Annotated in this window: 51 protein-coding genes (2 of these 51 cut by a window edge); 9 read left to right on the plus strand and 42 right to left on the minus strand. The window is 73.3% G+C overall.

Going from position 1 to position 57098, the window contains the following annotated elements; translation table 11 throughout:
* The 3 genes from OG767_RS26490 to OG767_RS26500 form a co-directional block, all read right to left on the minus strand.
* A protein-coding gene (locus OG767_RS26490) for a 3-hydroxyacyl-CoA dehydrogenase family protein (RefSeq protein WP_405090971.1) crosses the window boundary here: on the minus strand, window positions 1–1146 show its 5' portion. 645 nt of this gene lie to the left of the window's left edge; the window shows 1146 of its 1791 coding nt (coding positions 1–1146); the start codon lies at window positions 1144–1146; its stop codon lies beyond the left edge, outside the window.
* Window positions 1147–1268: 122 nt separating this feature from the next.
* Window positions 1269–2333, minus strand: a complete 1065-nt coding sequence (locus tag OG767_RS26495) for an alpha/beta fold hydrolase (RefSeq protein ID WP_405090972.1) — start codon at window positions 2331–2333, stop codon at window positions 1269–1271.
* A gap of 185 nt (window positions 2334–2518) precedes the next feature.
* Window positions 2519–2965 carry an FHA domain-containing protein gene (locus OG767_RS26500; RefSeq protein WP_281937561.1) on the minus strand — a complete coding sequence of 149 codons (447 nt, stop codon included), beginning with the start codon at window positions 2963–2965 and terminating at the stop codon, window positions 2519–2521.
* A 240-nt stretch (window positions 2966–3205) separates the two neighbouring features.
* Here OG767_RS26500 and OG767_RS26505 point away from each other — a divergent pair, with 240 nt between their 5' ends.
* Window positions 3206–4708 (plus strand): aldehyde dehydrogenase family protein, encoded by a 1503-nt coding sequence (locus OG767_RS26505; protein ID WP_405090973.1) that lies wholly within the window; start codon window positions 3206–3208, stop codon window positions 4706–4708.
* A 24-nt stretch (window positions 4709–4732) separates the two neighbouring features.
* Here OG767_RS26505 and nucS read toward each other — a convergent pair whose 3' ends face one another.
* Window positions 4733–5392 carry an endonuclease NucS gene (gene nucS, locus OG767_RS26510; protein ID WP_405090974.1) on the minus strand — a complete coding sequence of 220 codons (660 nt, stop codon included), beginning with the start codon at window positions 5390–5392 and terminating at the stop codon, window positions 4733–4735.
* 71 nt (window positions 5393–5463) lie between these two features.
* Here nucS and OG767_RS26515 point away from each other — a divergent pair, with 71 nt between their 5' ends.
* Window positions 5464–6081, plus strand: a complete 618-nt coding sequence (locus OG767_RS26515) for a DUF4126 domain-containing protein (RefSeq protein WP_405090975.1) — start codon at window positions 5464–5466, stop codon at window positions 6079–6081.
* A gap of 83 nt (window positions 6082–6164) precedes the next feature.
* Here OG767_RS26515 and OG767_RS26520 read toward each other — a convergent pair whose 3' ends face one another.
* From OG767_RS26520 to OG767_RS26540, 5 genes are all read right to left on the minus strand, one after another.
* A complete protein-coding gene (locus tag OG767_RS26520) occupies window positions 6165–6461 on the minus strand; it encodes a DUF1540 domain-containing protein (protein WP_281937569.1) in 297 nt (98 codons plus the stop codon).
* 119 nt (window positions 6462–6580) lie between these two features.
* Window positions 6581–8575, minus strand: a complete 1995-nt coding sequence (locus OG767_RS26525) for a protein meaA (protein WP_405090976.1) — start codon at window positions 8573–8575, stop codon at window positions 6581–6583.
* Window positions 8576–8687: 112 nt separating this feature from the next.
* Entirely contained in the window at window positions 8688–10841 is a 2154-nt protein-coding gene (locus OG767_RS26530; protein ID WP_405090977.1) for an FtsX-like permease family protein, read from the minus strand.
* On the minus strand, window positions 10838–11518 hold the full coding sequence (locus OG767_RS26535; RefSeq protein ID WP_405090978.1) for an ABC transporter ATP-binding protein: 681 nt from the start codon (window positions 11516–11518) through the stop codon (window positions 10838–10840). Before OG767_RS26535 ends, OG767_RS26530 begins: the two co-directional genes overlap by 4 nt.
* Window positions 11515–12039 carry a PadR family transcriptional regulator gene (locus tag OG767_RS26540; protein WP_281937576.1) on the minus strand — a complete coding sequence of 175 codons (525 nt, stop codon included), beginning with the start codon at window positions 12037–12039 and terminating at the stop codon, window positions 11515–11517. Before OG767_RS26540 ends, OG767_RS26535 begins: the two co-directional genes overlap by 4 nt.
* Before the next feature lie 85 nt (window positions 12040–12124).
* On the opposite strand from OG767_RS26540, the gene OG767_RS26545 reads away from it, so the two are divergent.
* From OG767_RS26545 to OG767_RS26555, 3 genes are all read left to right on the plus strand, one after another.
* Window positions 12125–12970 carry an ABC transporter ATP-binding protein gene (locus OG767_RS26545; protein ID WP_405090979.1) on the plus strand — a complete coding sequence of 282 codons (846 nt, stop codon included), beginning with the start codon at window positions 12125–12127 and terminating at the stop codon, window positions 12968–12970.
* Window positions 12970–13815, plus strand: coding sequence for an ABC transporter permease (locus tag OG767_RS26550; RefSeq protein ID WP_405090980.1), 846 nt, complete (start codon window positions 12970–12972; stop codon window positions 13813–13815). Before OG767_RS26545 ends, OG767_RS26550 begins: the two co-directional genes overlap by 1 nt.
* An 80-nt stretch (window positions 13816–13895) precedes the next feature.
* On the plus strand, window positions 13896–14705 hold the full coding sequence (locus OG767_RS26555) for an alpha/beta hydrolase (protein WP_405090981.1): 810 nt from the start codon (window positions 13896–13898) through the stop codon (window positions 14703–14705).
* Window positions 14706–14746: 41 nt separating this feature from the next.
* Here the strand turns inward: OG767_RS26555 and OG767_RS26560 are convergent, their stop codons facing one another.
* Entirely contained in the window at window positions 14747–15595 is an 849-nt protein-coding gene (locus OG767_RS26560; protein WP_107157007.1) for a 3-hydroxyacyl-CoA dehydrogenase family protein, read from the minus strand.
* 66 nt (window positions 15596–15661) lie between these two features.
* Window positions 15662–17092: a UDP-N-acetylglucosamine 1-carboxyvinyltransferase gene (gene murA / locus OG767_RS26565; RefSeq protein ID WP_405090982.1), complete on the minus strand. Its 1431-nt coding sequence runs from the start codon at window positions 17090–17092 to the stop codon at window positions 15662–15664.
* On the opposite strand from murA, the gene OG767_RS26570 reads away from it, so the two are divergent.
* Window positions 17091–17663 carry a cob(I)yrinic acid a,c-diamide adenosyltransferase gene (locus OG767_RS26570; protein WP_107157005.1) on the plus strand — a complete coding sequence of 191 codons (573 nt, stop codon included), beginning with the start codon at window positions 17091–17093 and terminating at the stop codon, window positions 17661–17663. The genes murA and OG767_RS26570 overlap by 2 nt on opposite strands.
* Window positions 17664–17759: 96 nt before the next feature.
* On the opposite strand, the gene OG767_RS26575 is transcribed toward OG767_RS26570, so the two are convergent.
* The 3 genes from OG767_RS26575 to OG767_RS26585 form a co-directional block, all read right to left on the minus strand.
* On the minus strand, window positions 17760–18488 hold the full coding sequence (locus OG767_RS26575) for a DedA family protein (protein ID WP_405090983.1): 729 nt from the start codon (window positions 18486–18488) through the stop codon (window positions 17760–17762).
* 81 nt (window positions 18489–18569) lie between these two features.
* On the minus strand, window positions 18570–19262 hold the full coding sequence (locus OG767_RS26580) for a response regulator transcription factor (RefSeq protein WP_281937587.1): 693 nt from the start codon (window positions 19260–19262) through the stop codon (window positions 18570–18572).
* Entirely contained in the window at window positions 19259–20431 is a 1173-nt protein-coding gene (locus OG767_RS26585; protein WP_405090984.1) for a sensor histidine kinase, read from the minus strand. Before OG767_RS26585 ends, OG767_RS26580 begins: the two co-directional genes overlap by 4 nt.
* A gap of 129 nt (window positions 20432–20560) precedes the next feature.
* Here OG767_RS26585 and OG767_RS26590 point away from each other — a divergent pair, with 129 nt between their 5' ends.
* Window positions 20561–21154 carry a class I SAM-dependent methyltransferase gene (locus tag OG767_RS26590; RefSeq protein ID WP_281937592.1) on the plus strand — a complete coding sequence of 198 codons (594 nt, stop codon included), beginning with the start codon at window positions 20561–20563 and terminating at the stop codon, window positions 21152–21154.
* 41 nt (window positions 21155–21195) lie between these two features.
* Here OG767_RS26590 and OG767_RS26595 read toward each other — a convergent pair whose 3' ends face one another.
* The 13 genes from OG767_RS26595 to OG767_RS26655 form a co-directional block, all read right to left on the minus strand.
* Window positions 21196–21750, minus strand: a complete 555-nt coding sequence (locus OG767_RS26595) for a hypothetical protein (protein WP_405090985.1) — start codon at window positions 21748–21750, stop codon at window positions 21196–21198.
* 407 nt (window positions 21751–22157) lie between these two features.
* Window positions 22158–22613, minus strand: coding sequence for a DUF2550 domain-containing protein (locus OG767_RS26600; RefSeq protein ID WP_281937595.1), 456 nt, complete (start codon window positions 22611–22613; stop codon window positions 22158–22160).
* 12 nt (window positions 22614–22625) lie between these two features.
* Complete coding sequence (locus OG767_RS26605; RefSeq protein ID WP_047893558.1) at window positions 22626–22904, minus strand: F0F1 ATP synthase subunit epsilon; 279 nt, start codon at window positions 22902–22904, stop codon at window positions 22626–22628.
* 108 nt (window positions 22905–23012) lie between these two features.
* A complete protein-coding gene (locus tag OG767_RS26610) occupies window positions 23013–24155 on the minus strand; it encodes an LCP family protein (RefSeq protein WP_405090986.1) in 1143 nt (380 codons plus the stop codon).
* Window positions 24156–24370: 215 nt separating this feature from the next.
* Complete coding sequence (gene atpD / locus OG767_RS26615) at window positions 24371–25816, minus strand: F0F1 ATP synthase subunit beta (protein WP_405090987.1); 1446 nt, start codon at window positions 25814–25816, stop codon at window positions 24371–24373.
* Window positions 25816–26745 (minus strand): F0F1 ATP synthase subunit gamma, encoded by a 930-nt coding sequence (locus tag OG767_RS26620; protein ID WP_405090988.1) that lies wholly within the window; start codon window positions 26743–26745, stop codon window positions 25816–25818. The genes atpD and OG767_RS26620 overlap by 1 nt, the downstream gene beginning before the upstream one ends.
* Before the next feature lie 4 nt (window positions 26746–26749).
* Window positions 26750–28402 (minus strand): F0F1 ATP synthase subunit alpha, encoded by a 1653-nt coding sequence (gene atpA, locus OG767_RS26625; protein ID WP_405090989.1) that lies wholly within the window; start codon window positions 28400–28402, stop codon window positions 26750–26752.
* Between the two features lie 85 nt (window positions 28403–28487).
* The gene (locus OG767_RS26630; protein WP_405090990.1) at window positions 28488–29309 is read right to left on the minus strand and encodes a F0F1 ATP synthase subunit delta; all 822 of its coding nucleotides are present in this window, start codon (window positions 29307–29309) and stop codon (window positions 28488–28490) included.
* Entirely contained in the window at window positions 29309–29848 is a 540-nt protein-coding gene (locus OG767_RS26635; RefSeq protein ID WP_107156993.1) for a F0F1 ATP synthase subunit B, read from the minus strand. Before OG767_RS26635 ends, OG767_RS26630 begins: the two co-directional genes overlap by 1 nt.
* A gap of 28 nt (window positions 29849–29876) precedes the next feature.
* On the minus strand, window positions 29877–30104 hold the full coding sequence (locus OG767_RS26640) for an ATP synthase F0 subunit C (protein ID WP_091422600.1): 228 nt from the start codon (window positions 30102–30104) through the stop codon (window positions 29877–29879).
* A gap of 70 nt (window positions 30105–30174) precedes the next feature.
* The gene (gene atpB / locus OG767_RS26645; RefSeq protein ID WP_281937609.1) at window positions 30175–30972 is read right to left on the minus strand and encodes a F0F1 ATP synthase subunit A; all 798 of its coding nucleotides are present in this window, start codon (window positions 30970–30972) and stop codon (window positions 30175–30177) included.
* 11 nt (window positions 30973–30983) lie between these two features.
* Entirely contained in the window at window positions 30984–31220 is a 237-nt protein-coding gene (locus OG767_RS26650) for an AtpZ/AtpI family protein (protein WP_107157102.1), read from the minus strand.
* A 174-nt stretch (window positions 31221–31394) separates the two neighbouring features.
* Window positions 31395–31826, minus strand: coding sequence for a hypothetical protein (locus OG767_RS26655; protein WP_405090991.1), 432 nt, complete (start codon window positions 31824–31826; stop codon window positions 31395–31397).
* An 87-nt stretch (window positions 31827–31913) separates the two neighbouring features.
* On the opposite strand from OG767_RS26655, the gene OG767_RS26660 reads away from it, so the two are divergent.
* Window positions 31914–33380 carry an SDR family oxidoreductase gene (locus tag OG767_RS26660; RefSeq protein WP_405090992.1) on the plus strand — a complete coding sequence of 489 codons (1467 nt, stop codon included), beginning with the start codon at window positions 31914–31916 and terminating at the stop codon, window positions 33378–33380.
* Window positions 33381–33520: 140 nt separating this feature from the next.
* Here the strand turns inward: OG767_RS26660 and OG767_RS26665 are convergent, their stop codons facing one another.
* The 4 genes from OG767_RS26665 to prmC form a co-directional block, all read right to left on the minus strand.
* Window positions 33521–35632, minus strand: coding sequence for a transglycosylase domain-containing protein (locus tag OG767_RS26665; protein ID WP_405090993.1), 2112 nt, complete (start codon window positions 35630–35632; stop codon window positions 33521–33523).
* Window positions 35633–35744: 112 nt separating this feature from the next.
* Window positions 35745–36356 (minus strand): phosphotyrosine protein phosphatase, encoded by a 612-nt coding sequence (locus tag OG767_RS26670; protein WP_405090994.1) that lies wholly within the window; start codon window positions 36354–36356, stop codon window positions 35745–35747.
* Window positions 36357–37001 (minus strand): L-threonylcarbamoyladenylate synthase, encoded by a 645-nt coding sequence (locus OG767_RS26675; RefSeq protein WP_405090995.1) that lies wholly within the window; start codon window positions 36999–37001, stop codon window positions 36357–36359.
* Window positions 37001–37948 (minus strand): peptide chain release factor N(5)-glutamine methyltransferase, encoded by a 948-nt coding sequence (prmC, locus tag OG767_RS26680; RefSeq protein ID WP_405090996.1) that lies wholly within the window; start codon window positions 37946–37948, stop codon window positions 37001–37003. Before prmC ends, OG767_RS26675 begins: the two co-directional genes overlap by 1 nt.
* Before the next feature lie 73 nt (window positions 37949–38021).
* Here prmC and OG767_RS26685 point away from each other — a divergent pair, with 73 nt between their 5' ends.
* Window positions 38022–39575 (plus strand): GGDEF domain-containing protein, encoded by a 1554-nt coding sequence (locus tag OG767_RS26685; RefSeq protein WP_405090997.1) that lies wholly within the window; start codon window positions 38022–38024, stop codon window positions 39573–39575.
* A gap of 78 nt (window positions 39576–39653) precedes the next feature.
* Here OG767_RS26685 and prfA read toward each other — a convergent pair whose 3' ends face one another.
* The 11 genes from prfA to lysA form a co-directional block, all read right to left on the minus strand.
* Complete coding sequence (gene prfA, locus OG767_RS26690) at window positions 39654–40742, minus strand: peptide chain release factor 1 (protein ID WP_405090998.1); 1089 nt, start codon at window positions 40740–40742, stop codon at window positions 39654–39656.
* Window positions 40743–40831: 89 nt separating this feature from the next.
* The gene (rpmE, locus tag OG767_RS26695; protein WP_073828674.1) at window positions 40832–41056 is read right to left on the minus strand and encodes a 50S ribosomal protein L31; all 225 of its coding nucleotides are present in this window, start codon (window positions 41054–41056) and stop codon (window positions 40832–40834) included.
* Between the two features lie 351 nt (window positions 41057–41407).
* Complete coding sequence (locus tag OG767_RS26700; protein WP_405090999.1) at window positions 41408–44947, minus strand: phosphodiester glycosidase family protein; 3540 nt, start codon at window positions 44945–44947, stop codon at window positions 41408–41410.
* A gap of 141 nt (window positions 44948–45088) precedes the next feature.
* Entirely contained in the window at window positions 45089–47251 is a 2163-nt protein-coding gene (gene rho / locus OG767_RS26705) for a transcription termination factor Rho (protein WP_405091000.1), read from the minus strand.
* A 338-nt stretch (window positions 47252–47589) separates the two neighbouring features.
* Window positions 47590–48492: a homoserine kinase gene (gene thrB, locus OG767_RS26710; protein ID WP_405091001.1), complete on the minus strand. Its 903-nt coding sequence runs from the start codon at window positions 48490–48492 to the stop codon at window positions 47590–47592.
* Window positions 48493–48627: 135 nt separating this feature from the next.
* Entirely contained in the window at window positions 48628–49860 is a 1233-nt protein-coding gene (locus OG767_RS26715; RefSeq protein WP_405091002.1) for an MFS transporter, read from the minus strand.
* A 9-nt stretch (window positions 49861–49869) separates the two neighbouring features.
* Window positions 49870–50691: a polysaccharide deacetylase family protein gene (locus tag OG767_RS26720; RefSeq protein ID WP_405091003.1), complete on the minus strand. Its 822-nt coding sequence runs from the start codon at window positions 50689–50691 to the stop codon at window positions 49870–49872.
* Window positions 50692–50825: 134 nt separating this feature from the next.
* The gene (locus tag OG767_RS26725; protein ID WP_405091004.1) at window positions 50826–54068 is read right to left on the minus strand and encodes an efflux RND transporter permease subunit; all 3243 of its coding nucleotides are present in this window, start codon (window positions 54066–54068) and stop codon (window positions 50826–50828) included.
* An 88-nt stretch (window positions 54069–54156) separates the two neighbouring features.
* A complete protein-coding gene (gene thrC, locus OG767_RS26730; RefSeq protein ID WP_405091005.1) occupies window positions 54157–55206 on the minus strand; it encodes a threonine synthase in 1050 nt (349 codons plus the stop codon).
* Between the two features lie 112 nt (window positions 55207–55318).
* On the minus strand, window positions 55319–56623 hold the full coding sequence (locus OG767_RS26735) for a homoserine dehydrogenase (protein WP_405091006.1): 1305 nt from the start codon (window positions 56621–56623) through the stop codon (window positions 55319–55321).
* Window positions 56620–57098, minus strand: the end of a protein-coding gene (gene lysA, locus OG767_RS26740) for a diaminopimelate decarboxylase (RefSeq protein ID WP_405091007.1). Its footprint extends 907 nt past the window's final position; only the last 479 of its 1386 coding nucleotides appear in the window; its start codon lies beyond the right edge, outside the window; its stop codon occupies window positions 56620–56622. Before lysA ends, OG767_RS26735 begins: the two co-directional genes overlap by 4 nt.

A 57098-nucleotide genomic window follows, 5' to 3' on the forward strand; every position in this document is an offset into this window, starting at 1 on the left:
GATCCGGCCCAGCGCGGCGTCCCGGTCGGTCTCGGCGAGCTTGCCCCGGACGACACCCTTGTTGAGCGAGGTCTTGACCGCCTCGCAGACCTTGGCGGACTTCTCCGCGCCCCGGGTCACCGAGATGACCTCGTAGCCGGCCTTGGCGAAGACCTCGATGATGCCGGTGGCCATGGTCCCGGAGCCGACCACGCCGACCTTCGCGACCACGCGCGCGCCGTCGGCGAGCGCGGCCTCCGCGGGCACCGGCGTGTGCTCGTCGGGTACGACCTTGGGCGAGCCCGGCCGCTCGTAGGTGTAGAAGCCGCGGCCGGACTTCCGGCCGAGCAGCCCGGCGGTGACCATCTGCTTGAGCAGCGGGGCCGGGGCGTGCCGGCGGTCCCGGCCGCCGCGCCGGTACATCGTGTCCAGGATCTCGTACGCGGTGTCCAGGCCGATCAGGTCCATCAGCGCCAGCGGGCCCATCGGCAGGCCGCAGCCGAGCTTCATGGCCGCGTCGATGTCCTCGCGGGTGGCGTAGCGCGCCTCGAACATGCCGACAGCGTGGTTCAGGTAGCCGAAGAGCAGCGCGTTCGCGATGAAGCCGGCCCGGTCGCTGATCGTCACGTCGACCTTGCCGAGGCGGGCGCAGAGCGCCTCCACGTCGGCCACCACCTCGGCGGAGGTGACCACCGTGCGAACCACCTCGACCAGCTTCATCACCGGGGCGGGGTTGAAGAAGTGGATGCCGATGACCTGGTTCGGCCGGGTGGTGGCGACCGAGATCTCGGTGACGCTCAGCGACGAGGTGTTGGTGGCCAGGATGGCGTCGGGCTTGCAGACCCGGTCCAGCTCGGCGAAGATCCGCTGCTTGAGGTCCAGGTGCTCGGGCACCGCCTCGATCACCAGGTCCACGTCGTGCAACGCGCCCAGCCCGACCCGGAAGTCCACCCGCGCCAGCAGCGCGTCCCGGTCGGCCTCGGCGAGCTTGCCCTTGGCCACCGCGCGGTCGGTGGAACCGGTGAGCGTGACCCGGCCGCGTTCCAGCGCGGCGTCGGAGATCTCCACCGCGGTCACGTCGACGCCGTTGCGGGCGAACACCTCGACGATGCCGGCACCCATGGTGCCCAGACCCACCACGCCCACCCGGGTGAACTCGCGCGCCACGACCGGCCTCCCTCGGTTGCCTCCGCCGTTGCCGACATGAACGGCCGCTAAGGTTATGCGCCGGAGTCTGCCACGTGACGCTGTGTTGTCGAGACGCGGTGGGATATTTCACGCACCGCGTCTCACGCGGGCGCGGTCACCCCGGCGAGCGCCAGCAGCTCGGCGACGAACTCGGCGGGCCGTTCCAGGTGCGGGCTGTGCCCGCAGCCCGGCAGCGCCACCTCCCGGTACGACCCGCCGGCCGCCGCGTACCGGTCCAGCACCGCGCGGGTCTGGCCGACCATCGGCTGCGGCGGGCACCCCTCGGCGCCGGGCCAGCCGGGCACGATCCCGAGCTGACCGAGGTACGCCAGGTCGAACAGCGAGGTGTCCGAGACGATCACGTCGGCGTCGCCGCGTACCCAGGTCACCGGCGGCTTGACCGGCACGGCGACCAACTCGTCGGCGAGCCGGAAGTGGGTCGGGGCCAACGCGTTGAGCACCCCGCGCCGCCCGGCGGCGGTCCCCGGCCAGTGGTCCGAGGCGGCCGCGGTGCCGGGATAGTTGTCGTCCCCGGTGGCGGTGGTCAGCATGCTCTCCAGCAGCAGGTCCTCGTGGTCGCCGAGCGACGCCGGGTCGGCCACGTACGCGGCGCGCAGCACGTTGCGCGGGCTGGTGGGGCCGTCGGCGCCCCGGTCACCGGCGGCGAGCCGGGCCACGAAGTCCGGGTTCGCGCCGCCCGCGCCGGTGCCGGCGAAGTCGGGCGTGGTGGGGGCGCCGGCGAGGTCCCGGGTGCCGCCGAAGCCGTACGGGGACACCGGCGCCGCCAGCAGCAGCCCGGCCACCCGTTCCGGCCGGTCGACGAGCAGCCGCATCGCCACGCCGCCGCCGAGCGAGTGCCCGACCACCACCGGCCGGGCGCCCGGGGCGAACAGCCCGGGGGTGTCGAGCAGGGCGGCCACGTCGTCGGCGAAGTCACCGACGCCGCGGGTGGCGTCGACGGGCGCGGTGTCGGTCTCGCCGTAGCCGCGCAGGTCGGGCGCGACCACCCGGAGCGTCGCCGGCAGTTCCGGCAGCAGCGGCTCCCAGAACGCCGACGACGAGACGTTGCCGTGCACCAGCAGCACCGGCACGCCGTCCGGGGGCCCGGCCACCCGGACCGCCTGGGTGATGCCGTTGGCCTGGACCGTGTGCCGCGCGCTCCGCATCAGCGCATGCTGGCACACCGCCCGCCCGGAAGCCATGTGCCCGCCCCACACACCGCCGCCCCACCCGCGCGCCCTGTTTCACGGAAAGTGCGGCTGTTCCGGCCGCGACAGCCGCACTTTCCGTGAATTCGCGCCCACGGTGAACGCGCGAGTGCGCGCGTGAGTGAGTGAGTGCGCGCGGGCGGTCAGCGGGCGTCGGCGGGTTGCGCCTCGCGGGACTCGATCGACTGCCGGGGCGCCGGGACCGGCAGCGGCAGCGTGGGCCGCTGGTCGCGGCGGGGCGCGCCGAAGGTCATCCCGACCGGGTCGGTCCGGGCCACGCCGGGATCGTAGAGGCGCAGATCGGTGCGGCCGAGCCGGACCACGTCCCCGTCGGAGATCGGCACGCTGCCGGTGATCCGGGTGTCGTTGAGCCAGGTGCCGTTGGTCGAGCCGAGGTCGGTGAGCAGCACCCCCTCCACGGTGGCCTGGATGGTGGCGTGCCGTCGGCTCAGGTGCGGGTCGGCGAGCACGACGTCGGCGGTCGGCGCGCGGCCGATCACCTGCACGCCCCGGCCGACCCGGAAACTGAGCCCGCGCATCGCTCCGCCCGACACCGTCAGCAACGGCATCAACTCCGGATGCTCCTCCATGGACAGTCGACCTCCACCCCACATCGCCCCGCGGCGTCAGCCTGCCACCTCACCGTAGTGGCTCCCACCCCCGCGCGGTCACCCGCGCGACCCCGGCCGGTCACCTCCCGTTCGCCGTTCGGGTGGCCGCACCGGGCGCGTTCGGACATCACGTGTGTCGATGTGACGGGCGTCGGTCCGGGCAGCGTAGCGGGCCTCCGCCACCTACCCATGAGTAATATTCGGGTCTAGACTTCGGCCATGACCGCAGTGCATCTCCCCGGAACCCCGCTCATCGAGGCCGGTCAACTGGTGTCGACCAGCCCGGCGACCGGCGCGGAGGCCGGGCGGCTCCCGGTGGCCACCGAGGCGGACGTGCGCGCCGCCGTCGACCGGGCCCGCCCGGCCGCCGAGTGGTGGGCCGGGCTCGGCTTCACCGGCCGGCGGGACCGGCTCCAGCGCTGGCGCGGCGTGCTCGCCCGGCGCATCGAGGAGCTGGCCGACCTGATGCACACCGAGGGCGGCAAGCCGGTCGGCGACGCCGTGGTGGAGATCCTCACCGCGCTGGAGCACGTCGACTGGGCGGCCCGTAACGCCCCGCGCGTGCTCGGGCCCCGCCGGGTCCGCTCCCGGCTGATCCTCGCCGAGTTCACCGGCCACCTGGAATACCAGCCGTACGGCGTGGTCGGCGTGATCGGTCCGTGGAACTACCCGGTCTTCACCCCGATCGGCTCGGCGGCGTACGCGCTGGCCGCCGGCAACGCGGTGGTGTTCAAGCCGAGCGAGTACACCCCGGCGGTGGGCCAGTGGCTGGTCGACCGGTTCGCCGAGGTGGTGCCGGAGCAGCCGGTGTTCCAGGCGGTGCACGGGCTCGGCGACGTCGGCGCGGCGCTGTGCCGTTCCGGCGTGGCGAAGCTGGCCTTCACCGGCTCGACCGCCACCGCGAAGAAGGTCATGGCGGCCTGCGCCGAGACGCTCACCCCGGTGCTGCTGGAGGCCGGCGGCAAGGACGCCATGATCGTCGACTCGGACGCCGACCTGGACGCCGCCGCCGAGGCGGCCGTCTGGGGCGGGCTGACCAACGCCGGCCAGACCTGCATCGGCATCGAGCGGGTCTACGCGGTCGACCAGGTCTTCGACGCGTTCGTCGACAAGGTGGTGGCGAAGGCCGGCCGGCTGACCGTGGGCGCCGACGGCACCGACCTCGGCCCGATCACCATGCCGGCCCAGATCGACGTGATCCGGCGGCACATCGACGACGCGGTCGCCCGGGGCGGCCGGGCGGTGCTCGGCGGCCCGGAGGCGGTCCAGCCGCCGTACGTGCACCCGACCGTGCTGGTCGACGTGCCGGAGGACTCCGCCGCCGTCCGCGAGGAGACGTTCGGGCCGACGCTGACCGTCAACCGGGTCCGCGACGTCGACGAGGCCGTCGAGCGCGCCAACGCGCTGCCGTACGGGCTCGGGGGTTCGGTCTTCGGCCGGGCGCGGGCGGTGGCCGTGGCGCGGCGGCTGCGCTCCGGGATGGCCTCGGTGAACTCGGCGCTGACCTTCGCCGGCATGTCCACGCTGCCGTTCGGCGGCACCGGCGAGTCCGGCTTCGGCCGGATCCACGGCGAGGACGGGCTGCGCGAGTTCGGCCGTCCCAAGGCGGTCACCCGCCGTCGGGCCCGCTCGCTGCTGCCGGCCATGACGTTCGAGCGCACCCCGGCCGACGTCGCCCGCCTGGTCAAGGTCGCCAAGCTGATGTACGGCCGGAAGCGCTGACCGCCCGGGCCGGGCGGTCAGGGCTCAGAACAGCGTCAGCTCGTCGCGCTCGATGCCGCGCAGCTTGTCGTAGTCGACCACGACGCAGCGGATGCCGCGGTCGGCGGCGAGCACCCGGGCCTGCGGCTTGATCTCCTGCGCGGCGAACACGCCGGTGACCGGCGCGAGCAGCGGGTCCCGGTTCATCAGTTCCAGGTAGCGGGTGAGCTGCTCCACCCCGTCGATCTCGCCGCGCCGCTTCACCTCGACCGCGACCGCGCCGGCGTTGGCATCCCGGCAGAGCAGGTCGACCGGGCCGATCGCGGTCATGTACTCCCGCCGGACCAGCGTGTAGCCCTCGCCCAGGGTGCCCGGGTTGGCGGCGAGCAGCTCCTGGAGGTGCGCCTCCACGCCGTCCTTGCGCAGGCCGGGGTCGATGCCCAGCTCGTACGAGGTGTCCTGGAAGATCTCCTCCAGCGTGATGCGCAGCTCCTCGCCGGCCTTGTTGACCACCCGCCAGACGCCGGGCGCCTCCTCCAGCCGACACGGCGGGCTCATCCAGTTCAACGGCTTGTAGGCCCGGTCGTCCGCGTGGATCGACACCGAGCCGTCCGCCTTGACCATGAGCAGCCGAGTGGCCGGCGGCAGGTGCGCCGAGAGCCGTCCGACATAGTCCACCGAGCACTTCGCAATGACCAACCGCACCCGACGAGGGTAGCCGAGCCCTCGACCGACGCCGACGAGCGCCACTGGCGCACCGGTGCCATTCTGAAATCGTGCTCGAAGTCCTCACCGGTTCCGGTCTCGCCGCCTCGGCTGGCCTGAACGCCTACATCCCGCTGATGCTGATGGGCCTGCTGGCCCGCTACACCGACCTGATCGAGCTGCCGAGCGGCTGGCAGTGGCTCGGCAACGGCTGGGTGCTGGCGATCCTCGCCGTGCTGCTGGCGGTCGAGGTGGTGGCCGACAAGGTGCCCGTGGTCGACCACGTCAACGACATGGTGCAGACCGTGGTCCGGCCGACCGCCGGCGGTCTGGCCTTCGGCGCCGGGTCCGGCTCGGAGACGGTCACGGTCAGCGACCCGGACACGTTCTTCTCCACCCACCAGTGGGTGCCGGTGGTGGTGGGCGTGCTGATCGCGCTCGGCGTGCACCTGCTCAAGGCCGCCGCCCGGCCGGTCATCAACGCCACCACGGCCGGTTTCGGCGCACCGGTGGCCAGCACCGCCGAGGACGCGACGAGCGTGGTCATGTCGGTGGTGGCGATCCTGCTGCCGGTGCTGGTGCTGGTGTTCGCGGTCGGCCTGGTGGTCTTCGCGGTCTGGTTGTTCCGCCGCCGGAAGGACCGCCGCCGGGAACGCGCGGCGGCGCGGGCCGCCGGCTTCCGCGTGTGACCGCGCCGCCGGCTTCCGCGTCCGAGCGCTGACTTCCGCGTCCGAGCGCGCCGACGGCTTCCGCGTCCGAGCGCGCCGGTCGCTCAGCGGCTGCGGTAGGTCATGCAGTCGGCCATGTCGTTGTCCGGGCCGACGGTGATGGCGGGGGCGTGGCACTCCAGGTCGGAGTTGTGCTGGCAGTCGGCGCGGGAGCAGGCGCCGACCTGCGCGACGAGCTGGTCGATGCCGCCGCGCACCGGCAGTTCCACGAACGTGTGGCAGTGCGCGTGGTCGCTGCTGCCGATCGTGATGGCGAACGCGTGGCAGTCGTTCGTGTGGTTGTAGGCGCAGGATCGGACGGCGCACTCCTGGACCCGGGGCATCTCCATCGACGCGGTCATCTTTCCGCCCTTCCGTGGGTGTCTTGCCCCACTTTAGGACTTTCACCGCTTTAGCGGGCCGGATCCGGCGTCAAGCGGGTGCCAGGCCTATACCGGAGGCGTTAAGCAGGGGCCCCGCCTTACATCCGCTCGCGGATGACGGTGACCAGCTCGTCGATGATGCCGGTGAGCGCGAAGTCCTTCGGCGTGAACACCCGGGCCACGCCGGCGGCCCGCAGCGTCTCCGCGTCGGCGGGCGGGATGATGCCGCCCACCACCACCGGCAGGTCGCCCCGGCCGGCCGCGCGCAGCCCGTCCAGCACCGCCGGCACGGCGGCCAGGTGCGAACCGGAGAGCACGGAGAGCCCGACCAGGTCGACGTCCTCCTCCACCGCGGCGGCCACGATCTGCCCGGCGGTCAGCCGGATGCCCTGGTAGATCACCTCGAAGCCGGCGTCGCGGGCGCGTACCGCGATCTGCTCCGCGCCGTTGGAGTGCCCGTCCAGCCCCGGCTTGCCGACCAGCAGCCGCAGCCGGCCGGTGCCCAGCTCCCGCGCGGTGGCGGCGACCCGCTCCCGGACCGCCGCGAGGTTCGCGTCGCCGCCGGCCCCGGCCGCGCCGGTCAGCCCGGTCGGCGCGCGGTACTCGCCGAACACCTGGCGCAGCGCGCCGGCCCACTCCCCGGTGGTCACCCCGGCGGCCACGCAGGCCAGCGTCGCCGGCATCAGGTTCACGGTGGTCGCGGCGTCCGCGCGCAGGCGCGCCAGCGCGGCGTCGACCGCCGCCGCGTCCCGGCCGGCCCGCCATTCGCGTACGCCGGCCGCGGCAGCCGCCTCGACCGCCGGGTCCACCTGTTCGATCGCCTCGGCGCCGGCCGCGGTCAGCGGGGACGGCTCGGTCTCGGTGAACCGGTTGACGCCGATCACCACGTCGGTGCCGGTCTCCATCCGCCGGCGCCGGTCGGCCAGCGAGGCGACCAGCGCGCTCTTGAGGTAGCCGGACTCCACGGCGGTCACCACGCCGCCCATCTCCAGCACCTTGTCCAGCTCGACCCGGGCACCGGTGACGATGTCGTCGACGAGCGCGGTCATCACGTGCGAGCCGTCGAACAGGTCGGGATATTCGAGCAGGTCCGACTCGTACGCCAGCACCTGCTGCATGCGCAGCGACCACTGCTGGTCCCACGGGCGGGGCAGGCCGAGCGCCTCGTTCCAGGCGGGAAGCTGCACGGCGCGGGCGCGGGCGTCCCGGGACAGCGTGACGCCGAGCATCTCCAGCACGATGCGCTGGATGTTGTTCTCCGGCTGCGCCTCGGTCAGGCCCAGCGAGTTGACCTGCACGCCGTAGCGGAACCGGCGCTGCTTCGCCTCGGTCACGCCGTAGCGGTCGCGGGTGATCTCGTCCCAGAGCGCGCCGAACGCGCGCATCTTGGCGATCTCCTCGACGAAGCGCACGCCGGCGTTGACGAAGAAGGAGATCCGCTGCACCACGTCGCCCATCCGCTCGGCCGGCACCTGGCCGGAGTCGCGCACGGTGTCCAGCACGGCGACCGCGGTGGCGAGCGCGAAGCCGACCTCCTGCACCGGCGTCGCGCCGGCCTCCTGGAGGTGGTACGAGCAGATGTTGACCGGGTTCCACCGCGGCATCTCGCGCAGCGTGTAGGCGATGACGTCGGCGGTCAGGCGCAGCGAGGCGGCCGGCGGGAAGATGTACGTCCCCCGGGAGAGGTACTCCTTGATGATGTCGTTCTGCGTGGTGCCGGCGCAGCGGCGCAGCTCGGCGCCCTGCTCGACGGCGGCCGTGCCGTAGAGCGCGAGCATCCACATCGCCGGCGCGTTGATGGTCATCGAGGTGTTCATCTCGGCGAGCGGGATGCCCTCGACCAGCGTGCGCATGTCGCCGAGGTGGGCCACCGGCACGCCGACCCGACCCACCTCGCCGGCGGCCAGCTCGTGGTCGGGGTCGTAGCCGGTCTGGGTGGGCAGGTCGAACGCGACCGACAGCCCGGTCTGCCCCTTCGCCAGGTTGCGGCGGTAGAGCGCGTTGGAGGCCGCGGCGGAGGAGTGCCCGGCGTACGTGCGCATCACCCACGGGCGGTCCCGCTCCGGCAGGCGTCCCGGCATCGCGTCGTCCATGGCCGGAGTCTAAGTTACCGTTCAGTAAAAGCGGCTGTGCAAAACCACACAGTTGGATGTCCGCGCCGGTGGGTCGGCCGGGCCCGCACATGTGGCCGACCCACCGGGCGGGTCACTCGCTGCGGGCGGTCTGCGGGCCGGTGACGCGTTCCAGCAGTGGCAGCGTGGCGGCGATGACGGCCAGGCAGCCGAGCAACCCGACGGCCACCACGGCGACGAAGCCGACCCCGGGCAGGCGCAGGTCGTAGTGCATCTGCGCGCGTAGGAACAGGTGCGCGGCGACCAGGCCCATCCCGACCGCGACCGCGGCGACGGTCAGCATCGGCACCACGCTCTCCAGCGCCACCACCCGGCGCAGCAGCCGCACCGGCGCGCCGGTGAGCCGCAGCAGGCTGAACGGCCGCTTCCGTTCGCTGAGGCCGGCCGCCACACCGACCGCCAGGCTGCATCCGGCGAGCACGAGGCTGGCCACCACGACCACGTCGGCCAACCGCTGCCAGCCCCGCATCGTGTTGGTGAAGTCGGACTCGAAGTCACCTGGCACGTTCGGGGCCACCGCGAAGGCGGGGATCGCGCGTTCGATGACCGTCCGGGCCCGCTCGACCGCGACCGGGCCGTCCGCGTCGACCGCCACGGAGTCCGCCGGCAGCCCGGGGAGGACGGCCGGGTCGACGGTGGACGCCGGCCAGATCCGGTCCGCCGAGGCGGACGCCCGCCAGGGGATCAGGCCCGACGCCACCTCGGCGACGGTCACCCCGTCGGCGCACCGCCCGTAGGCGGGTGGGATGTCCGCGCAGGCGATGACGCCGAACTCGTGGCCGAGGGCGCGCACCGGGTTCTGCCGGACGACCACCGGGTCCCGCACGCCGGGGACCGCGGCCAACTCGGTCAGCAGCGTGGCGGGCACCGGCGCGTCGTCCCCCGGATAGAAGGAGAGCCGACCGGCCTCCAGCGAACCCCGGGGGGCCGGGCCGCGCTCGGCCGCGATCGTCCCCATGATGCCGACCGCCACGGTCGTCACGAAGAGCGCGAGCATCACGCCGCTGACCGCCCGGAACCCGGCCGCCGGATTGTCGGCGAGCCGACGGGCGGCGATCAGCGCCGCCGGCCGGCTGGCCCGGGCCGCCATCGCCCGCGCCCCCACCATGGTCAACCAGGGGCCACCGGCGACCAGCCCGATCATGATCAGGAGCAGCGCGGGCAGGAAGAGCGCGGTCTGGCCGTCCGCGGTGCCGGGCCGGTAGAGCAACGCGAAGCCCAGCCCGGCGAAACCGAGCACGAGCGGGATCAACCGGTACGCCCGCGGCGGCCTCGGTGTCACCCGCCGGGTGACGCCGAGCGGGGAGATCCGTACCCGACGCAGGGCGACCCGGGCGGCGACCGCCGCGCCCGCCGGCACCCCGAGCGCCACCAGCAGGACGTCCGGCACGCCGAGGGCGAGGTCGTCGGGGAAGTACGGCATACCGGTGAACGGGATCCCGGCGAGCTGCGGGCGGAACGCGAGGAACAGCGCGAAGCCGACCGCGACGCCGACGGCCGCGGCGAGCGTGGCTTCCCCGGCCGCGACCACCGAGATCTGTCGCGGGGTGGCCCCGACCAGGCGCATCGCAGCGAAGCGTTGCTCCCGGCGGGCGGCGCCGAGCCGGGTCGCGGTGCCGATGAAGATGAGCACGGGGAAGAGCAGCCCGCCGGCCACCACGCCGAGGATGAGGTCGATCGCGGTCTCCGGCAGCGGCGCCTCGTTGCCGTCCACCCGGGTGACCTCCCGGACCCCGGCCAACGCGCCCACCTGGTCCGGGGTGCCACCGACGAGGATGAGCAGGGCGTCCGGCGAGGTGAGTGCCGCCGGGCCGATGATGCCGAGGTCGCGGCCCGGGTAGCGGTCGGCGAGCTGGTCGGCCGGGGTGGTGGCAAGCAGTTTCCGCATCGCCGGGGAGGCGTACCACTCGCCGGGGGCGGGGGGCCGGGGCACCCCGACCGGGGTGGGCGCGGTCGGCCCGGTGGCGGCGACGTCGACGCGGAGGATCTGCGCGCCGTGGAAGTAGTCGTACCGGGTCGACCAGAGCAGCGGATCGGTGGCTCCCCCCGCCGTCTCCTGCGGGTACATCGCGGCGTACCGGCCGAGCTGGGCGTTGGTGGCGTGCACGCCGGCCACGGTGGTGAGCAGCAGCCCGGTGCCGATCGCGACGGCGGCGGCGATGACCACCAGCCGGACGAGCGCCTCCCGACCACCCGCGACGGCGAGCCGGAGCGCGAGGGAGATCACGAGCCGACCCGGGCCGGGGCGTTGATCCGCCCGTCCCGCACCACGACCTCGCGGTCGGCGTACGCGGCGACGCGCGGCTCGTGGGTGACCAGGATGACTGTGGTGCCCTGTTCCCGGGCGGTGTCGACGAGCAGGGCCATCACCTCCTCGCCGGTGAGCGAGTCGAGCGCGCCGGTGGGCTCGTCGGCGAAGAGCACCTGCGGGCGGGCGACCAGGCCCCGGGCCAGCGCGACCCGCTGCGCCTGCCCGCCGGACAGCTCACCGGAGCGGCGGTGCTCCAGGCCGGCCAGCCCGAGCCGGTCGAACCAGCCGTGCGCGGCCCGCAGCGCCGGCGCGCGGCGGACCCCGCCGAGCAGCAGCGGCAACGCGACGTTCTCCGCGGCGGTGAGTTCGGGGACGAGCTGGCCGAACTGGAAGACGAACCCGAAGCGGTCCCGGCGCAGCGCGCTCCGGTCGGCCTCGCCGAGCGTGTCGATCCGGTTGCCGTCGAAGTGAACCTCGCCGGAGTCGGGCGGCAGGATGCCGGCCAGGCAGTGCAGCAGCGTCGACTTGCCGGAGCCGCTGGGCCCCATCACGGCGACGACCTCACCGGCCTCCACGGCCAGGCTCGCGCCGCGCAGGGCGGGGGTCTCGCCGAACGCGAACGTGACGTCGCGCGCCTCGATCGTCACGGTCATCGCCGGACCTCCTTCCGCAGCGCGTCGAGTCGGGCGCCGGTCGCCTCGATCCATCGCAGGTCCGCCTCCAGGTGGTAGAGGCCGTGGTCGGCGAGCATCACGTCGACCAGCCCGCCGTTCCGCTTGACCTCGGTCAGCTCGCGCATCCGGTGCAGATGGGCGGCGCGCTGGGTGTCCAGGTACGCCTCGGCCGGACGATCAAGCATCAGCGCGAGCACGACCTTGGCGAACAGCACGGTCTGCAGGTGGGGTTCCGGTTCCACCGGCTCGGTCAGCCAGTGCTCCACCTCGGTGGCGCCCCGGTCGGTGATGACGTAGCGCTTGCGGTCCGGCCCGGCGCCGGGGGCGACGTCGCTGACCATCACCTTGCCGTCCCGGGCCAGCCGGCTCAGCGTCGAGTAGACCTGCCCGTACGGCAGCGGTTTGCCGCGTCCGAAGAACGTGTCGTAGTCGCGTTTCAGGTCGTAGCCATGACTCGGTTCGCGTTCGAGCAGGCCGAGCAGGGTCAAGGGAACGGTCATGCGGCGATAATACACCGAGTGTATACCTCGCGTATATAGCTCACCCCGGGACCGGGCCGGGGGCCGCAGGACGCACACTTGAGTCATGGACCAGCAGCTCGCGATCTCCGTACGGGGACTGCGCAAGACGTACGGCGACAACGTCGCGGTGGCCGGGGTGGACCTGGACGTCCACCGGGGTGAGGTGTTCGCTCTGCTCGGCCCGAACGGCGCGGGCAAGACCACCACTGTCGAGATCCTGGAGGGCTACCGGCACCGCGACGCCGGCGAGGTGCGGGTACTCGGTGTCGACCCGGCCCACGCCGACGCCGACTGGCGCGCCCGGGTCGGGATCGTGCTCCAGGGCACCGGCGAGTTCGACGAGCTGACCGTGGGTGAGGTGGTCCGGCACTTCTCCGGCTTCTACCCGGACGCCGACGACCCGGCCAAGGTGGTCGAACGCGTCGGGCTGGGCGCCAAGGCGAAGGCGCGGACGCACACGCTCTCCGGCGGCCAGAAGCGCCGCCTGGACGTGGCGCTGGGCATCATCGGCCGCCCCGAGCTGCTCTTCCTCGACGAGCCGACCACCGGTTTCGACCCGGAGGCGCGGCGCGAGTTCTGGGAGTTGATCCGGGACCTGGCCGCCGCCGGCACCACCATCGTGCTCACCACCCACTACCTGGACGAGGCCGAGGCGCTCGCCGACCGGGTCGGCGTGATCGCGGCCGGCCGGGTGGTGGAGGTCGCGCCGCCGAACATGCTGGGCAACCGGCAGGAGTCGCTGGCGACCGTCTCCTGGCGTAACCCGGACGGGACGCCCGGGTCGGCGCAGACCGCGACGCCGACGGCGCTGGTGTACGACCTGGCCGCGCGCTTCGGCGGCGAGGTGCCCGGCCTCACCGTGACCCGGCCGACCCTGGAAGACGTCTACCTGCGGATGATCGGACACTGATGACCACCACGACGAAACCGACGGCCCCGGTCGCCGCCGCACCGGCCCGGCGGACCGGCGCGGGCGCGCTGGCGCTGCGCCAGGGCCGGCTGGAGATCACCCAGTTCCTGCGCAGCCGGGAGTCCGTCGTGTTCACGATGGGCTTCCCGATCATCATGATCCTGATCTTCGCGGCGATCTTCAGCGACGAGATCGCCCCGGGCGTCAGCTACACGCAGTACTTCATCACCGGCATGATCGCGACCGGCCTGATGACGGTGAGCTTCCAGAACCTCGGCATCTGGATCCCGATCGAGCGGGACCGGGGCGTGCTCAAGCGCTACCGGGGCACGCCGATGCCGAAGTGGGTCTGGTTCGCCGGCAAGGTGATCATGGTGGTGGTGATCGGTGTCGCCGAGACCGCGCTGCTGCTCGCCGTCTCGGTGGCGTTGTTCGACCTGGACCTGCCGCAGACCGCCGCCAAGTGGCTCACGTTCGGCTGGGTCGCCGTGCTCGGCGTCACCGCCTGCACGCTCTGCGGCATCGCCATCTCGTCGCTGGCCCGCACCGCCCGCAGCGGCTCGGCCGTGGTCACCCCGGTCGCGCTGGTCCTCCAGTTCATCTCCGGCGTGTTCTTCGTCTTCACCAGCCTGCCCACCTGGATGCAGCAGGTAGCGGCGATCTTCCCGCTGAAGTGGATGTGCCAGGGCCTGCGCTCGGTCTTCCTGCCGGACAGCTTCGGCGGCCAGGAGCCGGGCGGCTCGTTCGAGCTGGGCACGGTCGCGCTGGTGCTCGGCGCGTGGTGCGTGATCGGCCTGGTCCTCTGCCTGACCACGTTCCGCTGGACCACCCGCCGCGACGGCTGAGGTGTAAGGAGGGGCCCCTTCTTAACGCCTGGCGTTAAGAAGGGGCCCCTCCTTACACCCGGGGTGGCACACTGCCCGGCATGGGACGCACGCTGAGCCGGCGGACGGTGCTGACCGCCGCCGGCGGGATCGTCGGCGCCGGCCTGGTCGGCGGCCTGGCCGCCCGGCAGCTCGCCGAGCCCCGCCCCGGGCCCGGACCCGCCGCGCCGGACGCGCCGGCCGGCGACGAACGGCTGATCCGCATCGCCTCCGCCGCGCGGGGCCGGGAGGTGGACTTCTGGACCGCCGTGCCCGAGGGGTACGGCGACGGCCGCGGCCTGCCCGTCTGCCTGGTGCTGCACGGCGCCTCGGCCACCCCGCGCGACTACGGCCGGTTCGGGCTGGCCCGTTTCCTCACCGACGCGGTACGCCGCGGCGCACCGCCGTTCGCGCTCGCCGGCGCCACCGGCGGCCGGCTCTCCTGGCGCCCGTCGGGCAACGACGACCCGCAGCGGATGGTGCGCGAGGAGGTGCCCGCCTGGTGCGCCCGGAGCGGCTTCGACAGCAGCCGGCTGGCCGTCTGGGGCTGGTCGATGGGGGGCTTCGGGGCGCTGCTGCTCGCCGAGACGTACCCGGACTGGGCGCGGATGGTCGCGGCCTTCTCGCCGGCGGTCAGCCGCGGCGACGCGGTCTTCGACGGCGTGGAGAGGCTGCGCGGCACACCGGTCGGGCTCTGGTGCGGCCGGCAGGACAACTTCCTGAAGGACGTCCGCGCGTTGGCCCGGGTGCTGCCCGAACGCCCGGTACGCGCGTCCTGGGCCGACGGGCGGCACAACTTCGGCTACTGGGGCACCGTCATCCCGGACGCGTTCGCGCTGCTCGGCGCCGCGCTCACCCCGCCCCGGCCGTGAGCCGCCCCCGGCCGGCACGGGCCGGGGGCGGTCCGCACGACTCAGTACGGGTAGAAACCCTGGCCGGACTTGCGGCCCAGGTCACCGGCGGTGGCCATGCGCTGGAGCAGCTCCGGCGGGAAGAACTTCTCGTCCGCCGTGTCGGTGTAGATGTTGCGGGTGGCGTTCAGCAGCACGTCCACGCCGGTCAGGTCGACCGTGGCCAGCGGGCCCATGGCGTGCCCGAAGCCCAGCTTGCAGGCGGTGTCCAGATCCTCGGCGGAGATCACGCCGGACTCCACCAGCTTGACCGCCTCCATCGCCAGCGCGCAGATCAGCCGGGTGGTGACGAAACCGGCGATGTCCCGGTTGACCACCACGACGGTCTTGCCGATCTCCTCGGCGAACGACCGGGCGGTGTCCATGGTCGCGTCGGCGGTCTTGTAGCCCCGGACCAGCTCACAGAGCTTCATCATCGGCACCGGCGAGAAGAAGTGGGTGCCGACCACCGACTCCGGACGCTGCGTGGCGGTGGCGATCTGGGTGACCGGGATGGCCGAGGTGTTGGTGGCCAGCACCGCGTCCGCCTTGCAGATCTTGTCCAGCGCGCGGAACACCTCGTGCTTGATCTCGATCTTCTCGAAGACCGCCTCGACCACGATGTCCGCGTCGGCCGCCGCCTCCAGCTCGGTGGTCGGGGTGATCCGGGCCAGCGTCGCCTCGACGTCGGACGCCTCGATCTTGCCCTTCTCGGCGAACTTCGCCAGCGACTTCCGGATGCCGTCGACGCCCCGCTTCGTGGCCGCGTCGTCGACGTCGCGCAGCGTCACCTGCCAGCCCGCCTGCGCCGCCACCTGGGCGATGCCCGAGCCCATCAGCCCGGCACCGACGACCGCGAGTCGACCCGCCATCTGCTTCTCCCTCGCCCGTTTCCTACACCGTCTGGGAGAACCCTACTTAACGAGGGATAAGGACCGTCAGATGGCCAGGTCCGGTTCCTCCGGCGCGGTGCCCCGCTCCACCTCGACGCCGAGCGCCCGCAGGTCCGCCACGAAGTCCGGGTAGCCCCGGTCGACGTGGTGCACGTGCGAGACCTCGGTGAGCCCGTCCGCGCACAGCCCGGCGATGATCAGGCCGGCGCCGGCCCGGATGTCGGTGGCCCGGACCGGGGCGCCGGAGAGCCGCTCCCGGCCGCAGACCAGGGCGTGGTGGCCGTCGGTGCGGATCTCCGCGCCGAGCCGCATCATCTCGTTGGCGAACATGAACCGGCCGTCGAAGATGTTCTCCGTGATCAGGGAGCCGCCGTGGCTCACCGCGGCCAGCCCGATCGCCATCGGCAGCAGGTCGGTGGCGAAGCCCGGGTAGGGCAGCGTGACCACGTCCACCGCCGCCGGCCGGTCGTCCATCCGGACCCGGAACGCGTCGCCGCGCGTCTCCACCAGGCCGCCGGCCGAGACCAGCTTGTCCAGCGCGACCTCCAGGTAGGCCGGGTCGAGGCCGGTCACGGTGACGTCGCCGCGGGTCATCGCGGCGGCGAACGCCCAGGTGCCGGCCACGATCCGGTCCCCCACCGTGGCGTGCCGCACCGGGCGCAGGTCGGGCACGCCGACGATCTGCACCATCGAGGAACCGGCGCCGGAGATCCGGGCGCCCATCCGGTTCAGCATGGTGCAGATGTCGACGATCTCCGGCTCCCGGGCCGCGTTGTCGATCGTCGTGGTGCCCCGGGCCAGCACCGCCGCCATCACCAGGTTCTCGGTGGCGCCCACGCTCGGGAAGTCCAGCACGATGTCCGCGCCGTGCAGCCCGTCGGGCGCCTCGGCGATGACGAAGCCGTGCTCACCGGAGATGTCCGCGCCCATCCGGGCCAACCCGGCGATGTGCATGTCCAGGCCGCGCGAGCCGATCGCGTCGCCGCCGGGGTGGGCCACCCGGACGTGCCCGCGCCGCGCCAGCAGCGGGCCGAGCACGCAGATCGACGCGCGCAGCCGGCGGACCAGGTCGTAGTCGGCCTCCGCGCCCGGCCGCTCCGGCACGTCGATGACGACCGAGCGGGACCGCTCCTTGCCGCCGCCGGCGACCATCGGGTCGACCGGGTCGTCGGGGCCGAAGCGTACGCCGCAGCCGAGCCGGCGCAGCACCTCACCCATGATCGCGATGTCGGTGATCCGGGGCACGTTGGTGATCACGCTACGGCCGGGCGCGAGCAGCGCGGCGGCCATCAGCTTCAACGCCGAGTTCTTCGCGCCCACCACGTGCACGGTGCCGGCCAGCCGGGCGTCCCCGCGTACCCGGATGACGTCGACGTCGCTGACCGCCGGGTCGCCGGCGTCGCCCGGCCCCACCGCGGTCGGCCGGTCGGGCCGCACCGGGATGGTCAGGTCAGGTATCCGTAGGCTGTGCGTCATGGCCGTCCACCTCACGCGCATCTACACCAAGGCCGGCGACGCCGGCATGACCAGGCTGAGCAACAACGAGCAGGTGCCGAAGACCGATCCGCGGATCGCCGCGTACGCGGACGTCGACGAGTGCAACGCCTCGATCGGCGTCGCGCTCGCCCTGGGGCAGCTCCCGGACGAGCTGCGCGGGGTGCTGGAGTCCGTGCAGAACGACATGTTCGACGTCGGCGCGGACCTGGCGACGCCGGTCGAGCCGGACCCGGAGTACCCGCCGCTGCGGGTCACCGAGGAGTACGTCGAACGCCTCGAGGGCTGGTGCGACGAGTTCAACGCGCGCCTGGGCAAGCTCGACTCCTTCATCCTCCCCGGCGGCACCGCGGGCGCGGCGCTGCTGCACGTGGCACGGACGACCGCCCGGCGCGCCGAGCGTGCGGCATGGGCGTTGGTCGCGCACGACCCCGATCGGACCAGCACGCTCCCGGCAAAGTATCTCAACCGGCTCTCCGATCTGCTCTTTATCCTGTCAAGAACGGCAAATCCGGGCGGCGACGTGCTATGGGTGCCGGGCGGGAAGCGCTGACCGTCGGCGGGCCGCACCACGCGCAGGCCCGCATACCCGACCTGACGGCAGCCAGTCGTACCCGGTGACCGGATTCCGGCGGAGCGGCCGGCCGGGTCAGCAGCGGTCGACCGCGCCCCGCCGGACGGGCGCGGTCCGGCCCGCCCCCGGACGGCGGGAACCCGGCCGGCGGCGGGTGCCGCCCGCCCGCGCCGGCACCGGCCCGGAGCAGGCGCGGCGGGCCGCGCGCCGTCGGCGTACCCGCAGACGCCGGAACGCCACCGCGAGCGCGACCGCCACCACCACCGCCACCCCGGCGGCGGCCGGGAGACCGGCCGGCAGTCCGCCGGCCGCCCAGCCCACCAGCACCGTGCCGGGCACCCAGACGACGACCGCCAGGCCGTCGAAGAGCACGAACCGGCGGTACGGCAGTCCGGCCGCCCCGGCCACCCGGGGCACCAGCGTGCGGACGAACGCGGTCCAGCGACCCAGCAGCACCGCGGTCCCGCCCCGGGCGGCGACCAGCGCCTCGGCCCGCCGCCAACGAGGTTCCCCCACCCACCGGCCGACCGGCCCACCACGCAGGCGGGGGCCGAGCAGCCGCCCCTCCAGATAGCCGAGCTGGTCCCCGACGAACGCGGCGGTGGTGGTCACCGCCAGCGCGGCGCCCAGGTCGACGCGGCCGGCACGGGCCAGCAAGCCGACCGTCAGCATGGTGGTCGCGGCCGGCAGCACCAGCCCGGCCAGCAGCCCCACCTCGCCGGCGAGCACCGCCGCCGCGACCAGCAGCAGGAGGCCCGGCGGCAGGGTGTCGAGCCGGTCCACCAGGGAATCCAGGAAGGTCATGCCTACCAGCGTCGCCGCGGCGTCGGCCGGTGACGTCCTGCCCGCGGCCGGGGCGGGTCCTCCGGGTGGCCGGTCGTGGCCCTAGGGTCCACCCGGATCCGGCACCGGGTTGAACCCGTCGTCGACCAGACCGAGCCGATGCGCCACCACCGCGGCCTGCACCCGGTTCCGCAGCTCCAGCTTCTCCATCGCGGCCGAGACGTGCGTCTTCACCGTGGTCACGCCGAGGTGCAGCCGGGCGGCGATCTCCGCGTTCGACAGTCCCGCCCCGACCAGCGCCAGCACCTCCCGCTCCCGCGGGCTGAGCAGGCCCAGCCCCGCGACGGCCGGATCGGGGGTACGGTCGCGGTCGTGCGCGGCGAGCGCGCGGCGCAGCACCCGGGCCAGCACCGGCGGGGCGAGCAGCGGCTCACCCTGGGCGGCCCGCCGCACCGCGTCGACCAGTTCCTCCGGGGCGCCGTCCTTCACCAGGTAGCCCTGCGCGCCCGCGCCGAGCGCCCCGTAGACGTTCGCGTCGTCCGCGAACGTGGTCAGCACCAGCACCCGGGCCGCCGGCTGCTGCCGCAGGATCCGCCGGGTCGCCTCGATGCCGTCCAACCGGGGCATCCGCAGGTCCATCAGGATGACGTCCGGCCGTAGCCGCTCGGCGAGCCGGACCGCCTCGTGGCCGTCGCCGGCCTCGCCCACCACCTCGAAGCCCCCGGCCGTCCGCAGCACCAGGCCCACCCCGGCCCGGACCAGCGTCTGGTCGTCGACCACCAACACTCTGATCATTCGTTCTCCCTGATCGGCAGCCGCACCCGGACCCGCCAGCCGCCGCCCTCGGTGCCACCCGCGACGAGCGTCCCACCGAGCAGGCCCACCCGCTCCCGCATGCCACGCAGCCCGTGCCCCGAGGCCGGCAGCCGGGGCCCCGGACGCGCCGGGCCGCTGTCCCACACCTCGATCAGCAACGCGCCGGCGGTCACCTGGACGTCGACCGAGACGACCGCGCCCGGCCCGGCGTGCTTCAGGCTGTTGGTCAGCGCCTCCTGCACCACCCGGGCCGCGGTCGTGCCTCCCACCAGCGGCATGTGCAGCACCTCGGGCATCCGTACCTGCACCGCCAGGCCGGCCTCCCGCACCCGCCGGGCCGCGTCCCGGATCACCTGCGCCGGATCGACGGAGGTCTCGGCCGGCGCCACCGCGTCCGGGTCACGGAGCACCTCCAGCAGTTCCCGCAGCTCGTCCAGCACCTGGCCGGCGGTGTCCCGCAGCTCGTCGAGCGCCAACACCGCCTCATCGGGGCGGCCGGTGTGCTGCACCGCGTACCGGGCGGCGCCGGCCCGCAGCGCGATCGCCGCGACGTGGTGCGCGACGATGTCGTGCAGGTCCCGGGCGATCGCGGTGCGCTCGGTCAGCCGGACCATCCGGGTCTCCGTCGCCCGCCGCTCCTCCGCCTCCCGGGCCCGTTCCTCGGCCGCGCGGGCGGCCTGGCGCACGCCGCTGAGGTAGCGGCCGAACGCCACCGGCGCGGCGGCGATCCCGGCCAGCATCACCAGCCGCAACACGCCGACACCGCCGCGGAGGACCTCCGCGTTGCCCGGGTCGATCACGTTGACCAGCGTCACGGTCAGCAGCAGCGCGTACCCGGCAGCCGTGGCCGGCCAGCTCGACCGGTACGCGACGTAGCCCAACGCGACCGCGGCGGCGAACTGGGCGGTGTCCGCGCCGGTCACCGTCACCGCGTCGGCCACCACCAGCAGCGCCGACGTGGCGAGCAGCACCGGCCACGGCCAGCGCCGGACGCCCACCAGGACCAGGCCGGTGAGCACCGCGAAGACCCCCGCCCACGCCTCGCGCGGAATGCCGGGGAGGACAATCCGGGTGCTGATCAACCCCAGCGCGGCCGTGCCGAGCCCGAGCAGCAGCTCGGGCCACCAGCTCCACCGCCTGCCCCCCATGCGGCCACCATACGGAGCCGGACGCGGCGGCCAGCCCTTCCACCGGCCGGTGCCCCTCCTCCGACTGGCCGGTGTGCCGGCCCGCCGCACGAGACCCGGGCGGCGTCCGCGCGCCTACCGTCGGTCGGCGTGATCAGCGACGCCCCCACCTTCCTCGGCCAGTTCGCCCGGCACCCGTTCGCCACCGGCGCGGTGTTGCCGAGCGGGTCGGTCCTCGCCCGGGACATCACCGCCGCCGTGCCCCGCAACGGGCATCCGCTGGTGGTGGAGCTGGGCCCCGGCACCGGCGCCTTCACCCGGGCCATCCAGCAGCGGCTGGCCGGACGCGGCCAGCACCTGGCGGTCGAACTGAACCCGAGCTTCGCCGCCGCGCTTGCCCGTCGTCACGCCGCCGTCGAGGTGGTACGCGCCGACGCCGCCACCCTCGACCGGGTGCTGACCGAGCGGCACCTGCCCGCCGCCGACGTGGTGGTGAGCGGGCTGCCCTGGGCGGCCTTCGGCGCCGGGCGGCAACTGGCCGTTCTCGACGCGGTGCGTGCGGCGCTGCGGCCGAGCGGCGTGTTCACCACGTTCGCGTACCGGCACGCGCTCGCGACCCGGCCCGCCCGCCGCTTCCGGCACCTGCTGACCGGGGCGTTCGAGGAGGTGACGATCGGGCGGACGGTCTGGGCGAACCTGCCACCGGCCCTGGTCTACCACTGCCGTCGGCCGGTGAGCCGCTGAAGGCCGGCACCCCTGTCCGGGGTGCCGGCCTTCGTGCCGTCTTACTTGGTCCAGTGCTTGTTGACCAGGTCGGTGGCCTGCTTCTCCCACTGCGCGTACGCGTCCGGGTAGGCGGACACCTGCACGGTCTGCGCGGCCTTGGTCAGCGGCATGTCCTGCCAGCCGTCGACCTGCTTCAGGCCCTTCAGGAACGCCAGGGTCGAGTACTCGGGGTCGGTGATCTGCTCCGGGGTGCCCCACCCGGAGGAGGGGCGCTGCTGGAACAGACCCAACGAGTCGTGGTCATTGCGGTCGCCGAGGTGGCCCAGGTTCTCCAGCTTCGACTCCTGCAACGCGGTCGCGATCGAGACCACCGCGGCCCGCTCGGGCAGCCCGGCCTTCTTCGTCGCGGCGATGATCGCCTTGACGTTGGCGGTCTGCTCGTCGTTGAGGTTGATCGTGGACTGCTCACCCTGCACGCTCGCCACCGCGACCGGCTTGGCAGCCGTGGCGGCGTGCGCGGACTCGACGTGACCGGCGATCGGACCGGCGAACACACCACCGGTGAAAGCCAGACCAGCAATACCCAGAACGCTCTTACGCAGCATCGTGTTCATCAGAGGGCTCCATTCGGGGGTCAACGCACCAGGGGGGGTGCGGGCACCGTCAGGCGCACAAGAAGAAGCTCGGGGGTTCCGGCTGCTCGCGGGGCGGGGGCCTCATCGCGGCGCTGGAACTGTGTGTAACGACCGGGGGTCCGCCGTCATTCCCAGGCGGGGGGCGCTTGCCTTCCTCGGCCGTGCACCGGGATACAACGCCGCGACCCCCCGACCCATTCCACCGCCAGCGTGCCGCCCACCACCCCCAAACCGGACACCCCACCCCACATGGGGAGCCCCCGACCCCCCAACCGCCGATCTTGCAGTTACGGACCGCCCATTCGGTGCGAAACCGACGTTCCAGGGGCACCAAGTGCAAGATCGGCGCAGTGCAGGGGCGGGGACCGGGGACGGGACGGGGGGCGTTAGGCGGCGGGCCAGTCCTGGGAGGCCAGACGTGGCGAGGCCGCCCCCGGAGGGGCGGCCTCGAGCCAGGAGAGGAAGCCGGTCACCGTGGATCGCGCCATGGCGATCTCGACCGGAGCATGGTCGCTGGTACAGCGCAGGATCACCCAGTCGGCCGGCATGGAGAAGCGCTCCTGCCCCTCGGGCAGTCGGCGGCGCTCCACCGCCAGCCCCTTGCGGGAGAGCACCCGCTTCGGGCGGAGCGCGAAGCTGAACATGCGGTACCAGCGGAGCTGATCGCCGGCGAACCGCCCGAAGCCGGGTGACCAACCACGGCCGTCGAGCATCGTGGTGACCCGGACGCTCAGCCGGATGATTCCCCCGCTACGGGTGAACAGGGCCCGCCGGATGAAGAGGATCAGAAGCGCGACGACGACGACCGCGACGCCGATTCCGATCCCTTCCACGATCTCCATCGGCGGGTCGGCTCAGCGGGCCGGAGTGGCCGGGGTGGCGCTCTCGGCGAGGACGGTCACGCCCTCACCGGTGACCGACAGGAAGCCGCCGGCGACGTCGTACGCGACCTGCTGGCCACCGGCCTGCTTGATGCGCACCTGGCTGGGCTCCGCGAGCTGGCCGAGCAGCGGCGCGTGCCCCGGCAGCACACCGAGCTCACCCTCGGTCGTCCGGGCGACGACCATCTCGGCCTCACCGGTCCAGACCTTCTCCTCGACGGCTACGAGCTCGACGTGAAGCTGCTGTGCCACGCTGTCTCCTTGCTGCGGCGGCGGATTGCCGAAAGTCTAGTCGCGCCCCCGGGCGCCACCCAACGCGGGTGGTGAGAGCCGGGCCACGGCACTCCGCACCCGCTCAGGCTACTGGCTCTTCTGCTTGAAGTCGGGGTGCTCCAGCAGGAACGCGTCCAACTGCTCGGCACGCAGGGCGGCGAAGAAGTCGTCGGCCGGCGCGAGGAGCTGTTCGCCCCGGTAGGCGCTGCCGCTCCCGATCGGCCCGCCGGGCAGCTTGATCGTCTCGATGGCGTCGGGCCGGATGTCCTTGAGCGCGAGGCCGAAGTCGACGACGCTGTTGCCCCGGCCGTTGAAGACCAGCGACTGCCCGGCGGCCCGCAGCACCCGGTCCAGCTTGACCGGGTTGGCCACCACGTCGGCGCTGAACGCCTGGCTGACCATCGCCTTGACGAACTGCTGCTGGTGCCGCTGCCGGCCGTAGTCCGCGTCCGGCACGCCGTTCTTGGGGTAGCGCTGCCGGACGTAGTCCAGCGCCTGCCAGCCCGTGAGGTGGGCGTTGCCCTTCTTGTACCGGGCCTGCGGGCCGAGGTAGCCACCCCCGCCGGGCTTGAGCTGACGCGGCGTGCCGTCCGGCTGGAGGTGCTCGGACTTCACGTCGCGCTCGATGTACATGTCGACGCCGCCCATGGCGTCCACGATCTTCTTGAACCCGCTGAAGTTGATGATCGCGCCGGCGTCGAAGCGCTTGATGCCGGTGACCCCCTGCACGGTCTTGGCGAGCAGTTCGAAGCCCTGCGCGGCGCTCGGGTTCTTGCCCGGCACGTTGCTGCCGTGCGACATGGCGGCGTTGATCCGGTCGGTGCCGCCGGAGTAGTCGGCCTTCGGGAAGGCCGGGATGTCCACCCGCAGGTCGCGCGGGAGCGAGAAGAGATAGCCGCGGTCCATGCCGGCCGGCACGTGCAGGATCATGATCGAGTCGGAGAGCGGGCGGGCCGTCGAGGTGCGGGGGTCGATGCCGACGAGCAGGATGTTGAGCGGGCCCTTGATGTCGCTCTTCTTCTCGGTGGCGCCGGCGGCCTGGTCGCCGAAGAGGTCGCCCTTGCCGACCGCGCCCTCGTAGCGCGCGACGAGTGTGTGGTAGCCCACCAGCACCGAGCCGCTGAGCACCATCATGACGATGCCGAGGATGGTGCTGACCCGGGCCCACCGCGGCACGCCACGCCACATGGACCGCTTGCCCCGGTCCGTGCCGCCCTTACCCACGAGCATCTCCTATCGTCGCGCCCACGAAGAGGAGACGGGCGCAGGGGTCCGTTTCGTTGCAGAGATCAACGACGGTGACGCGAATTCGTGTCACGAACGGTACCGCGCGCTTCGGCGGACCGCTTGCCGGCCAACCGGGCGTCTGGTACGGGACCGGTCGTGAACAGGCGAAGGCCGCCCCGACGAGATGTCGGGACGGCCTTCGTGGTGTGAGCGGGCTCTCAGCCCTCCTCACCCATCAGCTCCTCGGCCTTGGCCTTGAGGTCCTCCAGGCCGCCGCACATGAAGAACGCCTGCTCCGGGAAGTGGTCGAACTCCCCCTCGCTGATCCGGCGGAAGGCGTCGATGGTCTCCGCGATCGGGACCGTCGAGCCCGGCACGCCGGTGAACTGCTCGGCGGCGTAGGTGTTCTGCGAGAGGAACCGCTCGATCCGGCGGGCGCGGCCGACGGTGAGCTTGTCCTCCTCGGAGAGCTCCTCGATGCCCAGGATGGCGATGATGTCCTGCAGGTCCTTGTAGCGCTGCAGGATCCGCTTCACCTCGGTGGCGACGGCGAAGTGGTCCTCGCCGACGAACTCCGGGGCGAGGATCCGGGACGAGGACGCCAGCGGGTCCACGGCCGGGTAGATGCCCTTGTCGGAGATCGACCGCTCCAGGTTGGTGGTCGCGTCGAGGTGGGCGAACGTGGTGGCCGGCGCCGGGTCGGTGTAGTCGTCGGCGGGCACGTAGATCGCCTGCATCGAGGTGATGGCCTGGCCCCGGACGGAGGTGATCCGCTCCTGGAGCTCGCCCATCTCGTCGGCCAGGGTCGGCTGGTAACCCACCGCGCTCGGCATGCGGCCGAGCAGCGTGGAGACCTCGGAACCGGCCTGGGTGAAGCGGAAGATGTTGTCGATGAAGAGCAGCACCTCCTGCTTCTTCACGTCGCGGAAGTACTCCGCCATGGTGAGCGCGGAGAGCGCGACCCGCAGCCGGGTGCCCGGCGGCTCGTCCATCTGGCCGTAGACCAGCGCGGTCTTGTCGATGACGCCGGACTCGGTCATCTCGGCGATGAGGTCGTTGCCCTCGCGGGTGCGCTCACCCACGCCGGCGAAGACCGAGGTACCACCGAAGTTCCGGGCCACCCGGGTGATCATCTCCTGGATGAGCACCGTCTTGCCCACGCCGGCGCCGCCGAACAGGCCGATCTTGCCGCCCTTGACGTACGGGGCGAGCAGGTCGATGACCTTGATGCCGGTCTCCAGCATCTCGGTCTTCGGCTCCAGGTCCGCGAAGGCCGGAGCCTTGCGGTGGATGCCCCAGTGGTCGTCGGCCTGGATGGTCTCGCCCTCGGTGAGGTTGAGGCACTCGCCGATCGCGTTGAACACGTGACCCTTGACCGCGTCGCCCACCGGCACGCTGATCGGCGAGCCGGTGTCCCGGACGTCGGCGCCGCGGACCAGGCCGTCGGTCGGCTGCATCGAGATGGCGCGGACCAGGTTGTCACCCAGGTGCTGGGCGACCTCCAGGGTCAGCGTCTTCTCACCGCCGGAGAGCGTCACGTCGACGTGCAGGGCGTTGAACAGCCCCGGCATGGCGTCGCGCGGGAACTCGGCGTCGACGACCGGGCCGATGACCCGGACCACGCGACCCGTGGCCGTCTTGGTCTCCACTGCGGATACAGTCATCACACTTCACTTCCCGACGCGGCCAGCGCGTTCGCGCCGCCGACGATCTCACTGATCTCCTGGGTGATCCCGGCCTGACGGGCCGAGTTCATCTCACGCGTGTACTTCTCGATCATGTCTTCGGCGTTGTCGGTGGCGCTCTTCATCGCCCGCCGACGGGCGGCCGACTCGCTCGCCGCCGACTCCAGCAACGCCGCGTAGATCCGCGTGTTGATGTACTTCGGCAGCAGCGCGTCGAGCAGCGACTCCGGCTCCGGCTCGAACTCGTACGCCGGCAGCAGGCCCTCGGACCGCGGCCGGTCCTCGACCTGCATCGGCCCGACGATCCGGGTCACCGGGTTCTGCGTCATCAGGGACTTGAACTCGGTGTACACGATGTGCAGCTCGTCCACGCCGAGGACCCCGTCCGCCCCGGCGTGGCCGTCCGCGTCGTCCGCGCCGGCGGTGAACGCCTTGATCAGCGTGTCACCGACCTCGCGGGCGTCGTCGAACGACGGCTGCTCGGAGAAGCCCGTCCAACTGGCGGCCATCTCCCGGTTGCGGAACCGGTAGAACGCCACGCCCTTGCGGCCGATGACGTAGAGCACCGGCTCCTTGCCGTCGGCGCGCAGCCGGGCGATCAGCGACTCGGCGGTCCGGATCGCGTTCGAGCTGTACCCGCCGGCCAGACCCCGGTCGGCGGTGACCAGCAGGACGCCCGCCCGCCGCACCCGCTCGCGCGGGGTGAGCAGCGGGTGGTCGATCCGCGCGTTGGAGGCCAGCGCCGTCAGCACGCCGGTGATCGCCTCGGCGTACGGCAGCGAGGCCGCCACCTTGGCCTGGGCCTTGGCGATGCGGCTCGTCGCGACGAGCTCCATCGCCTTGGTGATCTTCTTCATCCCCTTGGCGGAACGGATCCGCTGTCGGAGAACGCGTACCTGGGCGGCCATCGGATCAGCTCTCGGCGGGGCGGTCGGTGGTGCCGTCGCGGAAGCGGGTCACCGTCTCGCGGGTCTGCTCACCCTCCAGCGGCTCGGCCGGGGCCTCGTTGACGCGGACCTCGTCCTCCTTGCCCAGGAAGACCTGCTTGAACTCGGCGATGGCCGAGTCCAGCGAGGCGATGATGTCGTCGCCCCACTTGTTGTCCGCGATCGAGGCCAGCACGCCCTCGTGCTTGTGCCGGAGGTACTGGAGGAACTCCGACTCGAAGCGGCGGACCTCGCCGACCGGGACGTCGTCCAGCTTGCCCTCGGTGCCGGCCCAGACGGAGACGACCTGCTCGTTGACCGGGTACGGCGAGTAGTTCGGCTGCTTGAGCAGCTCGACCAGGCGGGAACCACGGGCGAGCTGGTTCTGCGAGGCGCGGTCCAGGTCGGAGGCGAAGGCGGCGAACGCCTCCAGCTCACGGAACTGGGCCAGGTTGAGCCGCAGCGAGCCGGCGACCTTCTTCATCGGCTTCACCTGCGCGGCGCCGCCGACCCGGGAGACCGAGGTGCCGACGTTGATGGCCGGCCGGACACCCTGGTTGAACAGGTCGGTCTCGAGGAAGATCTGACCGTCGGTGATCGAGATGACGTTGGTCGGGATGAACGCCGAGATGTCGTTCGCCTTGGTCTCGATGATCGGCAGGCCGGTCATCGAGCCGCCGCCCAGCTCGTCGGAGAGCTTCGCGCAGCGCTCCAGCAGGCGGGAGTGCAGGTAGAAGACGTCACCCGGGTACGCCTCACGGCCCGGCGGGCGGCGCAGCAGCAGCGACACGGCCCGGTACGCCTCGGCCTGCTTGCTCAGGTCGTCGAAGACGATCAGGACGTGCTTGCCGCCGTACATCCAGTGCTGCCCGATGGACGAGCCGGTGTAGGGCGCGAGGTACTTGAAGCCGGCCGGGTCGGAGGCCGGGGAGGCGACGATGGTGGTGTACTCCATCGCGCCCGCCGCCTCCAGCGTCCCCTTGATGGAGGCGATGGTGGAGGCCTTCTGGCCGATCGCGACGTAGATGCAGCGGACCTGCTTCGTCGGGTCGCCGGAGCGCCAGTTGTCCCGCTGGTTCAGGATGGCGTCCAGCGCGACGGTGGTCTTGCCGGTCTTCCGGTCGCCGATGATCAGCTGACGCTGGCCGCGGCCGACCGGGGTCATCGCGTCGATGGCCTTGATGCCGGTCTGCAACGGCTCGAAGACGGACTGCCGGGCCATCACGTTCGGGGCCTGGAGCTCCAACTCGCGGAAGCCCTCGTTGGCGATGTCGCCGATGGCGTCGATCGGCTCGCCGAGCGCGTTGACCACGCGGCCGAGGAACGCGTCACCGACCGGCACGGAGAGCACCCGGCCGGTGCGCTTGACGCGCTGACCCTCTTCGATCCCGCCGAAGTCGCCGAGGACGACGACACCGATCTCGCGCACGTCGAGGTTCAGCGCCACGCCGAGCGTGCCGTCCTCGAACTCCAGGAGCTCGTTGGTCATGGTCGAGGGCAGACCCTCGACGTGGGCGATGCCGTCGCCGGCGTCGGCGACGGTGCCGACCTCCTCACGGGAGACGTCGGCCGTGTAGGAGGAGACGTAGCGCTCCAGGGCGCCGCGGATCTCCTCCGTCGAGATGGTCAGCTCGGCCATCCTCTGCTTCCTTAAAGTTCAGGGGCCCGGGATACCAGGTACCGACCGGTCCGATGGCGTCGAAATCAGGGCTGCAAGACGCTGGTCAGCGCTTCGCGAGCGCGTTGCGGGTCTCGTTGAGGCGGCGCAGGACGGTGCCGTCGTACAGGTCGGAGCCGACCCGTACGCGCACCCCGCCGAGCACGTCGGGGTCGACCGTCTGCTTGACGGACACCTCCCGACCGTACATGCCGGAGAGGCGGGCACCGAGGCGTCGCTCCTCCTCCTCGGTCAGCGGGGCCGCCACGGTCACGTACGCGACCTGACGGTCCCGCCGGTCCGCGGCCAGCTCGACCAGCCGGGTGAGCGCGCCGCCGAAGGAGCGACCCCCGAAGCCCGCGAGCGCGGCCTCGACGAGGCGGACGGTGACCGGCCGGGCCTTGCCGTCGAGCAGTTGGCCGGCGAGGCCGGACCGCCGCTCGGCCGGGGCCATCGGGTCGGAGAGCGCGTTGGACAGCTCGGCGGAGCCGGAGACGACCTGCCCGAAGCGGAACAGCTCGTCCTCGACCTCACCCAGCTCGCCGGCCGAGTCGGCGCTCGCCAGGAGCGCCTCCACGCCCAGCCGCTCGACGCCGTCGAGCAGTTCCGACGGGGTCGACCAGCGACCGGCGACCAGCGCGGTGAGCAGGTCGAGCGCCTCCGCGCCGACCTTGCCGCTGAGGATCCCGGTCAGCAGGGCCGTGCGGTCCGCACCGGAGCGGGCCGGGTCGGAGAGCGCCCGGCGCAGCCGCGGCTCGCGCCGCAGCAGGGCGGCGACGGAGAGGATGTCGTCGGCGGTGGAGGCCACCGCCGACGGCTCCGCGCCGCGGACGTACGCGTCGAGGCGCTCGACCCCGGCGGCGTACGACTCCCGGCTGGCGGCCTGCATCAGCGGGCCCCCGTGCTCTCGAGACCGCTCAGGAACCGGTCGACGGTGCCCTTGCGACGCGCCTCGTCGGCCAGCGACTCACCGACGATCTTGCTGGCCAGGTCCACCGCGATGGTGCCCATCTCGGTGCGCAGCTCGCGCACGATGGTGGCCCGCTCGGCCTGGAGCTGCTCCTTGCCGGCGGCGATGACCCGGTCGGACTCCTCGCGCGCCTTGGCGAGGATGTCCTGACGGATGCCCTCGGCGTCGGCCCGGGCGTCGTCCCGGATCCGGGCGGCGTCGGTACGCGCCTCGGCGAGCTGGGCGCGGTACTGCTCGAGCAGCTGGTTCGCCTCGGCCTGGGCGGCCTCGGCGCGCTTGATGCCGCCCTCGATCGCGTCCACCCGGGCCTGGAACGTCTGCTCCATGCGCGGGAAGACGAACTTCATCAGCACGAAGCAGAGGACACCGAAGGCGACCAGCCCGACCACGATCTCCTGCCAGACAGGGATGATCGGGTTGTGGGTCGTCTCACCACCCTCAGCGGCGAGGAAGAACATGGAAAACCTCCCGGTCAGAGGGGTTGGGTCAGCCGGCCCAGATGAAGCCGAACGCGATGCCCAGCAGCGCCAGGGCCTCGATGACGGCGAAGCCGATCCAGACGTACGGAAGGGTCATCCGGGACGACTCCGGCTGGCGGGCGGTCGACTGGATGTAGGCCGAGAAGACCAGGCCCACGCCGATGCCCGGGCCGATGGCCGCGAGACCGTAGCCGATGGCGGCGGTGCTGCCCTCTACCGCGGCGTAGATGTCCATTGGTTGGTTCCTCCTGGTTATCACGCGTGACTCTCACGCGGGACGACAACGGTTGGTGCGAAAGATCGGATCAGTGCTCGTCGGCGAGCGCGCCCTGCACGTAGCTGGCGGTCAGCACCGTGAAGACGTACGCCTGCAGACAGATCACCAGGAACTCGAGGAAGGTCAGCGCGATCGTCATCACCCAGGACAGCACCGAGACCGGCGCGAGCCAGACGTTGGCGCTGAGCATGGCGAAGCCGCCGAGCGTGAAGACCAGCAGGAGCATGTGGCCGGCGAACATGTTCGCGAAGAGACGGACGGCGAGCGAGAACGGCCGGACGAGGAAGGTCGAGAAGAACTCGATCGGGATCAGCAGCGGCAGGATGTACCAGGGCGCCGGCGGGATCAGGGAGTTCTTGAAGTACTTCACGAAGCCGTGGTGCCGGATCCCGACGAAGTTGAACATCAGGTAGCTGATCACGGCGAGGATGGCCGGGAACGCGATGTGCGAGTTCGGCGAGATCTGGAAGAACGGCACGATCGCGAAGAAGTTCGTCAGCAGGATGAAGCAGAAGAGCGTGGTGAAGTACGGCGCGAACCGCACTCCCGCGTGCCCGATCATGTCCACCGCGATGTTGTTGCGGACGAAGCCGTAGATCGACTCGGCGAACCACTGCTTCTTGGTGGGGACGAGCTGCGGCTTCCGGTAGCTGACCAGGAAGAAAATGATCAAGATGCCGACGGCGACCCACACCATCGCCGTGATCTTGGTGAACCAGTACGAGTTCTCCGCACCCCAGGGCAGGATGCTGGGCAGGTAGAAGTCCCCCACGCTCGGTGGGAATTCCGCCTGGCCCTGAGCCAGGACGTTCGCCTGTCCGAACACCGCGTCCCTTCCTAAGTAGGCGTGCCCAGCCGGCGGACGACCAGGATGATGCCCCCGGCCATGCCGAGCACGACCCCGATGCCGGTGGCGACGCCGCCGGTATCGAGCCAACGGTCGACCAGCCAGCCGACGAAACCCCAGACGAGCATGCCCCCGATGAGGTATGAGAGCGCGGTCCAACCCTGACCGGCACCGGACGGAACGTCGCCCGAGCCGCCAGCGTTGGGGGGTTTCTGGTCACCGGCCATGACGGGGCGAACGATATCAGCAAGGCAGAAGAGGTTGTGCCTCACCCCCCGCACAACCTGGTTGTGTGGGACACGGGCGGGCGAAGTCGTCTGGAGGCACCGTACTCCTCCCCCGCCACTGAGAGAATGACCGATCGCAGACACTCCGGCGCGTCGTCCGAAGGATGGGACGCGTCAGCGCGCGGCCCGTCGCGCGTGGACGGTGGCGAGCCACCAGATGTGCACGCCGGTCCAGATCACCACACCCGCCGCGAGGCCCAGGCAGAACGGGATCAGCCCGGGCCAGCCGGTGGCGGCGACCAGCACCAGCACGCCGCCGAGCGCGGTCATCTTGGCCACGTAGAGGCCCAGCCCGAACGGCAGCACGAGCTGCGGGTCGCGGGCGTCGGCCCAGGCCAGCACCACGGTGGTGAGCGTGTAGCTGGCCGCCGTGACGGCCACCCCGCCGGCCGCGCCGAGCGCGCCGTCCGCGCCGCGCCACACCCCGCCGGCCACCGCCGCCACCGCGGCCAGCACGGCCACCGCGGCCAGCAGGACGGGCAGGTGGCGCAGTCGCCACCCACGGTCCGCGGCCGCCTCCGCCGCGCGCGTCCCCGACTCAGCCACGGGGGTACGCCGGGAACACCGTGGTCATCTGCCGCTCCCTCGCGTTCTCCACAGCGAAGGAGTCTACGGAGCCGCACACTGGAGCCCGTGAGATGCCTCGTCACCGGTGCCACCGGCTACATCGGCGGGCGCCTCGCGCCCCGCCTCCTGACCGAGGGGCACACCGTGCGCTGCCTGGCCCGCAAGGCCGGGCGGCTGCGCGACGTGCCCTGGGCCGCCGACGCGGAGATCGTCGAGGGCGACCTGCGCCGGCCGGAGACGTTGCCGGCCGCGTTCGAGGGCGTGGACGTCGCGTACTACCTGGTCCACTCGCTCGGCCAGCGTGGCTTCGAGGCGGCCGACCGGGAGGCGGCGACGAACTTCGCGGAGGCGGCGCGCGCCGCGGGCGTACGCCGGATCGTCTACCTCGGCGGGCCGGAGCCGGCGGAACGGGACGGCCTGCCCTCGGCGCACCTGCGCTCCCGGGCGGAGGTGGCCCACATCCTGCTCGACAGCGGCGTGCCGACCGCGGTGCTGCGGGCCGCGGTGATCATCGGCTCCGGTTCGGCCTCGTTCGAGATGCTGCGCTACCTGACCGAGCGGCTGCCGGCGATGATCACCCCCCGCTGGGTACGCAACCGGATCCAGCCGATCGCGGTCCGGGACGTGCTGCGCTACCTGGCCGGCTGCGCGCACCTGCCGCCCGAAGTGAACCGTGGCTTCGACATCGCCGGTCCGGACGTGCTGACGTTCGCGCAGATGATGCAGCGCTACGCCCGGGTGGCCGGGCTGCGACCCCGGATCATCCTGCCGGTGCGCCCGCTCACCCCCGGGCTCTCCTCGCACTGGGTCGGTCTGATCACCCCGGTGCCGAACGCGATCGCCCGGCCGCTGGTGGAGAGCCTGATCCACGAGGCGGTGGCGCACGAGCACGACATCGCCCGGTACGTGCCCGACCCGCCCGACGGGCTGACCGGCTTCGACCAGGCGGTCGATCTGGCGCTGGCCAAGGTGCGCGACGCGGAGGTGGAGACGCGCTGGTCGACCGCGAGCGGGCCGGATGCGCCGGCCGAGCCGCTGCCCTCGGACCCGGACTGGTCCGGCGGCACCGCCTACACCGACCTGCGGGAACAGGAGGTGGGCGCCCCACCGGCGGCGCTGTGGCGGGTCATCGAGGGTGTCGGCGGCGAGCACGGCTGGTACTCGTTCCCGCTGGCCTGGTCGGTGCGCGGCTGGCTGGACCGGCTGGTCGGCGGCGTGGGGCTGCGCCGCGGCCGGCGCGACCCGCACCGGCTCCAGGTCGGCGAGGCGCTGGACTTCTGGCGGGTGGAGGAGATCGTGCCGGGCGAGCTGCTGCGGCTGCGCGCCGAGATGCGGCTGCCCGGCCGGGCCTGGCTGGAGATGCGCGCCGAGCCGGCCGAGGGCGGCCACAGCCGGTACGTCCAGCGCGCCGTCTTCCTCCCGCACGGCCTGCCCGGCCACCTCTACTGGGCCTCGGTCGCCCCGTTCCACGCCGTCGTCTTCGGCGGCATGGCCCGCAACATCGCCCGCAACGCCGAACACCCCACCCCCTGACTCCCTCCCCACCCACCCCCCACCCCCACTCCCCCAGCGGCCGCTTTCACGGAAAGAGTGGCTGTTCCGGGCCGCTTGGCCACTCTTTCCGTGAAACAGCGCCCGACGGGGGTGGGGGGTGGAGGGCGAGGGGGACGGGGTCAGTTGCCGGTGCGGGGGCTTGTGTGGTGGAAGGCGACTGACTCGCCCGGGGGAACGAAGTCGCGGACGGGCTGGTCGCGTAGGGCCCAGGCGAGGATGCGGCCGACGGCGGCGATCTGCCGCTTCTGCACGCCGCCGCCGACCGCGTCGCGCGGGTCGTCCGGGTTCGCGGCGATGGTGGCCACCGCGAGTTGCGGGGTGAACGCGACCACGGTCTCCGTGGCGTTCCGCTCCGAACTGCCGGTCTTGCCGGCCAACGGGCGGCGCAGACCCGGGGCCAGTTCCTCGGCCGTGCCGCCGGCACACCTGCGGTACATCGACTGGTCGCCCACCGGGCAGCGGCTGGCGTCGGCCGCCGCGCGGGCCACCTCGGTGTCCAGCACCTGCCGGCAGTCGGCGTCCCCGGCGGCCACCCGCCGGCCGGTCGCGTCCGTGATGGAGACGACCGGGGTGGGCCGGCACCAGGTCCCCTCGGCGGCCACCGTGGCGTACGCGTTGGCCAGGTCGAGCGGCGTGGTGGCGGAGACGCCGAGGGTGAACGGTCCCCAGTTCGCCGCCCCGTCCCGGGCCATCTTCGCATCCTGCGGCGCGCGGAACACGATGCCCAGCCGCTGGGCCATCTCGACCACCCGGTCCGCGCCGACCCGCTCGGTCAGCCAGGCGAAGTAGGTGTTCACCGAGCGGCCGAACGCGTCCCACATGTCGCGGTCGCCGTCCATCCAGTACGTGTTGGCGTTCGCCGGGCACCACCGGCCGCCGCAACTGGCCGGGCCGCCGGAGACCGGGTACTTCGTGACGTACACCCGGGGGGCGTCGAACTCGGTGTCCAGCGGCAGTCCGGCCTCCAGCGCGGCCAGCAGCGCGAACAGCTTGAACGTGGAGCCGGCCTGGTAGCCGGTGATGTCGCCGCCCCCGGCCACGAGCTGGTTGACCGTGTTCGGGTAGTTCTGCTGCCCGGCCGGGTTGTCGCCCACGCCGTAGCCGCGGTTGACCGCCATGGCCAGCACCCGTCCGGTGCCGGGCTGCACCACCGCGGTCGGCGCGGCCCGCGCGATCGTCTCCGGGTAGACCGTCCGTACCTGCTCGCTCGCCTTGGCCTGCACGTCCGGGTCGAGCGAGGAGACGATCGACCAGCCGCCCCGGCGCAGCGTGCGCTGCCGTTCGTCGACGGTCTTGCCGAACGCCGGCTGGGCGTTCCACCACTGGGTGAACCAGTCGCAGAAGAAACCCCAGTCGTTGTGGCCGGCGGGCACCGCGGCGCAGTCGTTCGGGGTGGCGCTGGGCTTGAGGGCCAGTTCGGTGTCCTTGGCCGCGGTCGCCTCCGCCGCGTTCACCCGACCGGTCTCCACCATCCGGTCCAGCACGTACGCCCGGCGGTCCAGCGCCGCCGCGGCGTCGCCGTTGATCGGGTCGTCGTGGTCCGGCGCCCGCACCAGCCCGGCGAGCAGCGCGGCCTGGGCGAGCGTGAGCCGGTCCGGCGTGGTGGAGAAGTAGCGCTTGCTGGCGGCGGCGATGCCGTACGCCCCGGCGCCGAAGTACGCGATGTTCAGGTAGCGCCCGAGGATCTCGTCCTTGCCGACCTGGCGTTCCAGCGTCAGCGCGTACCGCATCTCGCGGATCTTGCGGCCGGCCGTGATCTCGGTGGCGGCGGTCCGCTGCGCCTCGGTCAGCCGGGGGTCACCGGCCAGCGCGTTGCGCACGTACTGCATGGTCAGCGTGGAGGCGCCCTGCCGGGTGCCCTCGGTGCGGTTGGCCGTCAACGCCCGCAGCACGCCCCGCACGTCGACGCCGTGGTGCTCGTAGAAGCGCACGTCCTCGGCGGCCACGATGGCGTCCCGCATCACCGGCGCCACCTCGCCGACCGGCACGTCCACCCGGTCCTCGACGTAGAACGAGGTGATCAGCGTGCGGCCGTCGTTGGCGTACAGGTTGGCGCGTTGCGCCGGCTGCGGCGCCCGGAGCGCCTCCGGCAGCTCGGTGTACGGCATCAGGTTCTTCACGCCCAGCCCGAAGACCAGCGCGGCCGGCAGCGCGGCGGCGGCCAGGGCCAGTCCGGCGAGCACGCCGGCGAGCAGCACGGTGAACAGCTTGTCGAGATGGGCGCGGTTCATCAGCTCTCCCCGCAGGAGCCGGCCGTACGGACCCGTCAAGAATGACCGGATTTGCCGTTTTTGCCGGCACCTTCGACAAAATGCGCAGGAAGTTCGCGAGAAAGGATGAACCTCAGGGCAGCAACGCGGCGGCCAGCGGCTGGACCGTCTCCTCGATCTCGTCGGCCACCCGGCTGAAACACTGGTCGCCCCGGCCCCACGGGTCGTCCAGGTCGTCGGTGGGCAACGCCGGGTCGCCCCGGCGGGCCGCGTCCGCGGCGGCCACCAGCGCCATCCCCCGGGCGTGCACCGCCTCCGGCGTCGGCCCGGCGGGCGGCAGGGCGGACCGGTCCAGCCCACCCAGCAGCCGACCGAACTCGCCCAGCACGAACGTGCGCCCGGCGGCGTCCGGTCGCAGCGCCACCACGTACTCCTGCTGGTCGGCGGTGGCGGTGAGCACCAGGTCGGCGGCGTCGATCAGATCCGAGCGCAACCGCCGCGCGGCGAACCCGGCCACGTCACCACCGCGCGCGGTCACCTGCCGCGCCGCCGGCGGGTTCATCTCCTCGCCGGCGTGCCAGCCGCCGGTGCCGGCGCTGTGGCTGTGCACCAGCGCGTCCGAGCCGGCCGGGTCGACGTCGAGCCGGGCCAGCCGCTCCCGCACGGCGAGCAGCAGCAGCCGCTCGGCCATCGGCGACCGGCAGATGTTGCCCATGCAGACGTGCAGGACGGTGAAGGGCGGCACTCAGACCCCCCGCTCGTCGAGGAGCTCCGGCGCCACCTCGCGCAGCTTCGCCACCGACACCGCGCCCTGGCGCAGCACCCGCGGCACCTCGCCGGTCAGGTCGACGATGGTGCTCGGCACCGGGTCCACCGCCGGCCCGGCCTCCAGGTATGCCCGGACGCCGTACCCGAGCTGGTCGCGGGCCTCCTCGGCGGTCAGCGCGGCGGGCTGGCCGACCTTGTTGGCCGAGGCGACCGCCATCGGACCGGTCTCCCGCAGCACCTCCAAGGCGACCGGGTGCAGCGGCATCCGCACCGCCACCGTGCCGCTGGTGTCGCCGAGGTCCCAGGCCAGGCTCGGCGAGTGCTCCACCACGATCGTCAACGCGCCCGGCCAGAACGCCTCGACCAGGTCGCGGGCCACCTGGGGCAGCGAGAAGACCAGGCCGTCGAGGGTGTGCCGGGAGCCGATCAGCACCGGCGGCGCCTGCCGGGCGCCACCCTTGGTGTCCGCCAGGGCCTTCACCGCGTACGGCGTGAACGCGTCCGCCCCGATGCCGTAGACCGTGTCGGTCGGCAGGACGACGAGTTCCCCGTTCTTGACGGCCTCGATGGCAGCGGCGATGCCGCGGTCCCGGTCGGCGGGCGACCGACAGTCGTAGAGCATCACGAGGAGTCAGTCTGCCACGCCGCGCCGGGGTCGGCGTGTCGGCCGTCCGCGCGCCGGGACGCGGTCGCCCAGCGGGGCCGCCCGGCCAGGTCCCGGTGCTCCGCCACGTGCTCGTACCGGCCGTCGCCGGCGAGCAGGGCCGGCACCGCCGTGGCGTGCGTGTCGTCGTGCTCGACGCCGATCACCCCGCCCGGACGCAGCAGCGCCGCGGCGCGGGCCACCACCGGCCGGATCACGTCCAGCCCGTCCGCGCCGCCGAACACCGCCTCGTCCGGGTCGTGGCCGGCCACCTCCGGCGGCACGGTCACCGCGCGCGGCACGTAAGGCGGGTTGCACAGCAGCACGTCGACGCGGCCGGCCAGCTCCGCCAGCAGCCCCGGGTCGGTGACGTCGGCGACCACCACCTCGACCGGCCGGTCCCCCGCGTCGGCCCGCCCGGCCGCGTTGCGCCGCAGCCAGGCCAGCGCGGCCGGGGAGCGTTCCACCGCCACCACCCGGGCCGCCGGCACCTCCTGGGCGACCGCGAGCGCGATCGCGCCGGAGCCGCTGCACAGGTCGACCACGAGCGGCGCGGCGAGCCGCCGGGCCACCTCGACCCCCCAGCCGGCGAGCAGTTCGGTCTCCGGCCGGGGCACGAACACCCCCGGCCCGACCGCCAGCTCCAGGTGCCGGAAACCGGCCGCGCCGGTGAGGTGCTGCAACGGCTCCCGGGCCACCCGCCGGTCGAGCAGCGCGGCCAGGCGGTCACGTTGGACCGCGGTGAACCCGTCGGCCAGCGCCAGCCGGCCGCGCGGCACCCCCAGCACGTACGCGGCCAACTGCTCGGCCTCCGCCCGGGGCGCCGCCACGCCGGCGGCGGCCAGCGCCCGGGCCGTCCGGGCGATCACCGCCGAGACGCGTTCGCGTTCTGTCCCTTCGGACGGGTGTCGCGGGAGTGTGCTCACGCAATAATCATGAAGCGTCGCGGGTCACCATACGAGCGGGGGCGTCCGGGCGCACACGGCAGGGAGGTCGCGAGTGGGCTGGCTCGACCAGGTCGAGGACCAGGTTGACGCCCTCCGACATGCCCGGGCGTTGCAGGAGGTGAGCCGTTCCGCCGAGGCGTGCGTGCTGCTCGAACGCGTGATCCGCACCACCGACGACCCGTACGCCCGCGCCGACGCGCTCGTGCAACGCCTGTCCGCGCTGATCAATCTCGGTCGGACCGCCGAGTTCACCCGGGCCGTCGAGGACGCCTCGGCCGCCGTGCGTGACCTGGCCGAGCCCTACCTGCACGGGCACCTCAACGCGCTGGCCGCGCTCGCCGCCCACCACCAGGGTGCGCTCGACCGGTGCGTGATGCACCTGGTCCGGGCCGCCCGCGCGCTCGGCGCCGACGACACGCCGGACCGGGACACCGCCTGGGGCTGGCACGACCTGGCGATGGCGTACTCGTACCTCAGCTTCCACGGCCACGCGCTCGGCGCGATCGAACGCGCGCGCGAGGTCGGACTGGGCGCGGGCATCCCGGAGGAGACGTTCGCCGCGCCGGGGATCCGGCTGCGCAACGCGGTGGCCCTGGACCACAACGGCGACAGCGACGGCTGCCTGCGGGTGCTGCGCGACGTGGCCGGCGACCTGGCCCGGTTCCTGCGCGGCGGGCGGGCCGCCAACCTGCGGCCCAGCAGCCTCGCCGCGTACGGGTACGCCGCCGCCCGCCGGGCCGCGCTCGGCGACCGGGTGGAGTCCGCCGGGGACGCCGACCCGAACCGCCTGCTCGGCCACGGCGGGGACAGCGCCCGCGCCCGCGACCTGCGCCAGCTCGGCCAGGTCTGCCTGGCGGTCGCCGCCGGCCGGCCGATCGAGGGGGTCACCCGGCTGGACGCGATCCGGGTCTCCGACGAGACGCTCGGCGCCGCCGAACAGCCCCGGCTGCGCAGCATCGCGCTGGCCCGGGCCGGCGACCACGCCGGCGCGCACCGGGCGGACCGGCACGCGTTCCGGCTGGCCGCCCGACGCAGCGACCGCCTGCGGGACGTCTACATCGACGGCATCGCCGCCCGGATCGACCACGAGGAGATGCGCCGCGAGGCCGCCCGGTACGAGGGCGAGGCGCTCACCGACCCGCTCACCGGCCTGCCCAACCGCCGCCGGCTGGAGCGCTACCTCGGCGCGGTGGTGTCCCGGGGCGAACGGGTGGTGATCGGCGTGTGCGACCTCGACGGGTTCAAGGCGGTCAACACCCGGCACGGGCACCACTCCGGCGACCTGGTGCTGCAACGGGTCGCCGGCGTGATCAACCGGGTGATGCGGCGGGGCGACTTCGTGGCCCGCTACGGCGGCGACGAGTTCGTCGTGGTGCTCCCGGACACCGGCATGCCGGAGGCGGTCGAGGTGGCCCGGCGGATCGAGGCGGCCGTGCGCACCGAGGACTGGGACACCCTGGTCCCGGGCACCCCGGTCGGGGTGACAATCGGGTTCGCGGAGGTCGACGGCAGCACCACGATCAGCGTCCGGGAGGCGCTGGGCGCCGCGTTCGAGCTGGCCGACCGGGAGATGCTGCGCGCGAAAGACCGCCTCCGCGCCAGCTGAGGGGGTAAGGCCGGGCCCCCTGTTAACGCCTCCGGTATAGGTGGGCGCCCCGGTTGACGCGTTGGCGGTGGCGGTCGGTCAGCGGCGGGACAGCTCGGTCTCGCCGGCCAGCCGGGCCGCGCGGTCCGCCTCGGTCAGCGCGTCGAGCACCCCGTCCAGTTCGCCGGCCAGCGCCAGGTCGAGGTTGTACGCGGTGTAGCCGATCCGGTGGTCGGTGATCCGGTTCTGCGGGAAGTTGTAGGTGCGGATCCGCTCCGACCGGTCCACGGTACGGACCTGCGCCTTGCGGGCGTCCGAGGCGGCGGCGTCGGCCTGCTCCTGGGCCGCGGCGAGCAGCCGGGCGCGCAGGATCCGCATCGCCTGCTCGCGGTTCTGGAGCTGCGACTTCTCGTTCTGGCAGGACACCACGATGCCGGTCGGGACGTGGGTGATCCGGACCGCCGAGTCGGTGGTGTTGACCGACTGGCCGCCGGGCCCGGACGAGCGGAACACGTCGATCCGCAGCTCGTTCGCGTCGATGGTGACGTCCACGTCCTCCGCCTCGGGCAGCACCAGCACGCCGGCCGCGCTGGTGTGGATCCGGCCCTGCGACTCGGTCACCGGGACGCGCTGCACCCGGTGCACGCCACCCTCCCACTTGAGCCGGGACCAGACGCCGTTGCCGCCCTCGGGCACGCCCTTGGTCTTGATCGCCAGCGAGACGTCCTTCACGCCGCCGAGGTCGGAGTCCTGGGCGTCGATCACCTCGGTGGTCCAGCCCCGGCGCTCGGCGTACCTGGTGTACATCCGCAGCAGGTCACCGGCGAACAACGCCGACTCCTCACCGCCCTCGCCGGCCTTGATCTCGACGATCACGTCCTTCGCGTCGTGCGGGTCGCGCGGGATGAGCAGTTCGGCGAGCCGTTCCTCGAGCGCCGGCAGGGTGGCCGCGATGGTGTCCGCCTCGGCGGCGAACGCCGGGTCCTCGGCGGCCAGCTCGCGCGCGGCGACCAGGTCGGCACGGGCCTGCTCCAGCTCGCCGGCCGCCTTGTGCAGCGGCACCAGCTCGGCGTACCGCCGGCCGACCCGCCGGGCGGTGCCCTGGTAGGCGTGGATGGCCGGGTCGGCCAGCCGCTTCTCCAGTTCGGCGTACTCGTCGAGGAGGGCGGCCAGGCGCTCACTGCTCATGCTGCGGATGCTCCTTCAGAAGACGCCGGGCGGAAACGGACGAACGCCCGTGTCCGGCACGGGGCCGGACACGGGCGTCGTCGACGGAGCTACTTGGCCTTCTTGGCCTGAACCTTGGCGTACTTCTGCTGGAACTTCGCGACCCGACCGGCGGTGTCCAGCACGCGCTGCTTACCGGTGTAGAACGGGTGGCAGGCGCTGCAGGTCTCGACGCTGATGGCGCCGCCCTTGGCGGTGCTGCGGGTCGTGAACGTGTTGCCGCAGGAGCAGCGGACCTCGGTGGTCGCGTACTCCGGGTGGATGTTGGGCTTCATGTCGCCTCGGTCCTTTCGTGGGTGGTCGCCGGGTCGCCGTCGGTGTGCCCCGTCGTGGTGACGGGCTCGGGCGTGAACCGGAACCGGTGGCCGATTGACCAGTGTGCCATGGGCGTCGGCCGGCCGGCACAGCAGGTCCGGCAGCAGTAACGCCCGGCCACCCCTCGGCATTCCCACCCCCCGCCCCACCACTCCCCCACCCCGCCGCCCACTCCGCCGCCCACCCCAGTCGATCATGAGGTTGACCGGGATTTCTGTCCGTTTTGTCGCCGTCAACTTCATGATCGACGAGACGGGAAACCGCGGGCCGGCGGGGGCTCCTCCCCCAGGACGAGGAGCCCCCGCCGGGCCTCATGCGGCGGGGCGCGCCTGCGCCGCCGCGGTGGTGGTCACCGTGGCCTCGGCGCGGACGCCGTTGACGGTGACCGTGAGCAGGATCCGTGCGCCGGCACGCAGCGCGGTGAGCTGACCGGTCGACGGGTCGAACCGGGCCACGTGCCACGGGCGTACCCCGGTCGCGTCGCCGACGTGCAGGTTGGGCGAGCCCGCCCAGTCGGCGCTCACCGGCGGCCCCACCGGCACCTGCCGGCCGCCGGGCTGGGTGAGCGTGGCGACGACGGCGGCGGGGGCGCCGAGGCGCACCTGGGCCGGCGCGTCCAGCGCGAGCCGGTCGACGTGGGCGTGCGTCTCCGCGGCCACCCACTCCGGCCCCTCGGCGAGCGGGTCGCGGCGGGCCCGCTCCGCCTCCCGAGCGGTGACCGGGTCCACCCCGAATTCGGTCCAGCCGGTGAAACCGCCCAGCCCGGCCGGGGTGGACGGGTCCTTGCCCGCGTTCCCGTTGATCACGTACGGGACACCGTCCACCCGGTCGGCGTGGAACGTGCCGACGTGCCCGTTGACCATCAACGCGCCCTTGCCGGTGCGGTGCTGGAAGTCGGCCAGCCACTGCTCGACGAGCGCGGCCTCCTTCCGGTCCCCCAGTTGGCTGGCCTTGACCGGGCTCGGGTCGCGCGGCGGGTGGTGGAACAGCACCGCCACCGAGCCGACGGCGCGATCGGCAGCCGCCTCGTCAAGCGTCCGGCGCAGCAGCTCCACCTGGTCGAAGCCGCCCCCGCGCAGCGAGCCGCTGGCCGTGCTCAGGGTGAGGAACCGGGTGCCCCGGTGGTCGAAGACACGCGTGGTGTCCCCGAACACGCTGCGGAAGTTGTCGATCGGGGCGCCCATGATCTCGTGGTTGCCCGGCACGTAGTGGTAGGGCACCTCGCCGCCCAGCTCCTCGTCCAGGATCCGCTTGGCCAGCGCGAAGTCCGCCGGGTACGCGGTGTCCACGAAGTCGCCGTCGATGATCAGGAAGTCCGGCCGGGCGGCGCGGACCTCGCGCAGCGTACGGCGGGCCTGTGCGACCAGCTCGCTGTCCGGGTCGGCGGCGACGAACTGGGCGTCGGAGAGCACCGCGAAGCGCCAGGGCGCGCCGTCGACCGTGCCGTCGCGCAGCACCACCCGGTCGGTGCGGTTCGGCTCCGCGGGCGCCTGCACGTCCGGCGGCACCCGGGCCACCAGGTCGTCGATCACCACCTCGCTGTGGTACTGCTTCGCCGGGTCGGTCTCGGCCACGTAGAACCGGCGCACCCGCACCGGGTACTGCACGCCGGGCGGCACCGCGAACTCGACGTACTTCCAGCCGGTCCAGTCCAGGTACGGGCCGCGCAGCACGAACTGGGTGTCCTGCGCGTCGTGCAGGTGCAGGCTCGGCCACTCGCCGGCGCCGTTCGCCTTGATCCACATGCCGAACGCCTGCGGCTGGCCGGGCACGTCGATCCAGGCCGGCGGGTCGGCGTACGCGGCCCGGGTGCCGGTGGACTGGCTGAAGTCGTACGACATCTTCAGGCCGGCGCCGGTGTGCCCGTCCGCCGGGGCGACCGCGCCGGCGGCCCGGGCCTGGCTGAACCGCCAGGACGCGGCGTCGTCGAAGCCGGCCACCGGCACATCGGTCAGTCCGACCGTCACCGGCAGCACCGTGCGGTGCCCGCCGACGCGGGCGGTGACCAGCGCCGAGCCGGACCCGCCGAGCGCCGTCACGGACAGGTTGCCGTCGGCGGTGGGGGTGACGGAGAGCAGGTCGTGGTCGTACTCCAGCTTCAGGTCAGCCGGCTCGATCGGCGCGGTGTTGCCCTCGGCGTCGTAGCCGACCACGCCGAACAGGCCGGTGTCACCGGCCCCGTCGAGGCCGACCCGGTCGACGGTGGCGTCGATCCGCGCCAGTGGGCCGAGCACGGTCAGGTCGAGCGTGCCCCGGGCCCGCCCGCGCGCGGCGGTGACGGTGCTCCGGCCGGGGCTGCCGGCCCGGAAGATGCCGTCGCCGTCCACCCGGCCGTGGGTGGCGCGCCAGCGCGGCTCGCCGGCCGCCGGCCCGTACGTCTCGTCGTGACCGGCGGCGGTGAGCCGGCGGGTGAGGCCCGGGAAGACCCGGTCCGGCCGGCCGCCGCGGACCGGGGCGACGCCCGGCGCGGCGGTCGGGTCGCTCGCGGTCTCCAGCCAGTACCCGGTGAGCCGGCCGCTGCCCTTCGGCGCGTAGACGGCCAGCCCGTTCGGCACCGGCCGCTCGCTGCCGTCGGACGGGCTGTTCTCCACCTGGACCGCCGCCGCGCCGGGCTCCCGGGCCAGCAGCGTGGAGGAACCGCCGCCGTCGAGGTTGAGCGCGTTCGCGGCGCCCAGCTCGACCATCATCCGGCCCATCTCGGTCTGGGTGACGCCACGGCTGTCCACCTGCCGGCCGTCCACCGTCAGCATGATCATCCGACGCCCGTCGGCGGAGAACCCGACCGACGTACGCGGAGCCAGCGACTGGTCGGCGATGCTCTGCACCACGCCGTCCCGGACCAGCACGTTCCCGCCGCCCACCGCGGCGCGCAGGTCGCCGCCGTCGGAGGCGCGCGGACGCCAGGACAGGTCCACCGCGTCGCCAGCACGCAGCCCGGCGAGCGCGTCCGCCCCGGCCTCCCGGCCGAGCAGCACCGTGCTGCCGGCCGGGATCGGTCCCTCCCCCGCCGTGGTGGCGACCGTGGCCACCCGCCCGCCGGTCACCGTCACCTCGACCACCCGCGCCGCGCCGTCCACCGCGCGCTGCCGGGGGTACGCGCCCCAGAGCGGCGTGAACACGCCCACGCCGTCGCGCTGCACCATGTTGTTGAACTGGGTCAGCGGCACCGGGCCGGCGGGCAGCGCGGCGGTGCCCTCGAAGCCGACCTCGACCACCCGGCCGAGGCCGCCGGCGCTGATGCCGACCGCGTTGGGGTGCCCGGCGACCGGCGACTGCACCAGTTCACCGGAACGGATGCCGACGCCCTGGGCGGCACCGGAGTTGTTGATGTCGAAGAAGTCGCCGTTCACGGCCGCCACCGCGCGGGACCGGTCCACCGCCGCCCGCAGCGGCTCGTCCCGGGTGACCGCGCCGGAGTTGACGTAGTCCACGGTCAGCCCGCCGGACAGGTCGGCGGTGAGCGCGTCGGCCCGCAGCCAACCGGCGGCGTCGTACCTGTCGAAGGAGGTCAGGTCGAGACCGGGCGCGACCGGCCGGGTGGTCTTCGCGGTCTCCAGGCCACCGGCGGGTTCCACCGCGGCCAGCGTGACCGCCGACTCGGGTCGGGAGGAGGCCGCCGGCGCGTCCTCGGCCGCTGTGCCCGTGGGGGTCGCCGTGCCCGGGGCCGCCGTGGTCGACGGGGTGGCCTTGGTCGACGGGGTGGCCTTGGTCGACGGGGTGGCCTTGGTCGACGGGGTGGCCTTGGTCAACGGGGTGGCCGCCGCGGCCGAGGGCATCGGCGCGGTGAGGGTGAGCAGCGGCGTCAGCAGCAGGACGCCGGCGGTACGGATGGATCGACTGCGCAATCGCATGGACGACAGTCAACCCGACCCTGAACAGAAGTTTCAATACCTCGCGGCTGAACCGTAGAAAAACTTCAGCAGGCCGGGGTGTCGCGTACGCGAACGAGGGGCACGGCCGGTGGCCGTGCCCCTCGTCGTCGGTCCGTCAGGTCACTCGCCCGGAGTGGACTTCGCGATCTGCATCAGGAACTCGATGTTGGTGCGGGACTGCTTGAGCCGGTCCAGCAGCAGGTCGAGCGCGGCCTGCGAGTCCAGCGAGTGCAGCACCTTGCGGAGCTTGTGGATGATCGCCAACTCCTCCGGCGCGAGCAGGACCTCCTCCTTGCGCGTACCGGTGGGGTTGATGTCGATCGCCGGGAAGACGCGCTTGTCGGCGATCTTCCGGTCCAGCTTCAGCTCGGCGTTGCCGGTGCCCTTGAACTCCTCGAAGATGACCGTGTCCGCCATGGACCCGGTCTCCACCAGCGCCGTGGCGATGATGGTCAGCGAGCCGCCGTTCTCGATGTTGCGGGCCGCGCCGAGGAAGCGCTTCGGCGGGTAGAGCGCGGTGGAGTCGATACCACCCGACATGATCCGGCCGCTGGCCGGCGCCGCCAGGTTGTACGACCGCCCCAGCCGGGTCACCGAGTCGAGCAGCACGACCACGTCGTGCCCCAGCTCGACCAGGCGCTTCGCCCGCTCGATCGCCAGCTCGGCCACCGTGGTGTGGTCCTGCGGCGGACGGTCGAACGTGGCCGCGATGACCTCGCCCTTGATCGACCGCTGCATGTCGGTGACCTCTTCGGGCCGCTCGTCCACCAGCACCACCATCAGGTGGCACTCCGGGTTGTTGCGGGTGATCGCGTTCGCGATCGCCTGCAGCACCATCGTCTTGCCCGCCTTGGGCGGCGACTGGATGAGCGCCCGCTGACCCTTGCCGATCGGCATGACCAGGTCGATGACCCGGGTGGTCAGGATGTGCGGCTCGGTCTCCAGCCGCAATCGCTCCTGCGGGTAGAGCGGGGTGAGCTTGTAGAACTCCGGCCGGCGCTTCGCCTCGTCCGGCTCCATGCCGTTGATGGTGTCCAGCCGGACCAGCGGGTTGTACTTGTCGCGCCGCTGCTCGCCGTCCCGGGCCGCCCGCACCGCGCCGGTGATGGCGTCACCGCGGCGCAGGCCGTACTTCTTGATCTGGGACATCGAGACGTACACGTCGTTCGGGCCGGCCAGGTAGCCGGTGGTCCGGACGAAGGCGTAGTTGTCGAGCACGTCGATGATGCCGGCCACCGGGACGAGCACGTCGTCCTCGCCGACCTGCGGCTCGCGGACGGCACCGCCGTCGCCGTTCTCGCCCCGCTCGCCGCGGCCCCGCCGACGGTCCCGGAACCGGCTGCGCCGGCCCCGCCGGCCGCCGGCCTCGTCGTCGTCGTCGTTGTCGCGGTTGTCCCGCTCGGCGCGCTGCCCCCGGTCGTTGCGGTCACCCCGGTCGTTGCGGTCGCTCCGGTCGTTGCGGTCGCCCCGGTCGTTGCGGTCACCCCGCTCGGCACGCTCACCCCGGTCGTTGCGGTCGCTCCGGTCGTTGCGGTCGCCCCGGTCGTTGCGGTCGCTCCGCTCGGCACGCTCACCCCGGTCGGCACGCTCGTTGCGATCGCCCCGCTCGGCACGCTCACCCCGATCGTTGCGGTCGGCCCGCTCACCCCGGTCGGTGCGCTCGCCCCGGTCACGGCCCCGGCCTTCGGCACGCTCGTCGCGCTCGGCCCGCTCGCCGCCGCCATCGGCACCGCGCTCGGCCCGCTCAGCACCGCGCTCGGCCCGCTCGGCACCGCGCTCGGCCCGCTCGGTCCGGTCAGCACCGCGCTCGGGCCGCTCGGTCCGCTCGCCGGTCTCGGCGGGCGCCTCCACGGCGGGTGCCTCGGTCGGACGCGCCTCGGTGGCCGCGGTGGTGGCCCGGGTACGGCGGCCACGGGTGCGGCCCTCGGTCGCCTCGGCGGCCGGCGCCTTCTCGGCGGGACGACGCCCGGCCTCGGCCCGCTCCTCACGGACCTCGGCGTGCACCTCCTCGCGTGCGGGAGCCGCCGCGGCCGCAACCTCGGCCCGCGGTCGAGGGGTACCGGCGGCGGCGCCGCCCTGCCGCTCGGTGATCGCACTGATCAGCTCGCCCTTGCGCATGCGAGCCGTACCAGAGATGCCGAGCGACGCGGCCAGGCTCTGGAGCTCCGGCAGCAGCATCGCCGACAGGCCGGTACCGCTACGCCGACGGCGCGTGGGGGCGGCGGTGGTGGCATCGCCAGCGACGTTGGAAACATCCGACGTCACGTCGGTGGTGTCGCTCAATGGATTCCTTCCCTCGATAGGCCGGGGCTGCCCGGGGTCGTGGAACCAGGTGGCCGGGCGGCCTCGGTGCACCCGCCTCGCATGGACGCGTCGCGGGAGTCTGTAACACAGCAGCAGGGCGGTCTCCCGACTCACCAACCTCGGTGAGCAGGTCTCGCCGTCTGCGGCGACCTGCGGAAACTGCGGTGCGGCGTGGGCCTTGGCAGGGGTGACGGGCTGACCGCCGAGAGCTTCGGGGGTGCGCCGAACCGCAGGAAGATCGCATGCTTCGCGGCTGTGCTCGGTCTAGAGGGTAATCAACTCTTCCGACCTGCGGCAACAGGGTCCCGCTCGGCGTGTCAAAGTGTACCCCGGAAAACCCGGGCTCCGCTGACATCTGTCGGCAACTCCCACCGGCGCCATTCTGTTCCCAGCTCGAAGCCCGCCGGCACGTCGGAGAGTGCCAGCACGGTCGGGCCCGCCCCACTGATCACGGCAGCCACACCCGCCGCACGCAGCGCGGCGACCAGCCGGGCGCTGGCCGGCATCCCCGGGGCCCGCTGCTCCTGGTGCAGGCGGTCGACGGTGGCCGGCAGCAGCAGCGCCGGGTCGACGGTCAGCGCGTGCACCAGCAGCGCGGCCCGGCCCGCGTTGGCCGCGGCGTCGGCGTGCGGCACGGTGGCCGGCAGGGCGGCCCGGGCCGCCGCGGTCAGGCCCCGCTCGGCCGGCACGAAGACGGTGGGCCGGACGGCGGACGCCACCGGCAGCGAGACCGCCCGGGCGCCGGACGGCTCCGTCCAGGCGATCGTGAAGCCGCCGAGCAGGCACGGGGCCACGTTGTCCGGATGCCCCTCCAGCTCCGCCGCCAGGCGCAGCGCGGCCGCGTCGTCCAGCCGCTGCCCGCCGTCGACCACCAGCGCGCGGGCCGCCAGCACCCCGGCCACGATGGCCGCCGAGGACGAACCGAGACCACGGGCCTGCGGGATCCGGTTGACGCACTCCAGCGCCAGGCCGGCGGGCTGCGCGCCCAGCACGTCGAACGCGGCCCGCATGGCGGTCACCACCAGGTGCCGGTCGTCCGCCGGCAGCTCACCGGCACCCTCGCCGGTGACCGCCACCCGGACGCCGCCGCCGGTCACCTCGGCCGTCACGTCGTCGTGCCGGCCGAGGGCCAGCCCGAGCGCGTCGAAACCGGGGCCGAGATTGGCGCTGGTCGCGGGCACCCGGACCCGGACCGGACCGGAGGCGAAAGTCGTCGGCACCGGCTCATGCTAGGGCCTGGCACCGACACCGCGACGGACCGCCCGCAGCGTGGGACCGCCGGACGGGCCGCCCGTCCCGCCGCACCCGCTCGCCGCCGCACCACGACCGGAGCACGCCGGCCAGCAGCACCCCGGTCAACCGGCCGGCGGCTGCGCCGGATCGGTGAGCGACAGGCGCCGGGTGGCGAACCGCCAGCCGATCGCGTAGACCACGGTGACCAGGCCGCAGCCGGCAAGCACGGTGCGCTCGTCCACCCGGTCCACCACCAGTGCCACCACCAGCTGGCTGAGCGCGATGGCCAGCGTGGCGAGCATCATGTCGGTGGCGAAGACCCGGCCACGCAGCCGGTCCGGCACCTCGCCCTGGAGCGCGTAGTTGGACAGCACCCAGTTGCTGCCGCCCCCGAGGTGGGCCAGGAAGACCAGCACCAGCACCAGCGGGAACCAGGACACCGCCGAGGCCCCCAGGTAGGCCAGCCCGTACGTGGACATGGACAGCGCCAGGCCGGTGAGCAGCCAGGCCCGGTTGCTGAGCACCCGGCGCATCAGGATCGGGCCGACCAGCGCGCCGGCGCCCCGGGCGGCGAACAGCAGACCGGCGCCGACCGCCCCGACCCCGTACACGCCGGCCAGCAGCGGGAAGACGGTCAGCACGCCGTTGCCCAGGCCGACCGCCGACTTCACCGTCACCAGCGCGAGCACGCGCGGCCGGCGGGCGATGTAGCCGAGCGCCTCGCGGATCGCCGCCGAGGGGCGCGGCACGCCCGCCGCCGGGTCCCGGGGCGTCTGGAGGGGCCGCCGGATCAGCGCGGCCAGCGCCGCCGCCCCGGCCAGGCCCGCCGCGGCCACCCAGAAGCAGGCGTACGGGCCGGCGGCGGCGCTCAGGATGCCGCCGAGCGAGGCGCCGACCACCGCCATCGTGCCCCAGGCCGAGCCGGCGACCGCGTTGGCCGCCGCCAGGTCCACCGGATCGACCACGTTGGGCAGCGCGGCCTGGGCGGCCGGCGAGTAGAACGCCTTCGCCACGGCCACGACCGCGATGGCCAGCAGCGCCAGCCAGGCGGTCCCGGCGCCGCGCACACCGAGCAGCAGCAGGATGCCGGCGAACGCGGCCACATTGGCCGCCATCATCACCTTGCGGCGGTCGAACCGGTCGGCGACGGTGCCCGCGTACGGGAGCAGCAGGGCGGTGGTGCCGGTGTCCACGGCCAGCACCAGCGCGCCCCAGATCCCGCTGCCGGTCAGCTCCGGCAGCAGCACGAGCAGCGGCACCATGACGAACCAGTCGGCTCCGAAGACCACCAGTTCGGCGAGGAACAGGTTGCGGAAGTCGCGGTTGCGGACGAGGACCGAGAGGGTGGGTGACACGCCGGCACCCTATCGGGCGGCTCCCGGGGCGGCGGTGCGACGCAGCAGGTCGGAGACGGTGACGAACGCGTAGCCCCGGGCGCGCAGCCCGGCGATCAGGTCGGGCAGGCCGCGGAGCGCGACCAGCCGCCGCTCGTCGCCGACGTCGTGGCCGAGCAGGATGGTGCCGGGCCGCACGTCGGCCACGATGCGCCGGGCGTGTCCGCCCGGGTCGTGCGGGAACTCGCTCTCCACCATCTGGAGTGTCCAGAGCACCAGCCGGTAGTCCAGTTGGGCCGCCGCGTACAGCACCGCCCCGCCCAGGTGCCCCCAGGGCGGGCGGAGCAGCCGGGGCGCCGTGCCGGTGGCCGCGGTGATCGCGTCGTGGCTGCGGCGCAGGTCGTCGTGGACCGTCGCGGCGTCCATCCGGGCCAGGTCGTGGTGCGCCCAACTGTGGTTGCCCACCTCGTGGCCGCCCATCCGGCCGCGCACCAGCGCGGCGTGCCGGCGGGCCCGCTCACCGACCAGGAAGAACGTGGCCGGCACCCGGTGCGCGGCCAGGGTGTCCAGCACCATCGGCGTCCACTGTGGCCGCGGCCCGTCGTCGAACGTCAGAGCCACCAGTGGCTCATCGGTGCGGACACCCCACACCACCTGCACGCCGCCCCCGCCGACGTCCTGGCGGCGGTTGCCGAGCGTCGCGCTGGCCGGGCCGCCGGCCAGCGGCAGCCGGCGGTCGGCCACCCACGTGCTCTCCAGGGTCGCGGCGGAACCCAGCGCGGCGCCGCCGAGCAGCAGCGCCGACCGGCGCAGCAGCGCCCGGCGACCCCACCGGCCTCTGCCGTCCGCCATCGCGCCCCCGCACCCAAAGTAGGCACCAGCTCACCGAGCGTACCGCTCCGGTGGGTCTCGGCGGGTCCCCGCGTGCGGGAAGTGTGAGAGGGGGCCCCACCTATGCGGAAGGCGTTAAGCGGGGCCCCCTCCTTTCACTCGGTGGGGGGAAGAGGGGAACGGCGGCTCTTCGGCAGCCGGAGCACCTCGAACTGGTCCGTGCCGTCGAGCAGCGCCCCGGACGGGCGCGCCGGCGGCTCGGGCGGCGCGACCGGCCCCTCCCCGCCGCCCACGGTCACCGGCACCGGGGCGTCGACCGGCTCGGCCGGGCCGGTCGGCTCCGGCACGCCCCGGCGGCGGTCCCGGCGGTCCCGGAACGAGCCCTTGGTGCGCTCGACCATGGTGTAGAGCGTCGGCACCAGGACCAGCGTCAGCAGCGTCGAGCTGAGCAGACCACCGATCACCACGATCGCCAGCGGCTTCGAGATGAACCCGCCCTCGCCGGTCAGCCCGAACGCCATCGGCAGCAGCGCGAACACGGTGGCGACCGCGGTCATCAGAATCGGTCGCAGCCGGCGCCGGCCACCCTCGACCACCGCCTCGGTGACGCCCATGCCCTGTGCCCGGTACTGGTTGATCAGGTCGAGCAGCACGATCGCGTTGGTCACCACGATGCCGACCAGCATGAGCACGCCGATCAGCGCCGGCACGCCCAGCGGCGTCCCGGTGGCGAGCAACAGCGCGATCGCGCCGGTCGCCGCGAACGGCACCGAGATCAGCAGGATCAGCGCCTGGGTCAGGCTGCGGAACGTGGCCACCATGATCAGGAAGACGATCGCGATGGCGGCCAGTACCGCCAGGCCGAGGTCCGCGAACGCGTCCGCCTGGTCGGCGCTCACCCCGCCGATGACGTACGTGGCACCCGGCACGTCCAGCGCGTCCAGCTTCTTCTGGAGGTCAGCCGTGGTGGCGCCGAGGTTCGAGCCGGTGGCCGTGCCGGTCACCGAGACGCTGCGCTCGCCGTCGATCCGGGTCACCTGCTGCGGCCCGTCGACCTGGTTGACGTCGGCGATCGCGTCCAACGTCACCGGGCCCACCCGCAGCGCCCGCAGCTCCGCCACGCTCAGCGGCGGCTTCGCCCCGCTGCTCAGCACCACGTCCTGCGCCGTGCCGTCCAGCGTGACCTGGCCCAGCGGCGCCCCCCGGTACGTCTGCGCGACGAGCTGCCCGACGGCCGCCTCGGTGAGACCCGCGCGGGCCGCGGCGACCCGGTCCACGGTCACCTCGACCCGGGGCACCCGGGTGGCCAGGCCGGTGGTGACGTCCTCGACGCCGGAGGTGCCGGCCATCGCGGCCCGGACCTCCTCCGCCGCCCGGGTCAGCGTCTCCTGGTCGGCGGCCTGCACCACCACCTCGACCTGGTTGGCCGAGGCGTCCTGCCCGCCACCGAAGGTCAGCTCGCCGACCTCCGGGCCGAGCGCGTCGAACTCCTTGCGCAGCGTCTCCCGCACCGCCTTGGCGTCGGTGTCGTCGGAGAGCGCCAGCGACCAGGAGGCCCGGTCGCTGCCGCCGCCCCCGGCGAACGGGTTGTCCCCGCCACCGGCGCTGACCTGGTAGGTCTCCACGCCCGGCGTACGCTTCAGCACCTCCTCGACCCGGGCGGCGGCCCGGTCGGTGCCGGTGAGCCCGGTGCCGGCCGGCATCTCCTGCCGGATGGCCAGGGTGTCCTGGCCGGAGTCGTCCAGGAAGTTGGTCTCCAGCTTCTGCGCCAGGCCGAACGTGCCCAGCAGCACCAGCAGGCCGAGCGCCACGGTGGCCCACCGGCTCTTCCGCGATCGGGTGGCGAAGCCGATCACCGGCAGGTACGCCCGCTGGAGCGGGCTGCGCAGCTCCTTCTCCTCGGCGGCGCGACGGGCGGCCTCGTCGTCCGCGCCGCGGCGCGGCCGGAGGAACCAGTACGCCAGCACCGGGATCACGGTCAGCGACACCAGCAGCGAGGCGAGCAGGGCCACCGTCACGGTGATCGCGAACGGCGCGAAGAGCTGCCCGACGAAGCCGCCGACCAGGGCGATCGGCGCGAAGACGGCGACCGTGGTCAGCGTGGAGGCGGTGACCGCGCCGGCCACCTCGCGGACCGCGGCCAGGATCGCGTCGCGTTTCTCCTCGCCGTACTCCAGGTGCCGTTTGATGTTCTCCAGCACCACGATGGAGTCGTCCACCACCCGGCCGACCGCGATGGTCAACGCGCCCAGCGTGAGCAGGTTCAGCGAGTAGTCGCCGGCCCAGAGCACGAGCAGCGCGACAAGCACCGACAGCGGGATGGAGACCGCGGTGACCACGGTGGACCGGATGGAGAGCAGGAACACCAGGATCACCACCACGGCCATCAGCAGGCCGAGCAGGCCCTCGGTGGTGAGACTCTCGATGGACCGCTCGACGAACGGGGCCTGGTCGAAGACCACGGTCAGCTCCGCGCCGGAGGCGGTCTGCAGCTCGGCCAGCCGGTCGCGGATGTCGTGCGAGATGCCGACCGCGTTGCCGTCCGGGCTGGCGGTCACCGCGATGCCCAGGCTCGGCTTGCCGTTGGTGCGGGTGAACGACGTCGCCGGGGCGAGCTGCTGCTCCACCCTCGCCACGTCACCGAGGCGCACCGGCGCGGCCGGCGCGGTGGTGAGCACGATGCCCCGCAGGTCGTCCACCGTGCGGATCGGCGTGCCGACCTGCACCGGCAGCGACCGGTCGCCGTCGGCCAGCGCGCCGGCCGGCACCGCCACGCCGTTCGACTTGAGCGCCGACGCGATGGCGGCCGGGGCCACCCGGGCGGCGGCCAGCTTCGCCGGGTCGGGCGTGATCGCCACCACCTGGTCGCGGGCGCCGGTGACGTCCACCGAGCGGACGCCGTCCAGCCCTTCCAGCTCCGGCACCACGGTGGCGCGCAGCTTCTCGGCCAGCGCCCGCTCGTCGCCGTCGCCGGTCGCGGCGACCACCACCGCGGGCAGGTCGTCGGTGCTGCCGGCGATCACCTGCGGGTCGACGCCCTCCGGGAGCTGGGCCCGGTTGATCGCGGTCTCCATCTTGTTGACCACGTCGTCCAGGTCGGTGCCGAACTCGTACTGCACCTGGACGGTGGCCGCGCCCTCGCGCGAGGTGGAGGTGACCTTCTCCAGCCCCGGGATGCCCTGGAGGCTGTTCTCGATCGGCTCGGCGACCTGGGACTCGACGATCTCGGGGGCGGCGCCCGGGTACGGCGCCACGATGAACGCCGCCGGGAATTCCAGCGAGGGCAGCAGCTGCTGCTTCAGCGACGGCACGGCGAACGCGCCGAACGCCGCGGTCACCAACGCGATCAGGGCGATCAGGCCCCGGTTGGCAAGACTGAATCTGGCGAGCAACGACATGGGCGTTGGTCACTCCTGGGAAGGGGTCTGCGGGGTGCCCTGAGTCTGCCGCACCCGGTCCCGCTCCCCGCCTGCGGGGCGGGTGGGTTCAGGCCAGGTCGAGGGAGCGGGCGGCGGCGAGGGCGTCGTTGGCGATGGTCATCGGAGCCGGGGCGGTCGAGATGGCCCACTCCGGGTCCTTCAGGCCGTGGCCGGTGACCGTGCACACCACCCGCGACCCGGCCGGCACCTGACCGGCGGCGGCCTGCTGGAGCAGGCCGGCCACGCTGGCCGCGCTGCCCAGCTCGACGAAGACGCCCACCTCGCGGGCCAGCAGGCGGTACGCCGAGAGGATCTCCCGGTCGGTGACCGAGGAGATCAGCCCACCGGAGGCGTCCCGCGCGTCGACCGCCTTCGTCCAGCTCGCCGGGTTGCCGATCCGGATGGCGGTGGCGATGGTCGACGGCTCGGGCACCATCTGGCCGGTGACGATCGGGGCCGCGCCGGCCGCCTGGAAGCCGAACATCCGGGGGGCCTTCGTGGCGTTGCCGTCGTGCAGGTCCTCGGAGTAGCCCATCCAGTAGGCGGTGATGTTGCCGGCGTTGCCGACCGGCAGGCAGTGGATGTCCGGCGCGTCGCCGAGCGCCTCGACGATCTCGAAGGCGGCCGTCTTCTGGCCGTGCAGCCGGTACACGTTCACGGAGTTGACAAGCGCGACCGGGTAGTCCTGGGCGAGCTTGCCGGCCAGCGCCAGGCAGTCGTCGAAGTTGCCCTGCACCTGGAGCAGCTTCGCGCCGTGCACCAGCGCCTGGGCCAGCTTGCCCAGCGCGATCTTGCCCTGCGGCACCAGCACCGCGCAGGTGATCCCGGCGCGGGCCGCGTACGCGGCGGCCGACGCGCTGGTGTTGCCGGTCGAGGCGCAGATGATCGCCTTGTCGCCGTCCTCGACCGCCTTGGAGACGGCGAGCGTCATGCCCCGGTCCTTGAACGAGCCGGTCGGGTTCGCGCCCTCGACCTTGAGCCACACGTCCGCGCCGACCCGGGCGGAGAGCACCGGGGCCGGCAGCAGCGGGGTGTTCCCCTCGTGCAGCGTGACGACCGGAGTGGCGTCGGTGATCGGCAGCCGGTTCCGGTACGCCTCGATCAGCCCTCGCCACATGTCGCGCTCCTCGCCTCTCCCGCCCCGGTCCGGGGCCCGTCTCAAGCGTGGACCAGCCTGCCCGACCGGTCACCGGCACACTCCGACCTAACCATCAGGCGGGACGCCGGGGTCACGCGCCGCCCTCGACCCGCAGCACGCTGGTGACCGACCGGACGGTGTCCAGCCCGCGCAGCTCACGCACGGTGGCCGCGAGCGCGGCGTCCGGTGCGACGTGGGTGACGATGACCAGCTCGGCGTCGCCGCCGGCGGGGCCCTGCCGCACGGTGGCGATGGAGACCTCGTGCCGGGCGAACACCCCGGCCACCGACGCCAGCACACCCGGCCGGTCGGCCACGTCGAGGCTGATGTGGTAGCGGGTGAGCGCCTCCCCCATCGGACGCACCGGCAGGTCCGCGTACGCCGACTCGCTGGCCGCGTGCACGCCGGCGAGGCGGTTGCGGGCCACCGCCACCACGTCGCCGAGGACCGCGCTGGCGGTCGGCGCCCCGCCCGCGCCCCGGCCGTAGAACATGAGCTGCCCGGCGGCGTCCGCCTCGACGAAGACCGCGTTGAACGCGTCGCCGACGCCGGCGAGCGGATGGCTCAGCGGGATCATCGCCGGGTGCACCCGGACGTTGACGGTCTCGTGGCCGGCCGCGTCGGCGCCCCGGGCCGCGATGCAGAGCAGCTTGATCGTGCAGCCCATGGCCTTGGCGCTGGCCACGTCCGCGGCGGTCACCTCGGTGATGCCCTCGCGGTGCACGTCGGCGGCGGTGACCCGGGTGTGGAACGCCAGCGAGGCGAGGATGGCGGCCTTGGCGGCGGCGTCGAAGCCCTCCACGTCGGCCGTCGGGTCGGCTTCCGCGTACCCCAGCTCGGTGGCCTCCTCCAGCGCCTCGGCGAACCCGGCGCCGGTGGCGTCCATGGCGGAGAGGATGAAGTTGGTGGTGCCGTTCACGATGCCGGTGACCCGGGTGATCCGGTCGCCGTGCAGCGACTCGCGCAGCGGGCGCAGCAGCGGGATGGCCCCGGCGACGCTGGCCTCGTAGTAGAGGTCGGCCCCGCCCTCGGCCGCCGCGTCGTGCAGCGTGGCGCCGTCCTCGGCGAGCAGCGCCTTGTTGGCGGTGACCACGCTCTTGCCGGCGCGCAGCGCCTCGACCAGCCAGCCGCGGGCCGGCTCGATGCCGCCGACGACCTCGATCACCACGTCCACGTCGTCGCGCTTGATCAACCCGAGCGCGTCGGTGGTGAACAACGCCGGGTCGACCGGCAGGTCGCCGCGGTCGCGGCCGAGCCGGCGGACGGCGATGCCGGCGATCTCCAGCGGGGCGCCGATCCGGGCGGCGAGGTCGGCCGACTGCGCGTGCAGCAGGCGTACGACGTCGCTGCCGACCGTGCCGCAGCCGAGCAACGCCAAGCGAACCGGTGAGGTCATCCCACATCCAATGCGAGCAGGTCGTCTTCGGTCTCCCGCCGAACGATCACCCGGGCGTGACCGTCACGCACGGCGACGACCGGGGGCCTCGGCACATGGTTGTAGTTGCTGGCCATGCTCCGGCAGTAGGCCCCCGTGCCGGGCACCGCGAGAAGATCTCCGGGCTGCACGTCGGCGGGCAGGAATTCATCCTTCACCACGATGTCCCCGGACTCACAGTGCTTTCCCACCACGCGGGCGAGCATCGGCACCGTGGAAGACGCGCGGTTCGCCAGTGTCGCCGAGTACGACGCGTCGTAGAGCGCGGTGCGGATGTTGTCGCTCATCCCCCCGTCCACGCTGACGTACGTCCGCAGGCCGTCCACGTCCTTCACCGTGCCCACCTCGTAGAGCGTGAACACGGCCGGGCCGACGATCGCGCGGCCCGGCTCGACCGAGAGGTGCGGCACGGCGAGGTTCTCCGCCGCGCACTCGC

This window comes from Micromonospora sp. NBC_01392, from assembly GCF_045040125.1.
Classification (GTDB): domain Bacteria; phylum Actinomycetota; class Actinomycetes; order Mycobacteriales; family Micromonosporaceae; genus Micromonospora.

What these genes read in the sequence shown, in the direction of transcription:
- OG767_RS26495 (WP_405090972.1), bottom strand. Translation starts at nt 2,333, where the DNA reads ATGCGGAGCGCGCGGCACACGGTCCAGGCCAACGGCATCACCCAGGCG.
- OG767_RS26500 (WP_281937561.1), bottom strand. Translation starts at nt 2,965, where the DNA reads ATGGAGGAGCATCCGGAGTTGATGCCGTTGCTGACGGTGTCGGGCGGA.
- OG767_RS26505 (WP_405090973.1), top strand. Translation starts at nt 3,206, where the DNA reads ATGACCGCAGTGCATCTCCCCGGAACCCCGCTCATCGAGGCCGGTCAA.
- OG767_RS26520 (WP_281937569.1), bottom strand. Translation starts at nt 6,461, where the DNA reads ATGACCGCGTCGATGGAGATGCCCCGGGTCCAGGAGTGCGCCGTCCGA.
- OG767_RS26525 (WP_405090976.1), bottom strand. Translation starts at nt 8,575, where the DNA reads ATGGACGACGCGATGCCGGGACGCCTGCCGGAGCGGGACCGCCCGTGG.
- OG767_RS26535 (WP_405090978.1), bottom strand. Translation starts at nt 11,518, where the DNA reads ATGACCGTGACGATCGAGGCGCGCGACGTCACGTTCGCGTTCGGCGAG.
- OG767_RS26540 (WP_281937576.1), bottom strand. Translation starts at nt 12,039, where the DNA reads ATGACCGTTCCCTTGACCCTGCTCGGCCTGCTCGAACGCGAACCGAGT.
- OG767_RS26545 (WP_405090979.1), top strand. Translation starts at nt 12,125, where the DNA reads ATGGACCAGCAGCTCGCGATCTCCGTACGGGGACTGCGCAAGACGTAC.
- OG767_RS26550 (WP_405090980.1), top strand. Translation starts at nt 12,970, where the DNA reads ATGACCACCACGACGAAACCGACGGCCCCGGTCGCCGCCGCACCGGCC.
- OG767_RS26555 (WP_405090981.1), top strand. Translation starts at nt 13,896, where the DNA reads ATGGGACGCACGCTGAGCCGGCGGACGGTGCTGACCGCCGCCGGCGGG.
- OG767_RS26560 (WP_107157007.1), bottom strand. Translation starts at nt 15,595, where the DNA reads ATGGCGGGTCGACTCGCGGTCGTCGGTGCCGGGCTGATGGGCTCGGGC.
- OG767_RS26570 (WP_107157005.1), top strand. Translation starts at nt 17,091, where the DNA reads ATGGCCGTCCACCTCACGCGCATCTACACCAAGGCCGGCGACGCCGGC.
- murA (WP_405090982.1), bottom strand. Translation starts at nt 17,092, where the DNA reads ATGACGCACAGCCTACGGATACCTGACCTGACCATCCCGGTGCGGCCC.
- OG767_RS26575 (WP_405090983.1), bottom strand. Translation starts at nt 18,488, where the DNA reads ATGACCTTCCTGGATTCCCTGGTGGACCGGCTCGACACCCTGCCGCCG.
- OG767_RS26580 (WP_281937587.1), bottom strand. Translation starts at nt 19,262, where the DNA reads ATGATCAGAGTGTTGGTGGTCGACGACCAGACGCTGGTCCGGGCCGGG.
- OG767_RS26585 (WP_405090984.1), bottom strand. Translation starts at nt 20,431, where the DNA reads ATGGGGGGCAGGCGGTGGAGCTGGTGGCCCGAGCTGCTGCTCGGGCTC.
- OG767_RS26595 (WP_405090985.1), bottom strand. Translation starts at nt 21,750, where the DNA reads ATGAACACGATGCTGCGTAAGAGCGTTCTGGGTATTGCTGGTCTGGCT.
- OG767_RS26600 (WP_281937595.1), bottom strand. Translation starts at nt 22,613, where the DNA reads ATGGAGATCGTGGAAGGGATCGGAATCGGCGTCGCGGTCGTCGTCGTC.
- OG767_RS26610 (WP_405090986.1), bottom strand. Translation starts at nt 24,155, where the DNA reads ATGCTCGTGGGTAAGGGCGGCACGGACCGGGGCAAGCGGTCCATGTGG.
- atpD (WP_405090987.1), bottom strand. Translation starts at nt 25,816, where the DNA reads ATGACTGTATCCGCAGTGGAGACCAAGACGGCCACGGGTCGCGTGGTC.
- OG767_RS26620 (WP_405090988.1), bottom strand. Translation starts at nt 26,745, where the DNA reads ATGGCCGCCCAGGTACGCGTTCTCCGACAGCGGATCCGTTCCGCCAAG.
- atpA (WP_405090989.1), bottom strand. Translation starts at nt 28,402, where the DNA reads ATGGCCGAGCTGACCATCTCGACGGAGGAGATCCGCGGCGCCCTGGAG.
- OG767_RS26630 (WP_405090990.1), bottom strand. Translation starts at nt 29,309, where the DNA reads ATGCAGGCCGCCAGCCGGGAGTCGTACGCCGCCGGGGTCGAGCGCCTC.
- OG767_RS26635 (WP_107156993.1), bottom strand. Translation starts at nt 29,848, where the DNA reads ATGTTCTTCCTCGCCGCTGAGGGTGGTGAGACGACCCACAACCCGATC.
- OG767_RS26640 (WP_091422600.1), bottom strand. Translation starts at nt 30,104, where the DNA reads ATGGACATCTACGCCGCGGTAGAGGGCAGCACCGCCGCCATCGGCTAC.
- OG767_RS26650 (WP_107157102.1), bottom strand. Translation starts at nt 31,220, where the DNA reads ATGGCCGGTGACCAGAAACCCCCCAACGCTGGCGGCTCGGGCGACGTT.
- OG767_RS26665 (WP_405090993.1), bottom strand. Translation starts at nt 35,632, where the DNA reads ATGAACCGCGCCCATCTCGACAAGCTGTTCACCGTGCTGCTCGCCGGC.
- OG767_RS26675 (WP_405090995.1), bottom strand. Translation starts at nt 37,001, where the DNA reads ATGCTCTACGACTGTCGGTCGCCCGCCGACCGGGACCGCGGCATCGCC.
- prfA (WP_405090998.1), bottom strand. Translation starts at nt 40,742, where the DNA reads ATGAGCAGTGAGCGCCTGGCCGCCCTCCTCGACGAGTACGCCGAACTG.
- rpmE (WP_073828674.1), bottom strand. Translation starts at nt 41,056, where the DNA reads ATGAAGCCCAACATCCACCCGGAGTACGCGACCACCGAGGTCCGCTGC.
- OG767_RS26700 (WP_405090999.1), bottom strand. Translation starts at nt 44,947, where the DNA reads ATGCGATTGCGCAGTCGATCCATCCGTACCGCCGGCGTCCTGCTGCTG.
- OG767_RS26720 (WP_405091003.1), bottom strand. Translation starts at nt 50,691, where the DNA reads ATGGCGGACGGCAGAGGCCGGTGGGGTCGCCGGGCGCTGCTGCGCCGG.
- OG767_RS26725 (WP_405091004.1), bottom strand. Translation starts at nt 54,068, where the DNA reads ATGTCGTTGCTCGCCAGATTCAGTCTTGCCAACCGGGGCCTGATCGCC.
- thrC (WP_405091005.1), bottom strand. Translation starts at nt 55,206, where the DNA reads ATGTGGCGAGGGCTGATCGAGGCGTACCGGAACCGGCTGCCGATCACC.
- OG767_RS26735 (WP_405091006.1), bottom strand. Translation starts at nt 56,623, where the DNA reads ATGACCTCACCGGTTCGCTTGGCGTTGCTCGGCTGCGGCACGGTCGGC.